We start from the raw sequence: 57,671 nt of genomic DNA, 5'->3' as shown, positions 1-57,671 counted from the left end.
TGCCCTTATTGTATTGAAGCCCATGTCGGCAAAGCGAAGGCGCTAAACGCATCGTTCGAGGAATTGTTCGAAGCGGCGGCGGTCGGTGCTGCGGTCAATGCGCATTCCGCCTTCTATCATTCGGTCAATGCGCTTAATGCGTTCAACGGCAGCAAAGAAACGGACTTGTACAGCAGAAGCAATATTGAGCTGGTCGAGCAGCTGGAGGACGTAAATGAGGGGCTGTACAATGCTTTCTTCGAATATTTGCACAAGTCGCTTAAGCCGCAGCATATCGAAGCGAAGGAAAAGCTGCTCATCGCAGTAGGCTCGGCCCATGTGACGGGAAGTGCTTACAGCATTGAGATTTTTACAAGGCAGGCGAAGGAAGCGGGAGCAACACTGGAGGAGCTGGCTGAGACGATCGTTGTAGCAACCGTGTTGAAGGCAGGCTCTGCGATGGCACACCGGGTGAATGCGCTGCAAGCCTACGAGCGGGAGTAGCAGCCGCTTTCTAGCCATTAATAGCCTGATAATCGAATGAAAAAGAAGAGGAAGAAGGGGGAAGCAAGCATGTCAGATGAAAATAAAGGCTGGAGCGGACAGCTCCCTGAGTGGGTTCATGAGCAGGTTGTCGCATGGCGGAGGCATTTGCATCAGCATCCGGAGCTGTCCTTTGAGGAGACGGAGACGGCGCAGTTTGTCGAGGACACGCTGAGCAGCTTTGGCGGGCTGATCATCAGCCGCCCAACGAAGACGAGTGTGCTGGCGAGGCTTGTCGGTGCTTATCCGGGCAAAACGCTGGCGCTGCGGGCGGATATGGATGCCCTGCCGATAGCGGAAGAAAACACGGTTGATTATGTTTCGCAAAATCCGGGCGTCATGCATGCCTGCGGGCATGATGGACATACCGCTGTGCTGCTCGCGACAGCGCGTCTGCTTGTAGAGCAGAAGGAGCGGCTGCACGGCGAAATCCGGTTTATTTTTCAGCATGCAGAGGAGCTTCCTCCGGGAGGAGCGCGCGAGCTGGTCGAAGCTGGCGTACTGGACGGCGTGGATTGGATCGTAGGCGAGCATCTGGCCGCCCAATTGCCCGTCGGACAAATTGGCGTCGTATATGGGCAGATGTCGGCATCGCCGGATAATTTCACCATTACCGTCAGCGGGGTTGGCGGCCATGCCGGCTTCCCTCATCGCTCGGTCGATACGATTGCGATTGGCGCCCAGATCGTAACGAATATTCAGCATATTGTGGCGCGTTATACCGATCCGTTGGAGCGGCTGGTCGTCTCCGTGACCCAATTCACGGCGGGAGCCTCCCATAATGTCATACCCGATAAGGTAACCCTGAAAGGAACGGTGCGGAGCTTCAGCGAGCAGGTGCGCAAGCAGGCGGAGGAGCAGCTGCAGCGCATTGTTGCAGGTATTGTTTCGGCACATGGGGCGCAATTCGAGTTCCAGTATGTGTACGGCTATGATCCCGTGGTTAATGACGAAGCATTGACCCGAATCGTGGAGGCGGCGGCGATTGAAGTCGTCGGCAAGGAGCGTGTCGTTCAAAACCAGCCGGGCATGGGCGGCGAAGACTTCTCTGCCTACCAGCGCAAGGTGCCTGGCACATTCATTAATATAGGCGCGGGCAACATCGAGAAAGGCATCGTCTATCCGCATCACCATCCACGATTTGCGATAGATGAGGATGCGCTGGCAAACGGCGTTGCCTTGTTCGTGAAAGCAGCAGAAAAGCTAGTGGATTGGCAGTCATAATGCACAATAACAGGGAGGCACTTTAATTATGAAGCATTTTCAAAAGTTAGGCCTAATCGGATTGCTCAGCGCGTTGCTCATCGTTTTCGGCTGCTCCAGCAACAGCTCTGCACCTGCAAGCTCGGAAGGCGCGGCTTCGCCTGTCGAATCAGCGGCTGCTGGCACAGCGGCGGGCGAGAAGCTGGCGACAGAACTGAAATATCCGCTCGCACAAACGATTCCGACGCTGGACCCGCATTTATCGCTTGGCGGAAGCAATTCCACGATAGCGGTCAATATTTACGAGGGGCTGTTCGCCTTTAATGCCAAGTATGAGCCTGTTCCTATGCTCGCCGAGTCTTATGAGCTGAGTGAAGATGGGAAAGTATACACCTTCCACCTTCGTAAAGGCGTCAAGTTTCACAACGGCAAGGAGATGAAGGCGGAGGATGTAGCAGCCTCGCTCAATCGTTGGAAAAATACGGCGCCGCGCGCGAAAAGCTCTTTTTCCGATCGCGAGTTTGAGGTGAAGGATGACTATACGGTCGTGCTCAGCTCGGACGTGCCGAGAAATGATACATTGGCGCAGCTTAGCCATGTGCTTAATTTTGCAGCGATTATGCCCAAGGAGGTCGTGGATGCGGCTGGTCCGGATGGCGTAACCGAGTATATTGGAACCGGGCCGTTCAAGTTTGTGGAGTACAAAACCGACCAATACGTGCATCTGCAAAAATTTGCGGATTACCAGCCTGTCGATGCGCCAGCTGACGGTTTTTCCGGCAAGAAGGAAGCGCTCGTGAACGATTTGTATTTCACTTTGGCTACGGATAATGCGACGCGTTTCTCCTCTTTCCTCGCGAAGGACTTTAACAATGTCGATGTCAGTCTGGATAATTTGCCGCAGGTGGAAAATGACCCTGATGTAGAAATTATCAAAAACCTGTCCACTGATTTCAATTTGGTTTTCAATAAAAAAGCGCCATTGTTCTCGCAGCTGAAATACCGCCAGGCTGTCGCATCGGTGCTCGATGTTGACCAAGTTCTGCTCGGCATCGTGTCTACACCAGAGCTGTACCGCTTGAACCCAAGCTACATGTACAAGGAAAATGCGAAATGGTACAGCGAGGCAGGCAGCGAAGCCTATAACCAGAAAAATCCGGACAAGGCGAAGCAGCTTCTCCAGGAAGCGGGCTACAAGGGCGAGGAAGTTACGCTTCTGACGACCAAGGATACAGGCACCTTCTATAATGCAACGTTGATGGTGCAGGCGCAGCTGGAGCAAATCGGCATCAAGACGAAAATCGACATTTCCGATTACGCCACGATGCTGACGAAGCGGGCTGACCCGAATGGCTGGGATATTTATGTCGGTCCATTCCTCGTGCCTTCAACGCCTTCACAGCTGCTTTATTTGAACCCGACCTATGGCTTTGCTGATGATGCCAAGCTTGCGGAGCTGCTTGAAGCTTCTACCTCGGCTATTAGCGACGATGCGATAAAAGCGGCGAATGATGCGCTGCAAGCTTATGAGTGGGAGTATTTGGCGGCGATTAAGATTGGCGATATTTACAACTACAATGCGGTACGCAAAAATCTCGTCGGCTTGACGTACCTCAGCAACATCCCGAATCTTGCAAATACGAAGCTGGTTGAATAGCAGCATTGTACAGCACTATACAGCATTGGAGCGGGCCTAAAGCAGGCATACAGAAGCTGCACGCCGTGCGGGATTTCACTTTGGAGGGAGGTAAACGGTTTGACCGCTTTTATTGTAAAACGGGTGCTATCGTTGATCCCTATTCTTTTCATCATGTCGGTTATTGTCTTTCTGATCATTTACCTCATTCCGGGTGATCCCGCACGCGTCATGCTGGGCGATGGCGCAGACGAAGCGACCATTCAGCAGCTGCGTGCCAATATGGGACTTGATCAGCCGCTTATCATGCAATATAGCCAGTGGATAGGTTCAGCGCTGCGCGGGGATTTAGGCGATTCTTATTTTTTGAAAAAATCGGTGTCTGCCGTCATTGGCGAGCATCTTCAGCCTACTCTGTCGCTCGCGCTGCTTGCCGAGCTGCTTGCGATTGCCATTGCGCTGCCGTTCGGCATATGGGCGGCAGTCAATCGCGGGGGCTGGGCGGATAAAGCTTTGACCGCCTATACGCTGCTCGGCATAACGATTCCCGGCTTCCTGCTCAGCATGTTTCTGGTGCTTCTGTTCGCTGTGCAGCTGAAATGGCTGCCGGTATCCGGCTATGCGCCGATCAGTGATGGACTTTGGAATTTCTTGAAATTTTTAATTTTGCCCGGCATTTCAGTCGGCGTCGTCATGTCATCGGTTATTGCCAGAATCGTTCGCTCCTCCTTTCTGGAGGTGATGAACCAAGGGTATGTGAAGACGGCGCGCTCGAAGGGGCTGCGTGAGCGGAGCATCGTATACAAGCATATTTTGCGCAATGCGCTCATTCCCATTTTGACGGTCATTGGCGGAACGTTCGGTACGCTGCTCGCTGGCGCTGCGGTTGTAGAGAGCATTTTTAACATTCCGGGACTGGGACAGCTTCTAGTCCATTCGGTATCGCGCCGGGACTATACCGTCATTCAAGGCTTGGTGCTGTTCATCGCGTTCACCTATGTGCTAGTGAATTTGGTCGTTGACCTGCTTTATGCGGTCGTCGATCCCCGGATTCGGTTGAATAAATAACAGAAAGGAGGCTGGGCGCGGATGGAAAAAACACAGCCCTCGCTGCATCTGGCAAGGCGCAAGCGCACGATAGGCAATCGAAGGCGTGGACGCGGGCTGCTCAAGAGGCTGCTGGCAAGCAAAACAGCGTCGGCGGGCAGCGTGCTGATGATAGTGGTCGCCTTCATTTCTTTTTTTGCGCCATGGATTTCGGTTTATGGCCCGCTGGACGTCGATATCGTGAATCGCTTGTCGCCGCCGGGCGCGGATCACTGGTTTGGCACGGATAATTTGGGCCGGGACATTTTCAGCAGAGTGATGCATGGCACGCAAATATCGGCGCAGGTTGGCTTTGCCGTCGCTTTGTCGGTCGCCGTTCTAGGGCTTGTTATCGGTTTGTATGCGAGCATGTACAAGTGGCTGGATCAATTGCTGATGAGGACGATGGACGCTTTGTTTGCTTTCCCGGCGATTTTGCTGGCGATTGCCATTATGGCCGCGCTCGGGCCAAGCGTTTCCAATCTGATTATTTGCCTGATTATCGTGTTTATTCCTTCGGTAGCCCGAATCGTCCGTTCGGCCGCGCTCGTTGCAAAGGAGCAAACCTACGTGGAAGCGATGCACGCCTTAGGCGCGTCACAGACGAGGATTTTGTGGCAGCATATTATGCCCAGCACGATTTCGCCGCTTATTGTACAGAGCTCCTTTATTTTTGCCGAGGCGATTATTGTGGAAGCTGCACTTAGTTTTCTGGGAGCAGGCATTCCAGCTCCAATGGCAAGTCTCGGCAATTTGCTGGCCGATGGAAAAATGTATATATACAACTCCTGGTGGATGACGCTGTTTCCCGGCTTTGCGCTCATTATTTCGGTACTGGCGATGAATTTGTTTGGGGATGGAATCAGGGACTTGCTCGATCCTCATGTTAGACAGGGTAAAGGGAAAAAATAGGGCATCGCAGCCGGCGGGTTGGAGTCCGACTAAGGAGGGTGGAAGAAATGCCGGAGGAGCTTTTGCTTGAGGTTAAAGCTTTACGAACTTATTTTCATACGGCACGCGGGAAGCTGGCCGCAGTCGACGGCGTTTCCTTTGATGTCAAGCGGGGGGAAATCGTCGGCATTGTCGGAGAATCCGGATGCGGCAAAAGCGTCACTGCCCAGTCCGTGCTGCGGCTGCTCGATGAGAAGCATGACGTAAGCTATGAAGGGGAAATCCGGTTTGCAGGCAGCAATCTGCTTGGGCTGAAGCAGCGGCAAATGCGGGAAATTCGGGGCAATGAAATTGCGATGATCTTCCAAGACCCGCTTAGCTCGCTCAATCCGGTATACACCATTGGCGAGCAAATTATCGAGGCTATAGTACTGCATCAGAAAATCAGACGCAAGGAGGCGGTTCGCAAAGCGATTGAGCTGTTAAAGCTGACGGGCATTCCTTCGCCGGAGCAGCGCGTATGGGAGTATCCCCACCAGCTTTCTGGAGGCATGCGCCAGCGCGTCATGATTGCGATTGCACTGGCCTGCGAGCCGCAGCTGCTTATTGCTGACGAGCCGACGACAGCGCTGGATGTGACGATTCAAGCGCAAATTATGGAGCTGATTACGGAGCTGAATCGCAAGCTGGCGATGAGCGTTCTGCTCATCACCCATGATCTGGGCGTCGTCGCGGAAACATGCCAGCGTGTCGTTGTCATGTATTTGGGACAGGTCGTTGAAATGGCTGATGTCGCCACCTTATTCGCCCGCCCGCTGCATCCGTATACGATTGGGCTGATGGGAGCCATACCGCGAATGGATGGTGACAGAACGCTGGATTTGCAAGTAATTGAAGGCAGTGTGCCTTCGCTATCGAATGTGCCGCCGGGCTGCCGATTTGCGCCGCGCTGCGCCTATGCCGACGACCAATGCCGTAAGCACATGCCGGAATTAACGCGTGATGCTGCTAATGGAACGATGGTGCGATGCTGGCATGCGGGCACCTTGGCCGAAGCGGTCGAAGCAGCCGAAGCAGCCGAAGCAGCCGATAGAGCCGAAGCGAAAGGAGGCGTGCAGCATGCCATCTATCCATGAACAGGAAGGCGGGCCCATGCCGCTGCTGGAAGTGAAAGGCTTATCCAAGCATTATAGGACGAAGCGCCCGGCATCCTTTCGCAAAAGCCTCGTTAAAGCCGTTGATGATGTTTCCTTTCACATTTATGAAGGGGAAACCTACGGGCTGGTCGGGGAATCGGGCTGCGGCAAAAGCACGCTCGGCAAGGCGCTGCTGCGTCTCGTTGAGCCTACTGCAGGAGAAGCGCTGTACCAGGGCGAGGATCTAAACCGCATGCCGAGCGGCAAGCTTCGGGCCAGCCGCCGGCAGCTCCAGATGGTTTTTCAGGACCCGTATTCCTCGCTGAATCCCCGCAAGACCATTGGCAGAACGCTGGAAGAGCCGCTCATCATTCACGGAATAGGCAGCCCGCAGGAACGGACGGAGCTTGCGCTGCGGATGCTGGAGACGGTGGGCTTGCAGGAGGAGCATTATGACCGGCTGCCGCATGAGCTGTCCGGCGGCCAGCGCCAGCGGATTGGCCTCGCCCGGGCTCTAATTCTTGAGCCGCGGCTCGTCATCTGCGATGAGCCCGTTTCGGCGCTGGACGTCATTATTCAATCGCAAATCATTAACCTGATGCGCAAGCTGCAGCGGGAATTAAAGCTGACGTATTTATTTATCGCCCACGATATTGGCGTCATCCGCCATATATCTGACCGCATTGGCGTCATGTATTTAGGCAAAATGGTTGAGGAGGCCAGAACGGACGACCTGTTTGCCCAGCCTCTGCATCCCTACACGCAGGTGCTGCTGTCCGCTGTGCCGATTCCCGATCCAACGATGAAGAAGGAGCGGATGATTTTGCAAGGCGACATCCCATCTCCGCTGGAGACGGTCAGCGGCTGTGCTTTTCATCCGCGCTGCCCGTATGCGGTTGAGACCTGCCGGAAGCAGGTGCCGCTCAAGCGGGAGATTGCGCCGGGCCATTTTGCAGCGTGCCATCTTGCGTAAGGCGCATGCAGCCAAGCTAAGCTAATGAGGGATAGGAGAGAGTAGACGATGAAGAAGAAAATTCATTTGGGCGTGTTCGAGGTGAACGCAGTCAATCATTTGACCCAAGGCATCTGGACGCATCCTGAGCAAAATCGCATTCATTATAATAGCATGGATTATTGGATCGACATCGCCCGAACTTTGGAGCGGGGCAAGTTTGATTTTATGTTTTTCGCTGACAGCTACGGCTATCCGAAGGAACGGACCGAGCTTGCGTTCCGCGAGGCATCGGGTGCAGTAGGCAATGACCCGATGCTGCTCATTCCAGCGCTTGCGCAGGCGACCGAGCACCTCGCTTTTACGATGACGACCTCGACGACGTATGAGGCTCCTTATGCGAATGCGCGCAGATTTTCAACGCTGGATCATATTACGAAGGGGCGAATCGGCTGGAACGTCGTGACGACGAGCAGCAAATCGGCCGCCGATTTGTTCGGCAGAAGCGAGTTTCTGCCGCATGATGAGCGTTACGATATGGCTGATGAATATATGGATGTCAGCTATAAGTATTGGGAGGGCAGCTGGCAGGACGATGCGCTGCTCGTTGACCGCGAGAAGCGGATATTTGCTGATCCGCAGAAGGTTCATAAGGTGAAGCATGAAGGGAAATATTTCAAGTCGGAGGGGTACCATGCTTCGACGCCTTCCCCACAGCGGACGCCGGTTATTTTTCAGGCGGGCAGCTCCGGAAGGGGACGCGCTTTCGCCGCCAAGCATGCGGAGGGCATCTTCCTCAAGGCGCCGACGACGGAGGTGCTTCGGGACCAGATCGCTGATATTCGCAGTCGGGCTGCAGAATATGGACGCGATCCGGCAGCGGTGAAAGTGTTCACCGGGCTGTCAGTTGTAGTGGCAGAAACGCGCGAGGAGGCGCAGCGTAAATTCGACGAGTATATGCAGCATCAGAGCGCAGAAGCGACGCTGTCCAGCTACGCCGGTGTGACGGGAATCGACCTGACGCAGCTTGATCCGAACGCTTATTTTGAAAATATTCATACCGAAATGGGCCAAACGCATACCGACCGTTTTACGAAGCACAGCAAGACGAAGAAGACGGTGCAGGAGGTCATGGACGATTTTGTGCAAAAGGGCTTTCGCGGACTGACCGTTGTCGGTACGCCGGAAGACGTTGCCGATCAAATCGAACGCTGGACGGAGGAAACGGACGTGGACGGCTTTAATCTGGAGCCGTATGTGCTGCCAGGCTCTTATGTCGATTTTGTCGATTTGGTCATCCCAGAGCTGCAAAAACGCGGGCTGTTCAAAACCGATTACGAAGCAGGCACGCTCCGCGAGCGGCTGTTCGGCAAGGGTGAGGCGCGACTGCCGGAGCATCATCCAGGCGCTTCGTTCCGCACGCCGGCCGCCCTTGTCTAATCGAAGGAAAGGAGGAGACGAAGATGTTTAACGACGAGTTGCTCCTCCAGCTTGTGGAGCAGACCGAATACACGCAGCGCCAAGCGGAGCTTCTCGCCCAGCTTCGCCGAATAGGCAAGCATAGCATTGGGCCCGCCGCCAAGCAGGTGGATAACGAAGGCGAGTATCCTTATTCCTCGCTCGCTGCGCTTAAGAGCGAAGGCTTGCAGACGCTGTCTGTTCCTAAAGCGTTCGGCGGCTTCGGCGCTGGCTACAAGGGAGATGCAGTGCTGCTCGTATTGGCGCTGATGGAGCTGGCTTCCTGGTGCTCGTCCACCTCGCAAGTATTTGCCTTGCATAATACGGGGGTGCAGCTGGTTCATGCGATGGGGGATGCGGGGCAGCAGCGATTTTTTTTCGAGGAGGTCCAGCGCGGTCACCTATTCGGGAGTTTTGGGAGCGAGGCAGGGGCGAATCGTTTCGTGCTGGCTAATACGCTTCGCAAAGCAGAGGGCGGCTACCGGCTGAATGGGAAAAAGATTTTTGCAACCGGCTCGCCCGGCGCAAAATGGGCGTTCTGGCGCTCGGTGTCCGAGGATGCGCCGGGCAATCAGGATGAGCGGTATATGATGCCTATAGCGGAGCTTAATGGAGCGGGCATTACGATCCATGATGATTGGGACGGCATCGGGCAGCGCGGCACCGGAAGCGGCACCGTCATTGCCCAGGATGCTTTTATTCCAGAAGCGCATGTAATGGGAGGGCCTGGCGCTTATGCCGCCCATGCTCCTTTTTTTGCAGCGCAGTTTCATATTCATTTTGCGGCCCAATATGTCGGGATTGCGATTGGCGCTTTTCGGGAGGCTGTTGACTATTTGAAGGAGAAAGCAAGACCTTGGTCAGAGGCCAAGACGGCAGCTGAGGACCCGATTGCGCAGCTCCGTGTAGGTGAAATGGCGGCCAAGCTGGCCTCCGCACAGCAGCTGGTAGTTCGCGGCGCACGTCTGCTGCAAGCAGTCAATGAACGGCAAGGAGAGCCGGAATTGTACAGAGCTGTTCAAGCAGCGGCGTCCCATGCCAAAATCATCGCAACCGACACCGCGCTCGACGTAACAAATGCGATTTTTCAAATTATGGGTGCCCGCTCAGCGACAAGAAGCTGCAATTTCGACCGCTATTACCGCAACGCCAGAACGCTCACGCTGCATGACCCGGTAGACAAGCAGCGCGAGGCGGCGGGCAAGCATGAGCTGGGACTATAGCTTAGAAATACAATCAAGCACGAACAAGCACAAACAAGGAAGTACTCCGAATGTCCCATTTGGAAGGCTTCCTTATTTGTGCTTAGCTAGGCTCGAAGGAGCAAGCAGGAATAATGATATTATTGAAAACGCTTGCAAAAAATACTATACTTTGATAAAGCGGCAGAAGGAGGGGGAGAGCATGAAAATCAGACATCCATTTTTTTATCGTACGCTCCGCTTTAAGCTCTTGTTCGGCTTCCTGCTGCTTGTCATTCCGATTGTATCCTTCATGATCTACAACAACCTGTATGCGATTAATGTCGTACGGAATCAGGTCGCTCAGTCCAATAAAAATTTGATCAGCCTCTATATGGGCCAAATTGACCGCAATTTGGAGGATGTGGAGAAATATCTGTTTAATATTGCGGCGATGGAGACGGGCCTGCTTGTGCTGGAGCAGCCGCGCGAGCAAAATCCCGACAGCTATTCGTTCGAGAAGATCCAGCTGAGCAACCAGTTGAGGAATGAGTTACCCAATTATAAGTCGATGGATATGTTCTTCATTTATTCGCCGGAGAACGATGATTTGATGAGCGTGTTCGGCGTTGCCCCGGATTATGCCAGCCGCTCCGTGATGGAGCAGGATATTGTAGATAATATCAAGCTTGCCAAGAAGCCGCTGCACAAGGACTGGTTCGTTCAGCATATGGCAGGCGGCGATTATTTAGCCTATGTCATTCAATACGGCGACATTTATATAGGCGCGATGGGCAATGTCGATCAGCTGATGGTTCCACTGCATTTAATTGATTTGGGTGAAAATGGCCGGGCCTTTCTGACGGATGACCGTATGAAGCCCATTATCGATACGCCGCTGGATGACGGCATCTCGATTGAGCCAAGCAGCAGCGACAACGAAGGCTACCAGCTTACGGGAAACAACGACCAATTTATCGCAGTCGGCGAACGCTCCTCGCGAGGCCGCTTCGGACTGGTCGCCCTCATTCCCGACAGCGTCGTGCTGGAGAAGCTTCCTTTTTTGCGCAGCATCGTCTCGCTGATCTCCTTTGGGGCCATTATCATTTTGCCGATCATTTTGCTGCTGCTGCGCAAGCTGGTGCTCGTCCCGGTCAATCGCATTATAATGGCAATGCGCCGCATCGAAGCCGGCAATCTGGATATGAGGATCACGAAACCGTCCTCGACATTTGAATTTGAGGTGATGAACGAATCGTTCAATCGCATGATTACGCAAATTCAGGAGCTCAAGGTCAATGTGCTGGAGGAGCAGGTGAATAAAAAAAAAGCACAGCTTAAGCATTTGCAGCTGCAAATCAATCCTCATTTTTTTCTTAACTCGCTTAACATTGTTTATAATTTGGCTCAGGTGAAGGATTATCACCTCATTCAGGAAATGACGCATTGCCTGGTCCAGTATTTCCGGTTTATGTTCCGCAGCAATCTATCGTTCGTATCTCTTTCTGATGAGCTTGCCCATACGATGAATTATTTACGCATTCAGGAAATGCGCTTTCCGGGCGATCTGACCTTCGCTTTCCATACGGATGACAGTCTCGGCAGGGTGCCTATCCCGCCGCTAGTCATTCAATCGTTTGTGGAAAATACAATTAAGCATGCGGTAAATACGGATACGCAGGTTCACATTGCCGTTACTGCGAAAGCGCACAATGAAGATACGCTTTATGTCCGCATTGAAGACACAGGGGAAGGCTTTCCGCCGCAGGTGCTGGCACTGCTCCAGCGTGATATGGAGCTGAGCAATGAAGAAGGCGATCATATCGGCATTCAAAATGTGAAGCAGCGGCTGGGGCTGCTTTATCAAGATGCAGCACGCATGGCCCTTAGCGGCAGCTCAGGTCAAGGGGCGGTCGTAGAGCTGTGGCTGCCGATGCAACCAGAAGAGACAGGGGGACGACAAGGATGAGACAGCTGTTAATTGTCGATGATGAGCGGCATGCGGTGCGGGGCATTAAAGCAGGCGTCGAATGGGAGGAGCTTGGCATATCGGTCGTGCATGAAGCTTACAATATCCGAACGGCTAAGGAAATTATGAGTGACAGCAAAATCGATGTGCTTATCTGCGACATCGAAATGCCGCAGGGCAACGGCTTCGAGCTGCTCGATTGGGTGAAAATCCATTATCCGCAGACGGAGGCTATGTTTCTTACTTGTCATGCTGATTTCTCCTATGCGCAAAAAGCGATTCAGCTTGGCAGCTGCGATTATATGCTCAAGCCCGTCCGCTACCCCGAGCTCGCCAGCACGGTCAAGCGCGCGCTGGACAAGCTGGCGAAAGCCGATCTTGATCGCGAAAAGCTGCAATTCGCCGACATGTACGAGCATTATTACCAGCTGTGGGAATCTTATCAGCCGATGTTTATGGAGCGCTTCTGGCAGGATCTGCTGAGCCGCTCGATCCCTTCGACAAAGGACGGCATTCGCGAGGCGCTGGCGAAGCATAACATGGCCTATGAGGAGCTGCCGCTCTATAAGCCGGTGCTCATTAGCGTCCAGCGCTGGCACAAGGAGCTGACACTGCGCGAGGAGAAGATAATGGAATATGCGCTGCGCAATTCCTTTGAGGAAATGATTCTCGCGAAGTCCGGACTCGGGCGAATTATTCAGGTGCGCAGCGGGGCGCTGCTCGCGCTGCTGCCTATTCGCCAGGAGGAGGAAGGCGAGCAGCTGCATGAGCAGATCGATTCATACATCGAGGCGTGCAATCTTTATTTTTTCTGCGATTTATGCTGTTATATGGGCAATGCGGTACCGGTGGAGGAAATATGCGAAATGTACGAGCAGCTTGTAGAAATGGAGTCGCGTAATGTCACGCGCACAAATGAAAGACTCTCTTCCGTCAATTGCGACGTCAGCGCAGATGTTGCACCGCTTCCTGTGATGAGCGGCTGGGCGGAAATGCTCAAGCTCGGCTGCGGACGGGAAATGCTGGAGGAAATCGCTCAATACTTGGACGGCGTTAAGCAGTCAGGGCAGGCGGATGCAAAGTGGCTGCGCAGCTTTTATGAGGATTTTCTGCAAATGGTGCATCAGGTGCTGCATGCAAAGGGGCTGCGGGCGCATCAGGTATTCTCTGCGATGGTATTAATGAAGCGGGTAGATGCCGTAACCCGGTCCATTACGGACTTGTCGGAGTGGGTAGCTGTGCTCATATGTGAGGTAAGCGGAAATCTGAATAGCGTTGATGAGACGCAAAGCGTCGTCGACAAGGTCAAGCATTACATCGCCAAGCATATGAGCGATGATTTATCACGTGAGGACATTGCCAGCCATGTATGCCTGCATCCGGACTATTTGGCCCGTCTGTTCAAGAAGGACACAGGGCTGACGATTTCCGAATATTTACTGCAGGAGCGGGTAGCGCTCGCCAAGCAAATGCTGGCGAAGACGGAACTGGCGATAACAAGCATTGCCTATGAGCTGGGCTACGGCAACTACTCGCATTTTTCGAAAATGTTCAAAAAAGCGACCTCGGTCGGGCCGCAGGAATATCGCAGGCTTCAGCAAAGTGGGCAGGCTAAGGGAAGCTGATTTCCCCTCCTATCCTCTTACGAATCTAACAAAGCCCTTCAGTTCCACGGGTAGCGAGGCGTCTGGCAAGCAGTAAGCCATCGTCCATCCGCTCTGGAATGGAGGGCTTTGTGTGATTTTCAACAAGTATCCGGCGGACTGCGAATGAGTATTGCTTTTTTTCCAGAATTCAACTATAAATAGATCAGACTTAGGGCGGAGGTGCTGGTGGGTTTGCAAGTAATGATCAAAATAATGCGCCGATTTGCCGAATATAAGCTGCTGAGCAGCGTGTTCTTATTCACACTATTAATAGAAGTAGCCTATACAGTGGCTTCACCGCTTAGCTTGAAATATTTGGTGGATGAAGCATTTACACCGCGAAACTTTCAGGCTTTTATTATCATTTTGCTTATTCTGCTCGGCGGGGGCATATTGAATGTCATTGCCAGTGCAGTCTCGGACTATTCATTAGGCAGGCTGGCTGGAGATGTCGTTCGCAAGCTGAGAACGGAGCTGTTTGCTCATATCCAGCTCCAGTCCTTGCCCTTCTACGAGCGTTATCGGGTTGGTGATTTGGTGACCCGCTTCTCGGCTGATATGGGCTCCATTGAACGGGTAATTCGCGGCTCCAGCCCAATGCTGATCAAAGAATTGCTTGCTGTATTGCTGGGACTCGTTATGCTATTTACGCTGGAATGGAAGCTGACGCTTGCGATGCTTGCGGGCTCGCTTCTTATGTTTGTGCTGCCTCAGCTTGTGCAGAAGCGCTCGGAGAGGGCGAATCGGGAGTACAAGGAGGCGCAGGAGCGCTTCTCCAATATGATCGATGAGATGGCCAAGGGTCACAAAACGATTCGGGGCCTGTATCAGCAAAGCCGGTTTCGCATAAGGGGAGACAATAAAATTACGGCTTTGTTTAAGACGGGCATGAATCTTCATATGAGCAATTCTTTAATGGAACGGCTGCCTTTAACGGCTTTGCTGCTGCTCAACGGAATTATGATGGGCTTCGGCGGTTATTTAATTTTTCATGATGCGATGACCGTTGGCGGCTTTATCGCCTTTTTCACTTTGTTTATGAGTGTTGGGCAGTCCGGCTCAAATTTAGCCTTTCTCATTCCGAATTTAATTGAATCAAACATTAGCTTCCAGCGCATCGATGAAATGATGGCCTGCAAGCCAGATTTGCCCGAGGCCGAGCATCCTGTATTACTGCCGGATAAGAGCTTGTCCTTGCGCATGGAGCACGTCAGCTTTGGCTACAACGAGGGCATTCGACAGCTGAAAGACGTCAGCCTGCAGGTCGAAGCGGGCAGCTATGTTGCTTTCGTTGGCCCAAGCGGGTCGGGTAAAAGCACAGCACTCCAGCTGCTTTCCCGTTTTTATGATCCCCAGCAGGGGAATATATTTATCCAGGATGTTCCTCTTCAGGGCATTAGCGAAGCTTCACTTAGACAGCGTGCGGCACTTGTTTCGCAGGACACGTTTCTGTTCCATATGACGCTGAGGGAAAACCTGCTGCTTGGCGACGATATCGCGGAAGAGGACATGATTGCAGCTGCGAAGCAGGCGGGCATCCACGATACCATTGCAGGCTGGCCGGATGGCTACGACACCTGGATTCGCCATGAAGGCGGCTCCCTATCAGGCGGGGAGCGGCAGCGTATTGCCATTGCACGCGCACTGCTTCGCAGGCCGCAGCTGCTGCTGCTTGATGAAGTAACATCGGCGCTGGACCCGGCAGCTGAGGCGGATATCAATCGCCTAATTGAACAATTAAAGGGCACCCGAACAATTGTATCGGTCACTCACCGACTCTCCTCCGTCGTAAATGCAGATCGAATTTATGTATTTCAGGGTGGGCAAATGGTAGAAAGCGGTTCCCATCAGCAGCTGCTTAGGAAACAAGGGCTTTACAGCAGCCTATGGGAGAAGCAGCATGGCTTCCATGTATCGGGAGACGGGCGGTATGCCTTGGTGAGAGGAGAACGGCTTGCAAAGCTGCCGTTTTTTGCCGGAATGGCGCCCGAGCTGCTGGAAGGCATGGCTGAATTATTCACCTCTGAAACGTGCAGGGAAGGCGAAGCGGTTGTACGGGAAGGCGAGGAGGGCGATAAGTTTTATATTATCGTCCGCGGCATTTTTGAAATATGGAAGACGTTGCCCGGTCAAGAGGATAAGAAGGTAGCGGTATTGCAGGACGGCGACCATTTCGGAGAAATTGCCCTGCTGCGGAACATTCCGCGCACCGCCACGGTGAAGGCATCCGGTCCCGGCGTCCTGCTGTCGATGCGCCGCGAAGCGTTCCATCGGCTGACGGAAGAATACCCGCAACTGCTGCATACGCTTGAGAAAACACTTCAACAAAGACTGTAGAACAAGTTCAGAAATGAGAGGCTTTGGAAATGTCAACTTAGGCTGAAGCGGGACATTTTTAATTGAAGAGAAGGGGAATAGAAGTGGCAAAGGCGTATTTTAAACGGTGTGAAAATGATGAGGATTATGCAAAGGCCAGCTTATTTTTGTTGAAGCACAGGCGAGATTTGCATCCCGCATTTACGACAATGGACACGTTGTCGCTGCTGTATGCCTATTTGACGGAGGGGCAGATCCTTGTAGGATTGGATGAGCAGCACCGGGTGAATAGCATTTCCGGTTTTTATTATGGGACGCCGGAGCAGGATTTTCAGAATAAAGCTGTTGTTTTTGTGGATATGGTCATTGTTGAGCAGAAGCATCGGGGAACGCGCTTGTTTGCAGAAGGGCTGAATTTTCTAGTCCATCACGTGTTGGAGAGTCGACCGGAGGTGCAGGAGCTGAGCCTTGCAGCCTTGTCGGAAAATAAACGGCTTTGCCGGATGTATGCGAAGTTTGTAGAAGAGAAGTATAAGCGCGAGGGAGCGCTTGGAGAAGAAACAGTTTTTAGCGGTGAAATTAGAAAAATTGGTACTATGCTAAGGAAAATCAATCCAGTATAATCGTTTTTGTAGGAAAAATTAGCTAAGAATGGAGGCCGACAAATGATTCCACCGTTAGGATTCGGCAACAAAGACACCAAAAAAGGCAGCGGTTTCGGCAAGATTGTTAAGGTTAACGAAGCATTGAGAGCCCAAGCGAACTAATGTCGTTTATATTTCGTCCCTGTGCGCTTGAAATGGATGAAGAGGCGTATGCTGCATTTCTGATCCAGCATCATGCTGAACTGAATCTGCCTTATTCCTTCCCGATGAAGCTAAGCTTTATGGGAGGGCCGCTCATTTTGGGCAAAGGCCTGCTGCTTTTTAGTGAGGAGCCTTACGAGATTGCCGGCGCTGCAGGCTTCGTCTGTGGGACAGGCGAGCATGATTATGAGGATCAGCATATTTGCCAGATCGAGATTGCTTTTATCCGCAAGGAATATCGTGGCACCAGGCTGTTTGCGCACGGCTTGAATGCGCTCATTGAATTAATGAAGAAAACAAGCCCTGGCATCCAGCAGGTACAGTTTTGGGTGAGGGCAGAAGATAGTCTGCTTGAGCGGCTGCTGTCCAAATTTACAGCGCTGCCAGGCGCATCGAAGTCACCTGTGAATCATCTTATCCTTTACAAAATCCCCTTTAACGAGCTGGAAGGCTATGTTCAGAAACTAGTCGCTGCCACTCGCTCTAGCCTTTAGAAATGAAGGTTATCCGTATTTATTACATTCCCAAACAGCTAATAGTGAAGCGAACATGAATGGAGGTGAGCAAATGTTTCCACCAATCGGTTATGGCAATAAAGATATCAAAAAAGGCAGCGGTTTTGGCAAAATCGTTCAAGCGAATGAAGCATTGAGAGCACAAGCGTAGAGGTTGCATTTCATTTCCGGCTTCATGATGAACTGAATTATCCAAATATTCCCTGTGGAGCTGAGCTTCATGGGGAATATTTATTTTCTTTCCCAAATAGGAGGTAGGCATCTTGACTGAGGAAGAAATATTGAGAGGCGGGAATGTTATACAATGTGGTCTTTCAAGAGGGGAGTCCTGTGGCGCTGATTGATTTTGACATGGCTGGTCCCGGTCCGCGCATGTGGGACATTGCGTATTCTCTTTACACATCAGTTCCGCTTGCAAGCTTCGCACCCGACCATTCTTCAGGAAAAACGGTACAGTATCAATCGAATTTACACTCAGCTGAGCGCCGTCGGCGAATTCAGTTATTTTTTGATTCGTATGGCATTCCGGTCTCTAATGAGCTTTGTAGGTGGATTATTCAACGATTGACTACCATGTGCGATATGTTGAGAAAGGGTGCTGCCGAAGGAAATCTTGCCTTTAAGAAGATGGTAGACGAGGGTCACTTGGCCCACTATGAGAGCGAGATTCAATTTGTAACCGATCATTTCAATGATTGGATATTGAATTGAATATTAAGCTAGCATTATTTCAAAAAACCAGCGGTATTCTAGAACTTTATTTTTCAGTTCTAGAATACCGCTGGTTTTTTTATATTGGCGCCAGTCTCATACTTATTATTCGCCCCCTTCCTCAAGATGTCGGAAGATGACAACGAAGAAGTCGGTTTAGTCGTAGTGTGCTTGCCCGCGAAAAACTAAGATAGAGGTAGAAGAAGTGAAGGGGGAACCGCGATGGCGACGACTGCAAGCACAGCGACAGCAAAACCAGCGGAGCAGCAGACGGAAGTAAGACGGGCACAAAATCCCGTATTGAAAAGGCTGAAACGTTACGCACCATTATTCATTATGATTATTCCCGGAGTCATCTATTTGTTCATTAACAACTACTTGCCGATGCTGGGGCTCATTATTGCTTTCAAGGATGTCAACTTTGCCAAAGGCATTTTGGCCAGCGATTGGATCGGCCTTAAAAACTTTGAATACTTGTTCAAAACCGAAGATGCTTGGATTATTACCCGCAATACGCTGCTCTACAACATATCTTTTATCATACTAAATCTGATTATAGCGGTAGGCATTGCCATCTTGCTTAATGAAGTGAAGAAAAAAGTGGCCGCCCGTTTTTATCAAAGCATCGTGCTCATTCCTTATTTGATCTCCATGGTTATTGTCGGTTATTTGGTACTCGCCATGCTGAGTGGTGAAACCGGATTCATAAATAAACAGATCCTTCCGCTCTTCGGAATTGATCCTATCTCATGGTATAGCGAGCCTAAATATTGGCCTGTCATTCTAGTCATCGTCAACGTTTGGAAAAATGTCGGCTACCTCTGCATTATCTATCTTGCAGCGATCATCGGCATTGATCCGGAATATTATGAAGCCGCTACCATCGACGGAGCAGGCAAATGGCGTCAAATTACGCAAATTACGATTCCGCTTATAGCACCTGTTATTACGATTATGACGCTGCTGCAAATTGGACGTATTTTCTACTCGGATTTTGGTTTATTCTATCAAGTACCGCTGAATACCGGCGAGCTGCTTTCCACAACGAACGTTGTTGATACGTATGTATACCGCGCACTCATTAATCTTGGCGATATTGGGATGTCCTCAGCGGCAGGCTTGTACCAATCCGTTGTTGGCTTCGTGCTCGTGCTGCTGTCCAACTATATTGTAAGTAAACGAAACCGCGACAATGCGCTGTTCTAGGAGGTTAGGGCCATGGTAAATACGAAGGAAAAAATATTTCAAGTCGTGATTCATATTTTCTTTATCGCCGTTGTGCTCATGTGTCTTATGCCATTCGTGCTGCTGCTGACAACTTCCTTTACGAGCGAAGCTTCCATTGTCAAAGACGGTTATTCCTTGTTCCCTAGCGAGTGGAGTCTGGATGCTTACAAGTTTTTATGGAATGATGCCGAAAATATTACGCGTTCATACGGCATTACGATCTTCGTCACGTTAATTGGAACGTTCATCGGGCTGTCGATATCCGCGCTGTTGTCCTACCCGATGTCGCGCAGCGATATGCCAATGAAAAAGCAGCTTGCCTTCTACGTCTTTTTCACGATGCTGTTCAATGGCGGACTCGTACCGACTTATCTGATCTACACACAAGTATTCGATATGAAAAACTCCCTGCTGGCGCTTATTATTCCCGGCTTGCTGACGAATGGCTTCTTCGTCCTCATTATGCGGACGTTTTTCCAAAATTCGATCCCGCATGCGATTATTGAATCCGCTTCTATTGACGGCGCTGGAGAATTCAAAATTTTCTTCAAGATGATTTTGCCGCTGTCGCTGCCGATCCTTGCAACGATTGGCCTTATGCAGACGATTGGCTATTGGAACGACTGGTTTAACGGGCTCATTTATATTACCGACAGCAAGCTGTTCAGCTTGCAAAACCTGCTGAACCGGATTTTGCTCAACGCCCAGTTTATTCAGAACAACGCCTCAACGCTTAATGCGGGGGAAGTAGCTAATGCGCAAATTCCGTTGGAAACGGTAAGGATGGCCATGGCCGTTATCGGCGTAGTGCCGCTGCTGTGTGCGTACCCTTTTTTCCAAAAATATTTCGTCAAAGGGCTTGTTATTGGGGCCGTTAAAGGTTAATGAAGTTAAAAGTCTGGCTACACACGGCTTTCAGCCGGTTAGCATACAAGCTTGAACAAACAGGGAGGTTGCAGAGATGAGAAAACGGACAAATGGAATAGTGGCGATGCTGCTGAGCGTTATGCTGGTGCTTGCAGCATGTGGCGGCAACAGCGGCGGTTCAACATCGAATGCCGGAGCAACGAACGCTGCAGGTGGAGAAACAGGCGGAGCGTCTGAACTCAAGCCTTATGAAATGACGGTGGCTTTCTTAAGCATCGGCAATACAAAGGATTTGGCTGAAGTCCAAGCCGAAGTCAATAAAATAACCCAAGCCAAAATCAATGCAACCGTTAAATTCCTTCCTATTGATATCGGGGCATGGCAGCAGCAGATGAACCTGATGCTTGCGGGCAATGAGCCGCTGGATATTCTCGTAACGGGCACAGGACTTAACTTTGGCACGCAGGCTGCTAAGGGCCAGCTCGTTGAGATGGATGACCTCCTGGCGAAATACGGACAAGATATTCAAAAGGTTGTTGGCGGAGATGTCATTAAAGCCGGCTCCTCGAATGGCAAAATTTACGCTATTCCAAGTGTGCGCGACTGGGCAGCAGATTATGGCCTCGTTATGCGCCAAGACATCGTAGACAAATACAAAATCGATGTTAATGCGATTAAGACGATGGATGATTTGACAGCTGTTTACCAAACGATTAAAGACAATGAGCCGGGCATGGCAGCTGTATTGCCAGAAGGCCCAAGCTTCTCGGTTATCCAATCGATGGTGGGCAGCGTCATCGACCCGCTTGGCGACGAGAATGGTGTACTGGTCGGCTTTGATGGTGAGCTGAAAGTCGTAAACTGGTATGAAACGCCTGAATATGCGAGCTTGGTGAAAAAGGCAAGAGAGTGGTACAACGCGGGCTTTATTCCTAAAGATATTTCGACGAATCAAACGACTTCCGAGCAGCTGATCAAGGCTAACAAAGCGTTTGCTTTCATGGCGCATATGAAGCCTGGCTATGAAAGCAAGGAGTCGCTGCTTACAGGTACACCGCTCGTTGCAGCACGCATTTCCCCAGCGATTTCGACGACTTCCTCGATCGCTAACATTATGTTCGGCATTGCAAGGAACTCCGAGGACCCTGAGCGCGCGATGATGTTCCTGAACCTGCTTTACTCGGACGCTGACCTCATTAACCTGATCGACTACGGCATTAAAGGCAAGCACTATGAAGTGAAAGAGGGCAATATTATCGGCTTCCCGGCTGGTGTAGATTCTTCCAGCTCGACTTACAACCCAACGCATGGCTGGATGTGGGGCAATCAGTTGCTTTCCCATATTTGGGAAGGGGACAGCGCAGATCTGTGGACGAAGCTTGATGAGTTCAATAAATCGGCGGTTAAATCGAAAGCGCTTGGTTTCAGCTTTACAGCAGACCCTGTGAAAACAGAAGTGGCGGCTGTGCAGAACGTGAAGGAGCAATTCAAGATTGGTTTGGAAAATGGTACGCTTGACCCGGATAAATATTTGCCGGAGTACATTGCGAAGCTGAAATCGGCCGGTATGGATAAAATCGTGGTCGAAAAACAAAAGCAGCTGGATGAGTGGGCGGCAGCCAATAAATAATAATATTTGAAGGAGTGAAGGTCTGGCATGAGCATTCAAGCAGGCATTAACATTTATTCCGTCTATGAGCAGCTTGCTCAAGATTATTACGGCACTTTGCGCAAGCTTGCGGAAGCAGGCTATACCCATCTGGAAATGCTAGGCTTCAATATGGTGAAAATGTCGCGGTTCAGCGATGAATTTCCGGCCAAGGAGGTTGCCGCCGAGCTGGCGGCCTCCGGCCTAAAGGCTATCGCAGCCCATGAGGGGCCGATGCCTGGCGAGGAGCTGCTCGCCCATCGTTGGGATGAGCTGATGGATTATTATGAACAGCTCGGTTGTACGTCGCTGGTGTTGCCATCCGTATGGATGGACGACCGTGACAGCACGCTGCGTCTCGCTGAGCAACTGGAGCAGCTTGGCAGCAAGCTTGCTCAGCGCGGCTTCCAGCTTTACCTCCATAATCACGCCCATGAATTTAAGGCGGATGGCGATACGACGCTGTTTGATATACTTGCCGCACATACCGATCCTAAGCATTTGAAGTTTGAGCTTGATCTCGTGTGGGTGATGCGTGCCGGGGTAGATCCGGTTGCGGTAATGGAGCGAGTAGGCGGCCGCTGCGATATGATTCATCAGAAGGATTTCAGCAAGCAGTTGTCCGGCCCGCTTAATTTATTCGAATCCATGCGTGCGAATGGCGACGAAGGGCTTGGGCTGATGGATGTCTACCGCAAATATATTGTGCCTTCGGACTTTGTCGATCTCGGTACAGGAGCTTTCGATTTTGCCCATATGTATGGAAAGATCAAGGAACTCGGACATGTGAAATATGCGTTGGTTGAAAATGAAGGAAAATCAGTGGATAAGCTTGCCAGCGTCCGCAACGATCTGACATATTTGCGCACATTCATTTAAAATATAAGCATTTATATGCTCACATCTATAACTATACTTATATTTCATCGCGAAACGGTTGCTTTGCCGCCAAAAGACGGCGACAGCCGTTTCACCTTAGGAGGCTGCAAACGATGGGGAAATTGAAAGCAGGTATTATAGGCTGTGGAGGCATCGCCTTTCAGAAGCATATGCCGTCACTGAAAAACAATAGCGATTTGGTTGATATGGTTGCGTTCTGTGATATTATTCCGGAGCAGGCAGAGAAAGCGGCGCAGCAGTTCGGCACCGAGGATGCCAAAACGTATACCGACTATAAGCAGTTGCTAGAAGATAGCTCTATTGATATTATCCATGTGCTGACGCCAAACCTGCAGCATTCCTTTATTACCGTAGATGCGCTGGAGGCTGGCAAGCATGTGATGTGCGAGAAGCCAATGGCGATTAACTCGGCTGAAGCGCGTAAAATGCTGGATGCGGCGGAGCGGACAGGCAAAAAGCTGACGATTGGCTATCAAAACCGTTGGAATGACGATTCCCAGACGCTGCATCAAGCTTGCCGGGAAGGCGCGCTCGGAGAAGTGTATATGGCGAAAGCCCATGCGATCCGCAGGCGGGCACTCCCGACATGGGGCGTATTTGCCGACAAGGAGCAGCAAGGTGGCGGCTGCCTGATTGATATTGGAACGCATGCGCTTGATTTGGCATTATGGTTTATGGACAATTACAAGCCGAAGTCCGTCAGCGGCTCGGTGTTCTACAAGCTGCGGGATAAGCCGGAGGGCAATATGTTCGGGCCGTGGAAGCCGGAGGAGCTGGAAGTCGAGGATTCCGCATTCGGCCTCATTAAGATGGAAAATGGCGCAACGATTTTCCTTGAAAGCTCCTGGGCTTTGAATACGACGGATGTGAAGGAAGCGAAAGCTTCGCTCTACGGCACGAACGGCGGTGCGGAGATGAAACAGGGGGCGGATTATGCCGGAGAGCTGATCTTCAACAATGTTCAGTTCGGCAAGCTGATGGAAACGAAGGCGGCTGCAGGTCCCGGCATCGCGTATTTTGGCCCCGGCTCGAATGATCCGGGAACGAAGGAAGCCCGGCAGTGGCTGGAGGCGGTTATCCATGATACGGAGCCGCTTGTGAAGCCAGAGCAGGCTTTCGTCGTGACGCAGATTTTGGAAGCGATCTACGAATCGGCAGCGACAGGCAAAGAAATTTATTTGTAAAAGCATGCAATGAAGCTCGCAGCGATATTCGGCCAAGCCGAAGCTGCGGGCTTTTTTTGCATATTAAGGGAGCCTGGCGTTATTATTATTGTAAATGAGAAGTTTTATCAATTATAATAAAGGAACTAAGGATAGATTGAGCGGTTCTTTTAAGCCAGGGAGTGGGGAGGTTGGGAAATTGAAGCTGGACGAACATATAAAGTTATGGAACCAGGCGGCTATAAAAATATGGGATATTCGCCATGTCGTCATGCAGCCAGGCGAGCTGCTCAAGGATTATTTGCTGCCGTCAAGCGGCTTCATTTACAGTGTGCGCGGTGCTGGGCTTTTGGAGCTGGACGGCGACGAGCATGAGGCTCAGCGGTTTCATATCCTGCATGGTGGCAAGGGTATGCGGCTCGATGTTTGGGCGGAGGAAGAGTTCGAATATTATTTGCTTTTGTACCGGGCGGTATATGCATTGCCAGGCAATAAAGAGCTGGCGCGGCTGATGGAACGGCATCAGCCATTTGCGCTGCAATATGGTTTTCAGCCGCAGGAGCCGCTGCCCTTGCTTCGTCCGCTGGATTTGATTCGGAAAGCGTGGCAGCAAGCAGATGATCTGGATCGCATCCAGATCAAGGGGCTGTTTTATCAATTTATCCATGAGCTGCTCCGGCAAATGAAGACACAGGGCATTAAAGTAAGCAAGCCTGACCTCGTTACACAGGCCATCCGCTATATGGAGGATCATTTTCAGGAAGGTATTACGCTGGAGACGCTGGGGGAAAAGCTGAATTACAGCCCCCGGCACCTGTCCATGCGCTTTAAAGAGCATACGGGAGCAAGTCCGATTCATTATTTGATTCAAATTCGGGTAAAACGTGCGGCAGAGCTGCTCATTGGCACAGATGCGGCACTGAATGAAATTGCGCTTGAGGTTGGCTACGCGGATGTGTATTATTTCAGCCGAATTTTCAAAAAACATACCGGCTTATCGCCCGTTCGTTTTCAGGAGCGGGAACGCAACAAGCGGCTTTCAGAAGATCGTCCATTCATCTTAGCTGAAATATCCATTGGAACGGGAAAGCTGCGGCGTTATATTGATAATCGTGATAATCATTATCAATATAAACGTGGAGGGTCTGTTCGAATGAAAAGAAATACAACTTCTGGTCTCGCTATTAGCTTGTTGCTTACGTTAACGCTGCTGTTAGGTGCCTGCTCATCAGGCACTGCGAATACGAGCACGAACGCTGGAGCTGCTGCTTCGCCGAGCAATGCGACGGAATCGGCGTCACCCGCGCAAAAAGATGGCGGCCAGGCGTCGCCTGCGGAAGCAGCAACACGCATCATCAGCACAGAGAAAGGCGATGTGGAAGTGCCTGCCGAGCCGAAGCGCGTTGTTGTGCTTTATATGCTTGGCGATGTGGTCGCCATGGGCGTGAAGCCGGTCGGTGTTTCAGATGTGTACGAAGGAGCGGCGTTCGAGCAGGAGCTTGCAGGCATTCAAACGCTTGGCAAATGGTTCGAGCCGAATCCTGAAGCGGTGCTTGCGCTCGATCCTGACTTGATTATTACACCTTCTGAGGAAACGTATAACATGCTGCGTGATATTGCTCCAACAGTTTTCATTCAGCCGTTTAACGATAAGACGACGGAATCACGAATGAATATGCTGGGCAAGGTGTTCAATAAGGAACAGGAAGTTAAGACGCTGCTGGAAAACTTCGATAAGAAAGTGGAAGAGAGCAAGGAGAAGCTGAAAGCAGCAGGCGTTTATGACAAGACGGTTTCCATTATTGAAGGAGGGAAGAAGGAAATGTCAGTTGTCGCCAGCAAGCAGTTTGGCCGTGGCTCGCAAATTATTTATGAATACCTCGGAATGAAGGCTCCGAAAGTTATTCAAGATATAATCGATTCGGGGAAAGGCGACAACCAGGTCGTATCGATGGAAGTGCTGCCTGAATACATGGGCGATTATATATTCCGCTCCTCATATTCAGGTATGGATGATCTGTCCGAAAACACGATTTGGAACAGCATCCCAGCCGTAAAAGAAAGCCGCTATGTCGAAATTGAATTTGGACTTGCGTATTACAGCGATATTTATTCGATGAACAAGCAGCTTGATTTTATCGTGGAGAAGCTGCTCGAGGGTGCACCGAAGGCATAGCACCTGCAATATTTTTATGCCAAGGCTAGCCAGCTGCTCTACAACAGCTGGCTTTTTGATGAGTGAATGCCCGTTCACATGCGCGATTAGCGCAGTGTGAACAAATGAAACTTGGGTGAACAAATTGCGGGAACAGCAGCGGTTCAGCTTGCTCCGAATTGTTCAATTGAAGGATTGCGAACGGTTGGTTACAATCCATTGTGACGCTCCAGCTTTTTTTGTAAACGCATACATGCTTGGAGTGATCTATATACAGAGAGGGGATTCATCGTATTGAACAAGCGAAAATGGCTTTCGGCCGCATGCTCCTGTTTATTGGTGCTGTCCATGCTCGTATCTGCTGTTCCTGCCTATGCGGCAGATGAGCCGCAAAACGGGGACAATTCGGCTAGTGTGAGCGCAGCGGTACGTGATGATTTTACGGAGCAGGAATTGAAGGATAACGACTATATTCTTTATTTTGTGAATGCAGGGGACCCAACACCGTCTACAGTAGAAGGCAACGATAAGTTTGGACTGTATTCCTCCGTAACCGAGCAGGTATATGGAGTGGATAACGTAACCGGGAAAAAATGGGGGTTAGTAACGACTGCAACAGCTGCAAGAACAGGTGATGCTTCTACGAAGCTGGGGACGCTGCGTTATTATAATGGCGCGCAAGTAAGGGAAAAGGCGATCGAATACAAATTCGAGCTGCCGGAAGACCGCTATGATATTACGTTTGGATACAAAAATCCGTGGAGCGGCCGCAGCGTCAATATGGTTGTAAACGGAACGAATCTCTCTGGTGAATATGCCATTGGCGAGTATGATGCAGTGAAGGAGGTTACCTATCGAAATGTCAGCATAACGGGCAATGAAATGCAGGTTCGCGTTCAAGGTCCGGCTTCAGCAGCATTAAGCAATTATAATGATCCAATGCTTAGCTATATTATTGTCCGTCTGAATGTCACGATCCCATTATCCGATCTGGGAGAAAAGCTGGATGAGGCAAGAGGCGAAGCTGCGGATGTGAAATACACACGCTATAGCGTACAGGTGCTGAATGATGCAATCGCTGCTGCTGCGGATGTGTTTGATGCACTATCTGCGAATGGCACAGACCTGCAGGACCCGGCGGTGCAGGAGCAGATTCGCTCGGCTATCGCTTCATTGAATGCAGCGCTTGCTCAGCTATCGCTGGATGTGCCGAATACCTCGTTTAAACCGGGCGCGGTATGGAATGATACGAGCGGTGCGCTTATTCAGGCGCATGGCGGCGGCATCATCTACGATGAGCATACGCAAAAATATTATTGGTATGGCGAGGATAAAACCAATGGCTACTTGCCGGCGCGCGGCGTTCGGGTATACTCCTCAACCGATTTATACAATTGGGAGGATCATGGTCTGGCGTTGACTGCAATTGAGTCGATGGATGATTTTACGAATGATCCGCTTATTTCCCAGCTTTATGCAGGGAGAACGGATCAAGCCAGCATTTTCAATGATATTGGGACGAACCGCATTATCGAGCGTCCAAAGGTCATTTACAATGATGCAACCGGGAAATATGTGATGTGGATGCATACGGATGGTCCGTCGGAAACGTCGACAGCCAACTATGCGAAGGCGGAAGCGGGGTATGCCTTGAGCGATTCGCCAACAGGACCCTTCGTCTATGGCGAAAGCCACCGGATGGACCGTGCTCCTGCGGATGCCACCTACAATGGGCAGCCTAACCAGCCGGGAATGGCGCGGGACATGACGCTGTTTAAAGATGATGATGGCACAGCTTACCTCGTCTATTCCAGCGAGGAAAATATGACGATGTACATCTCCAAGCTGAATGAAGAGTACACCGATATTGTCGGTTGGCATAAAGATGGCAATGTCGAGCGCGATACCGTATACAAAGCCGAATATGGTGTCGATTACGTCCGGGTATTTCCGGGAGGACAGCGCGAAGCGCCTGCCTTGTTCAAATATCAGGGCAAATATTATATGATTACGTCCGGTGCAACCGGCTGGGATCCAAACCTTGGGAAATACACCGTTGCCGATGATATTTTCGGCGAATGGAAGCCAATGCGCGATGTAGCGCCGGGCAGCTCTACGACGTTTGCCTCGCAAAGCACGCATGTCCTTCCGATTGATCCAGCAGCGGGCAAGTTCCTCTATATGGGCGATCGCTGGGACAAAAATGATCTGAAAAATTCGCGTTACATTTGGCTGCCGATCGAATTTGGCCAAAATGATGAAATCGCGCTGCGCTGGCGCGATGAATGGACGCTGGATGAGCTGAATGCAATGGGACGTATTACGATTGATACGCCTTTGCCTATGCAAACCTCGATTGGCAAAGTGCCTGCACTGCCCAATACAGTGCAAATTACAGTGTCTGGCGGTTCGCAAACGACGGCTGCAATTGCTTGGAATGCAACGCCGGAGCTATTCGCCAAACCGGGCATCGTGACGCTGAAGGGTACGCTTAGCGGCGCGAGCAGCAAAACGATTGAACAGCAAATTTATGTGGTGCCGGATCGCAGCGCTTATTTCGTTCATGCCGGAGGCGCGGCGACAGCTGATTATAACGACATGATTTCCTACATGGAAGATACGCTCATTAATAAAGAAGCGATCGATCAGCAATATGACCCGGACAATGGCCGGAATTGGGGTTATGTTGGTAACCATACATTAACCTCTGGTACAGCTAGTGGCGATTTGTTCGCTTCGCTGCGTTATTTAAAGTCTGGAACAGGCGATGATTTGCCCTACCGTTTTGACATTGCGAATGGCGAATATGATGTTTATGTTGGCTTGTATGATCCATGGTCGCAATATAATCCTGGCACACGCAAAGCTCAAATCATTATTAATGATGAAATAAAAACGAACAGCTATACATTCAGCGCTTCGCGAGATGTACTTGGCTACGAAGATGTGAATGTATCTGACGGCAAGCTGGCGCTGACGATTCGCCGGGCGGTCAGTGGCGCTCCTGATCCGCAAATTAGCTGGATTATGATTGTTGCTAAGGAGCAGACAGCAGCGCAGGCGGCTAACCGTCTGGGCGAAATAGCGGCACCAGCCCAAGGAGCGGTACAGTTGACGCTGCCGGAAGCCCCAGAAGGCTTCGCAGTGGCGATCAAATCCTCCAACAGTGCGGTAATTGGTACCGATGGTACGATTACGCCGCCAGAGCAAGCGACAACGGTTCAATTGGAGCTGGAAGTGACGCGGCTGTCGGATCAGACCAGCGCTGTCATCGTCCGTTCCGTTATCGTTCCTGCCAAAGCGAGCAGCGGCGGCGGAACGGATCCGGGCACGAACCCTGGGACAGATCCGGGTACGAATCCGGGTACGAATCCGGGAACAAATCCAGGCTCGGGGTCTGGCAGTAATCCAGGCTCAGGTTCAGGAAGCGGCTCAGGCAATGGGACGAATCCAGGCACTACGCCGGGCACAGGGACGGGAACGGGCACAGATCCGGGAACAAATCCAGGAACAGGTACGAATCCGCCAATATTCCCGGATGTCAGCAATCACTGGGCAGGAACGGCAATTGGCAGGCTGACGGCCCAAGGACTTATGCAGGGTTATCCAGATGGCACGTTCCAGCCGGATAAAAAGATGAATCGTGCAGAGTTTATGACGATTATTTTCCGCTTATTGAAGCTGGATGCGGCTGCGGGCTCATCGAAGTTTAACGATGTGTCAGAAGGAGCTTGGTATGCGGGTTCGGTAAATGCTTTGGTCAATGAAGGAATTGTGAGCGGATTTGCTGACGGCAGCTTTAAGCCAAATCAGGAAATTACCCGCGAGGAAGCATTTGTCATTTTGTATCGTGCGATTAAGGGGCAGCTTGCTGCTGGCACGGCAACTGGCGAAGGCAGCTTCAAGGATAGCGACAGCATCTCGGCTTGGGCAGCGGAAGCGGTTCAAGCGCTTTCAGAGCATGGGCTGATCAGCGGTTATAAGGATGGCTCCATCAAGCCGGGGCAATCGATCAATCGGGCTGAAATAGCTACAATTATTGCCAAGCTTTTGCAAGAGCAATAGAAAATGACAAGAGCAAGGTTCCCGGGTTTGTTGGGGAGCCTTGCTCTTTTTGCTTTATTTTTCAACGATTCCGTTAAACGGAGACCTTCGTTAGTTCACTTTAAAGCTGGAAATAGCCGCCTCCAGATCACCGACAATGCGATTCAGTGCTTGGGCTGATGATGCGATATGCTCCATCTGTGCAAGCTGCTCCTCCGTTGCGGCCGCCACGTCATCGGTTTTCTCCAAATTGGAGGCAGCGCCTGCCGCAGCTGATTCTGTCGAGGCACTAATTTGCTGCGAGCCTGCGGATAATTGCTCAGCAATAGCTGAATTATCATGCAGCTGATTCGCAATTTGCTCAATCGCGATAGAGATGGCACCCAGCCGCTCCTGTACAACGTTCAGTTGCCCACCGCCATTTTTGACCTCTTGAACGGTTGTCGCCATATAGCTCGATGCACTGGCAATTTCACTGCGCGTGCCAGCTACGAGCGTATTGATGCCTTCCGCCGATTCCAGCGAGGCCGCTGCCAGCTTGCGAATTTCCTCTGCCACAACGGCAAACCCTTTTCCTTGATCCCCTGCACGTGCAGCCTCAATGGAGGCGTTGAGTGATAAAATATTCGTTTGTCCGGCGAATGCGGTAATATTTTGAGCGATTTTGCCGATTTGCTGCGAGCGATGCTCAAGGGAATGAATGCTTTCGGACAGCTTCGTTATGACAACGCGAATGTCCTCCATCTGGTTAACGAGCGTATTCAAAGCCTGCTGGCTTTGCTCGGTTTGCTCTGACGTTCCAGAGGAATGCATCGCAATGGAAGTTGTATTTTCGGCAATCCGTTGAATGCCCACCGCCATCTCATCAATCGCACGGGACGTCTCCTGCGCCGTTCTCGCTTGAACCATCGAGCTTTGAGCAACCTCCTGTATCCGAATCGCGGTATGCTCTGCCGCCTCAGTCGATTCCTGTGATGCGGCTGTCAGCTGGGAGGAGGCAGCGCTTACCTCAATCGCGGACTCCGAAATGCCGCTAATCAGCTTGCGCATCGTGTCAATCATATGATCAACGGCAGCTGATATGCGGCCAAGCTCATCGTTTCCAGGATTTTCATCCCGCTGCACCGTCAAATCTCCCGCCGCTACTTGAATGGATTTGGAGACAATCGTGCGGACCGTCCGCATAATTTGACGTACGGTGATGATAACGACGACAACTAAAAAGAGCGTAACTAAAGTAGTTGCTATAAAGGCTACAAGCTGATTTTGCTCGACCTCTTCGTTGATGGCAGCTATCGTCAGCTCTGAATGCTTGTCCAAGCTTTCTCCAATCTCGTCAATGCCAGAGCGGCTGGATTTAAAAGCGTCGTCAATTTCTGCATTGCGGAACTGGTGCTGCTCCCCAGCAGCAGCCTGTATGGCTGCAGAGGACCATAATTCAAATTTCGGCTGAAATTGGCCCAAAATGTCTTCAATCGTCCGGCCAGATTCACCATATGCTAATTTTTGCAAAGATTGGGCCTCAATAATAGCATTTGCTTGTCCGACGCGTTCGGATACCTGCGCAATATTTTCGGACAGCTCTTTGCGCGCTTCATCGATCTCGGCTGTGTTTAACGTACCAGACTCCACTTTTAAATACGCTTGATAAGCTTGATACATGTCTCGGTCTGCATTCAAAATCAGTGAATTGACCTGATTGGATGTGTCATAAATCTCCTCTGTCATCGTACGCACAATTTGCTGCTGCCCGTTAAGGTAATACAAGCTCGACAGCACATACGCAATAAGCGGAATTGCAGCAAGCAGAGCAAGCCGCCAGCGTAAAGATAGTTTTAACATAGAATCCCGCCCTCTTCTCTAAAAGTTAACCTAATATGTAATATATATCGGTGAAAACTACGTTTTCCATAACAGTTTTAGAGGACAAGGGCCAAAATTTTGCCAAAACTGATGTTCGGTGTCGGTCAAGCGCTTGGCCATGTTGAACATTAACGCCACCGCTTCGCTTCATTACAAGTATTGTGTACTAGGCAGCTCCGCCAGGCACACTACATGAGCAGCTTATCGGCTATCTTTTTACTATAAAAGTCATTGCCATTGCGTGCATCATAACGTTGTGCCGCCGCAGTGGCGAGGTTTTCAAAATGAGCGGCGAGCGCCGGAAGGCTGGTATCTTCATGCGCCGCAAGAAAGGAGGCGGGAAGCCGGAGCATCACATTCGATCCTTCTTGAACCAGCTTCTTCAGCAGACGTGCCGTACATAGATTAAACAGCATTACTTCATAAGGGTTCTCATGATCAAGTGCGAAAGCCAAATGCAGCTCTACAGCCTCAATCGCTTTCGCTGGCTTGGTTACCGTCAAATATTCAATATGCAGGGCGACGCTTTCCAATAGATCGCGCTTGCCTTTTACGAGACGATAGCCTTTCGTATGCGCTTTTTTAGCTTCCTCATGAAGGTTTTGGCGTTGCATAGGCAGGAGCAGCTCTGGCAACGTAATATGAGGGACCTCAGCACATTTCATGTTCCCTGATAAAATCGGCTCCGCTGCCTTTAATGCTTGCTCATCCTCGCCCAGTCTTGAATACAGCATGACAATATAATGCTGCTCACAGGCGATGCAATCGCTCATATGGTCCCGAAATGCTTTCATAAATTGCTGGAGATAATCTTTGGCTTCATCAAGCTTGCCATGGTCAAGAGCGAGCCGGGAGCGGAAATATAAATAAGTGCGATTGCTGTAGCCATGCTCCTTATAACGCTTGCCCATATCCTCCAGCAGCTCCTGGATTTGCGGCATTGGAATTTCCGGGAAATTCGAAATGGTGCCGACGATCCATTTATATCGCCATAACAAGCTTCTGCCATCATATTCCTCAGGGTTTTGATCATATTGGCCTAGCTGCCAGGAGAAGGCGATAATCGCCTTCAGCGGGAAACCATGAAATCCAGCGGTTTTCACAATTTGGTGGCGCGCATAAAAACCATTTTCAATATCACCCTGGGCATCTGCGAGCCGAACGGCAGCCTCCAGCACCTCAAGCTGGGCAGCGCCGGGAGGGAGGTCATACGCCTGGTTCATTAAATCCTCAAAATCCATTTCCATAGATGCTCCTCTGTTTTTTTGTTAAATACATGGCAATAGAAGCGCCAAGAGGCCTCATCAGGCGAGTTAAACGAGCAAGCTCGCGGCATTGTTACTATAATAATCATTGCCATTGCGAGCATCAAAACGTTTTGCTGCCGATAGCGCAAGTGCTTCAAAGTGCGCAGCAAGCGCGGGCAGACTTGTATCTTCATGCACAGTGAGGAAGGATGCCGGCAGACGCAGCTTTACTTCAGATCCCTCGTTAATTAACTTCTTCAGCAGCCGTGCTGTGAATAAATTAAATCGCATAACCTCATAAGGATTCTCATGGTCAAGGATAAATGCCAAATGCAGCTCGACAACCTCTACCGCCTTCGCCGGATTCACATCCGTCAAATAATGAATATGCTGTGCGACGCTATCGAGCAGATCGCGCTTGCCTTTGACGAGGCGATAGCCTTTCGTATGAAGCTTTTGTGCTTCCTCTGATGATCCCTGACGCAGCAAAGGAGAAAGCAGGTGCGGCAGCGTAATATGAGGCACTTCAGCGCATTTCATTTTGCCCGATAAGATCGGCTCTGCCGCCTTTAAAGCTTGTTCATCTTCGCCCAGCTGCGCATAAAGCTCCACGATATGATTTTGCTCGCAGGCGATGCAATCGGTCATATAGTCCCGATCGACCTTCATCATCTGCTCGAGAAAATCCTTGGCTTCATTCAGCTTCCCATGGCTTAAGGCGAGGCGAGAGCGGTAATATAAATAAGTGCGGCGGCTGTAGCCGTGCTCCTTATAGCGCTTGCCCAAATCCTCGACAAGCTCTTGAATTTGCGACATCGGAATTTCCGGGAAATTCGAAATGTTGCCGACAATCCATTTGTAGGACCACATTAAATCGCTGCTATCATAATTGTCTGGCTCTTGGTCAGATTGTCCCAGCTGCCAGGAGAAAGCGATAATCGCTTTGAGCGGGTAACCGTGAAAAATAGCCGTCTCCACAATTTCGCCTCTCGCCTCAAAGGCGTTTTCGACATCGCCTTCTGCATCTGCAATTCTCACGGCAGCCTCCAGCACTTCCAGCTTAGCTGCGCCGGGGGGCAGATCATAGGCCTGATCCATTAAATCTTCAAAATCGTGCTCCATTCCTGTTCCTCCTTGTGTCTCAAGCTTTTTAGGCGTTCGATGATAGTCCCCAGTCGATAAATTTAACCATGCCTTGGCCAAGGACACCAAGCTCCTCGCGCGTCATCGGATAATGGCCCATCAGCAATGCATTCGTATACAGCATTTGGGCAGCGGTTGTGAACATTTGGTTGTCGGCACTGGTGAAAATCTTCTGGACGAGCGGATTGTTTAAGTTAAAATAAAGCGTCGAATACGCTGATTCCGTAAAACTCGCGCCAAGATTGCCGAGTACAGAAGCGAGCAGATCCGAGCTGTTTTCCTTCGCTTTCTCCAAGGAGCGCAGCGACGAGGATTCCTTCGACAGCGTATAAAGGGCAGGAAGCTCTGCTGGAGCAAAACGTTTGAGCTGAATTTGACAGCGGAAGCGCTGCAAAGCCCCATCCGCAAGGCGAATTCGCTCGTAAAATTGATTGCGCTCCTCATTCGTCAAGTCCTCGAAGGACAGCGATACATCTTCCGGCAGCAGCCTTTCCATTTCCAGCTCGGGAAGAAGGATCGACAAGCGCTCAAGCAATTCATGGTTATAAATATAGCCGCCATTTAGGACGAGCATCGATTGCGCTGCGGCAACATGGGTAATTTGACGGTATTCATCAACAGATAACGTATAAAATATTTTTTTATTATCGGCCATCAGCTCGCCAAATGTTCGTTCTCCGTAGGTGCTTTCAAAGGTAATCCAGCGATAAATGGTTTGCAGGAAATCCTCATCCTGCGCAGCCAGTGCCTTCATCGACAAAGCATGCAGCTGAATAATGCGCTGCAAGCGGTCAGGCTCATATTCGCCAATGCGCATAAGCTCATTGCGGATCGATTGTCCAAGCTCCTGGCGCACCGATTCCAGCCTTTCATCCTCATAGAAATGCTCGCGTGATGCCGTCGGCTGAAGCTCATCTGTCCAGATGATGCATTTGACGAAAAACGCCCATTCCGGCAAAATATTTTCCGCTTTATCGGAGACGAGCATTTGCTTCAGATACACTTTATGGGAACGGCGGGCATTCAGGTTCACACTATGCGGCAAAATAAAGGCGATTCCGCCCGTTCGGCCATTCGCTGTTTGGAGCGGGATGAAATCCTGCAGCGGCTCGCCCAGCAGCTTTTCACCGAAGGCAAGCACTTCGCGGCGACGGCCGCGCGCCAGCTCCGGCTGTAAAATCCAGTCCGGCCGCGACTCGTTAATCGTCTTCGCATCTCCATTGGCATGCAGCTTAACCGGATAGGGCAGCAAAGCGCCATAATAGAATAGTAAATCCTCAACCATTTGGGGCTCGTAATATGGCTCGCTGTCGGGCTTGCAGCGCAAATAAATTTTCGTTCCCGGTGACAATTGGGTGCTCAGCTGGCGGATCGTATACGTCCCGTCCGGCTTGCCGCGCCATTCCATGGATGGACCGCCCTTCACCGATTGGGTCAGAACGACGATTTCGTCGCTGACCATAAAGCAGGACAGCAGACCGATGCCGAAACGGCCGATGAATGAGGTTTCTTTTGCGATAAAATCCTGACCAACCTTGGAGGAATGACCGATCATTGCTAGAAACTGATGAATATCCTCCTCGGTCAGCCCTACACCGTTATCCTCAACCGTCATCGTCGTGTGACTGCCGCTGCCTGCAATTTCTACCGTCACGTTTCCGGTGTAACCAGGCTCAAGCTGTCCACGTGCGGTAATAGCGTCCGTCGCGTTTTGCAGAAGCTCGCGCAAATATACATTGGGACTACTATATAAATGGTTGGAAAGTATGTTTATCATTCCGCTTAAATTGACTTGAAAGCGATACTCTTGCTCGTTGCTCATCGGATTCTCCTTTATTATAGAAGGTTTTTAGTTTACATCGTCCTAGCCATTCTACTATTTTCCATACATGCAATTCCAATATTTATAGCATAATGAGCCGTTTGGCCCATAAGCTTATACCCTAAATCCCTATCTTTCAAACAGTTATAGTTGCAGAGGTGGACACTAGAATAGAAGATGCGAGAAGGAAGCTTAATTTTTTTGTAAAATAGGGAACAAAGTTTTCGGTGCGTCTCCACCTTGATAGGAGGACAAGAAAGAGCTGTTTCAAAATAATGAGTCATGCGGCCCATACGCCTATACCCTTCGCGACTACCTAAAGTTTCCAAATAGTCACGCATGCTTATTGGATCGGTATAGGAGGAAAGGAATGGGGTATAATAAAACTATACAGTATAATAGAAGGAGGCGGCATACCATGTTTTTTCGCAAAGGAAGCTTAAAAGTCGGCATATTAAACGGTATTCTTCTCGCGCTGCCCTTCTGGATCCTCTTAATTTGGTTAATATTAAAGCTAATTAACTAGCCTTATGCGGCTATTGAATCAGACGATTCGGGATAGTATATTGAAACATTGGAACGCTTGCAAAGCTTAGAACATTCGTTCATAGCGCAAGCGTTTTTTTGTTCATTTTTCTGAAAATAAAGCGAAGGCCAAAACGCCGTCATGCCGCATGGCGCCTATAAAATAAACTGACATGCCGCTCCGCCTGCCATTAGCGAATCAACGGCTGTTTGTTGCGTCTAAAAAGCGCAATAAAGTTCTCATTTTGCCTGCTGCAGCTTAACCGCTGTACCTATGCTGAAAGTGGCCTTTTGTAGACAATAAAGCACGGTTATACAATACCTCAACAATTTACTGAAATTGGATATAGGACGCGTGGGGTAGTTAATGGGCTAAATGATCAATTTATTTAATTCGACACAAACTGACACTCTTTTCGGAATTCTTCTTTTATACTTATTCAATACGCATAATATACGACATACTAAAAAGAGCGCACTTGGATAGGTTGCCCGCTTATATATTTTCAAAAAGAGGTGGAGGGATTAGGATGGTAACGAATCAACAATCACTCAGACGGGTGGATGAGTACGGCGTTGTGGGAGAGCAGCTCGAGCAAATCGCTGATGATCTCCACGAGCTTGTGCAGCAGAAGCAGCGCGTTCTAAAGGTGAAGGCCTTTTTCAAAAAGCTTGCTGACGATCCAATGTTTGCGCCCGAACCAGGGAGAACTGCAGGAAGAAGCCTGACAGAATGGCTGCTTATGGTGCAATATCCAATGAAGCAGGAGAAGGTATTCGCTTATGAAGAGCAGCGTTACGTGCCTTCCGAGGCAAGGCCTCGTATTGATTTAGCCGAGCTGCTGACGCTGCTGCTGCGTAAAAAAGGAATTAATGGCACGTTTGAAGATATGATGGATCATGTCCTTGAGGGCGGTTCATTCCAACAGTTTTTGTCAGAGAACAGGTTGGCGAAAAGGGCCTCTATGCAAGCGCAAACAGCCGAAAGCCGTCCTCTGGTGGCAAAGCTACCGTTTCGCGTAGAAATATAGAGAAAGGATAGGGAAAATCATATCCATTGTCTATATTTTCAATGAAAGTTTTGAAAATTCAGAAAACTAATTTTCAAAACACCTTGAAAAAGTTATTCTTTATGAATATAATCAAGTCGAAAAAGCTCATATTGAGTATTTTTGCAAAAGGATAAAACTGTCGAATGATAGAGAAAGGTGTAAAATGGCTGCCTGCCCGATGCAGAAAGTTGCTTAAAAGGGCCGGGCAGCTGGGCGGCGTAAATGGTAGGCACCTCTTTTTTTTACCCAACAGGTCGCGTTTTGAATAATCTTTTATGGAGGTATATGCATTGGAATTGAAACAATATTGGCATGTTGTGAAAAAAAGAATCTGGTTGATAACAGCGCTCGTCTGCATGGCAGGGGTCGCCACAGGCATCTATTCTTATTATTTTCAACAGCCGGAATATGAGGCGTCGACCAAGCTGATCGTTAATCAGACAGGCAGTCAAAACGATATTATCGCCAAGCTGGATCTAAGCACGATCAACTCCAACATACAACTGGTGAAGACGTACAAGGAAATTATAAGAACGCCGAGGGTAATGGGCAAGGTTGCCCAGAAGTATCCTGAGCTAGACCTTACGACAGGCGAGCTGATTGAACGGATTAGTGTAACCTCAGTCAACGACACGCAGGTGATGTCGGTCACTGCCAAGGATTCCTCTTACAGCCGGGCCGCAAAAATTGCGAATGCGGTATCGGAGGTGTTCATGCAGGAGCTGCCGAGCTTGATGCAGGTTGATAATGTGTCGATTTTATACGAAGCCGATCATACGCTCTCACCGCCTCCTGTGTCGCCTAAGCCGACGATGAATATTGCGATTGCGATTGCACTCTCTATGCTGGTAGGCATTGGATTCGCGCTGCTGCTCGATTATCTCGACGATACGATTAAGACGGAGGAAGACATTCAGGCGGTGCTTGGCTTGCCGACGCTGTCACTCATTCCGAAAATCCGCGAGGTTGATCTAGGCAAGCACAAGGACCATTCCATAGACCAACCGATGAGGGGGAAAAATAATGTCACGTACGAAGCCTAATTGGCCGCTCATTACGGAAACGAACCCAAAGTCGCCGATATCGGAGGCTTACCGCATCCTTAGAACGAATATTGATTTCTCCAATTTGGAGGAAGAAATTCGCACTCTGATGGTCACCTCCACGAAGATGAATGAAGGCAAAAGCACAACCTCGGCAAACATTGCCGTCACTTACGCGCAGTCGAACAAGAGGGTGCTGTTGATAGACGCCGATATGCGCAAGCCGACGCAGCATCAGCTGTTTCGGGTATCCAATCAGATTGGCCTAACCTCGGTGCTGAGCAATCAGAAGGAATGGGAGACCGCGATTCAGGCCACCTCGGTGAGCGGACTCAGCATTTTACCGGCAGGACCGGTTCCGCCAAATCCTTCGGAGATGCTGGCATCGAAGCGAATGGACCAGCTGCTGGAAAAAATGAAGGAGCATTACGACATTATCATTGTCGATACCCCGCCGATCATGGTCGTGACGGATGCGCAAATCGTAGCATCCAAGTCCGACGGCGTCGTCCTCGTCATTGATTCCGGCACAGTCAAGAAGGAAGTCGCCATCAAAGCAAAGGCGAGCCTGGAGCATGTGAAAGCGAGAATTTTGGGGGTAGTGCTCAATAAAATCAAGCGGAGCAGCTCGGAAGGGTATTTATATTACTACCAATGAGTGTGAGGTTTCGTTTTGAGTATTTGTAATCTCTTAATCGTTTAGTTTAAAAGCGTGAATGAAAAAGGCTCCACTGCATGAAAGGCTTGGCTTCCGATCGCCATTACCCTTGCATTCCTCGAATGAGCCCCCTTATAGGGGGGAATGCAAGGGTAAAAGCATATGCTTACGATGCTGCTTTCCTGCGGAAAGCTTTAAGCGAACGCTAACGCTTCTCCAGCTCAAGCCTTTCATTCCGCTTCGCCATTTTCATCACTATTTTTAAACCGAAATTGAAGTGATCCAACAACTGCTAGCAATTTGTTTTTTTGAAAATATAAGAATTAATAAGTTTCACAATTATTAATGGGCTTATATTTCATCGCGAAACGGTAGCTTTGCTGCCAAAGGACGGCGACAGCCGTTTACGCTTGAAATATAGGAAAGTATATGATTTTTTCATCCTTTCTCTATATTTCTCGGAATGAAACGCGCCGTGCCGCCAAAGGACGGCGACAGCCGTTTCACCTTGGGTAATGTCTCCTGCACCTATATCACTGGAGGCACTCGATCATGCTGTGGGCTGCGAACGGCCTTAGACGTAGAGCGTCGGTGGTGTGGGGTGAGGAGGGGTTAGATGCCCTTTAATTTAGCGAGGAGTTTGGGTGAAAGGGGCAAGCGGAGTGAAAGGTTTGGAATGGAGAAGCGTAGCGTTCGCTTTTGCCTCTGAATTTTTACCGCAGATGCGGATAATTCAAAAAATTCAGGGGCAACGGCGATCGTAATCCAAACCTTTTACGCAGCGCTGATTCCCTTTCACCCGAACTCCTCCACACTATTACGTGCAGAAAAACGGGCGAAAAGGAGTGAAAGCATTTAGAAGTTCGAGCTATACGATCATGTATAGGAGAGGAGCCAGGCACACGAGAGTATAGCTGGAACTTTTAACTCCCATGAACTGCTTCCAAATTAAATAAAAAATCGAAGAAGGATAGGGTGATGGATGATGAAAAAAGTGACAAAAGCAATTATTCCTGCAGCTGGACTTGGAACGCGCTTCTTGCCTGCAACGAAAGCAATGCCGAAGGAGATGCTGCCGATTGTCGACAAGCCGACGATTCAATACATCGTCGAAGAAGCCATCGCATCCGGTATCGAAGACATTATTATCGTAACAGGCAAAGGGAAGCGGGCTATTGAGGACCATTTTGACATCGCATTTGAACTGGAGCACACGTTGATTGAGAAAGGCAAGCTGGAGCTGCTGCAAGCCGTGCAGCGTTCCTCCAATGTAACGATCCATTATATTCGTCAAAAAGAAGCAAAGGGGCTCGGCCATGCTGTATGGTGCGCCCGCAAATTTATTGGCAATGAACCATTCGCCGTTCTGCTTGGCGATGACATTGTCGAATCCGAGGTGCCTTGCACAAGGCAGCTCATTGAGCAATATGATGCGACGGGGAAATCGGTCATCGGCGTTCAGACCGTATCTGTCGATCAGACGCAGCGGTATGGCATTGTCGATCCGGTAGGGATGGAAGTAGAAGGCAGCCGGCTCGTACAGGTTAACCGTTTCGTCGAGAAGCCGAAGCCGGGACATGCCCCGTCCAATTTGGCGATTATGGGCCGTTACGTGCTGACGCCGGAAATTTTTGATTTTCTGGAGCTGCAGGAGAAGGGCGCCGGCGATGAAATTCAATTAACCGACGCGATTCAAAAGCTGAATGAAAGCGAAGGCGTTTTTGCTTATGATTTTGAAGGCAAACGTTATGATGTCGGAGAAAAGCTTGGCTTTATTTTAACGACGATTGACTTCGCCCTTCGCAATAAGGAGCTTAAGCTTCCGCTCATGACGGCACTTGAGGAAATAGTCGAGCAGCAGCAGGCCAGCCAGCTCCAAGCACTGAGGAGGGATAGCGTATGAGTGTAAATCGGCCACAATACAAGTCGGAAGCCCGCACGCTGACTCTCTCGCTGCAAGCCGCAGCGAAGCGGATTATTGATGTCTTATGCTCGCTGGCGGGCATTATTTTTCTGCTTCCGGTGTTCATGCTCGTCGCTTTGCTCATTAAGATCAGCGATCCGAAGGGAACGGTATTTTTCAAGCAGAAGCGGATTGGCCATAAGGGCAATACGTTCAGCATCATCAAGTTTCGCTCCATGCTGCATGATGCCGAGCAGCGGCTGCGCGCCGACCCGGTATTGTACAAGAAATACATCGACAACAGCTACAAGCTTGATCCATCCGAAGACCCGCGCGTCACGAAAATCGGCAGCTTCCTGCGCAAAACGAGCCTGGACGAGCTTCCCCAGCTCATCAATGTGCTGAAGGGCGAGATGAGCCTGGTCGGACCGCGCCCAATCGTGCGTGACGAGCTGAAGGAATATGGAGAGAAGGCAGTGCCCTTCCTGTCGGTCAAGCCGGGAGTAACCGGCTATTGGCAAGTAAGCGGACGCAGCGACGTGGGGTATCCTGAGCGCGTCGATCTTGAGCTATTCTACGTCTACAACCAGTCCGTATGGCTGGATCTGAAAATATTATATCGCACAGTCATTATCGTGCTGCTGCGTAAAGGCGCTTATTGAAATTAAAAAATGGCAAAAAGGATTAGCGGAGTGAAAAGGTTGGTCGGAGGAGCGTTAGCGTCCGATTTTTGCAGCTTCATTTTTACCGCAAAGGCGGTTTATTCAGAAAATGAAGCTGCAACAGCGGCCGGAGACCAACCTTTTCACGCAGCTTTCCCCTATATGCAATAAGACAAAGGAGTTGCCCTATGAGAGTGGCTATCGTTCATGAATGGCTGGTAACCTATGCAGGTTCAGAGAAGGTAGTGGAACAACTGCTGAATATTTACCCCGACGCAGACCTGTTCTGTGTAATTGATTTTCTGGAAGAGAAGGACCGCCATATGCTGAAGGGGAAAAAGCCGATTACAACTTTTATTCAGCAGCTGCCTTTTGCGAAAAAAATGTACAAAACGTATCTTCCTTTTATGCCGCTGGCGGTCGAGCAGTTTGACTTATCCGGCTATGATGTCATCATATCCAGCTCGCATGCGGTCGCGAAAGGCATTATTACGGGCCCTGATCAAATTCATATTTCTTATGTGCATACGCCGATTCGTTATGCCTGGGATTTGCAGCATCAATATTTAAGCGAGCTGGGCAAGCTGAAGCAGCTCGTATCCAAGCTGCTGCTGCACCAAATTCGCATGTGGGATGTGCGGACAGCGAACGGCGTAGATGTGTTTCTCGCGAACTCGTCCTATATCGCCCGGCGCATTCACAAAATTTATCGCCGCCAGGCACAGGTTGTGTATCCGCCGGTTGAAGTGAAGGCGTTCGGCAATCACTCCAATCAGGATCGGAAGGACTATTATTTTACCGCTTCGAGGCTTGTTCCATATAAGCGGATTGATCTGGTCGTCGAGGCCTTTGCCAAAATGCCGGACAAGGAGCTGATTGTCATTGGCGACGGCCCGGAGATGAAGACGCTGAAGCAGCTGGCAACGCCGAACGTCAAGCTGCTCGGCTACCAGCCCAATGCCGTGCTCCTTAAGCATATGCAGCAGGCCAAAGCTTTTATTTTCGCAGGTGAAGAGGACTTCGGCATTAGCATGGTCGAGGCTCAGGCAGCGGGAACGCCCGTTATTGCCTACGGCAAGGGCGGCGCTCAGGATATCGTCAAAGGGCTGGGCGAAAACAATCCTACCGGCTTGTTTTTTGAGAAGCAGGATGCGGAATCGGTCATTGATGCGGTACGGCAGTTTGAGCTGCTCTCCTGGATGATGACGGATGCGAACTGCCGCCAGAACGCACAGCAGTTTTCTGTAGAGGCGTTTTTGTACCACATTTCCAGCATCGTCAGCGGCAGCTTTAATGAACGGTTTAATCCGATGAAAGTGCAGGCCTAGCTCGATGCTTGGCCGTTTGCCGAACAAGCTGGCGCTTTATGCCGCAATGCTGCTGTCACTTGGCGTTATATGCCTCGCTTCCGTGCAGCATATTTACGTGCTGCTGTTCGTTGCTGCTGGAGCGCTCGCTTATGTCGCGATTAGGAAAGACGCCATTTATTATGTCGTCATCCCGGCGCTGCTGGCCTACCAGTTGTATTTGCCGCTTGCGGTTTCGGTGACGCTGTCGAGTCTCGTGCTCGTTATGCTTCTGCTGCGCTCGGCGTCGCAAGGAAAGCTGATGCATTATTTTCGCACACAACGGCTTGTTAAATATTATGCCGCCCTGCTTATCGCGATGGCGGTGGGCATTATTTATGCCCCGGACCGGGTGCTCGGCTTTAAGCTGATTGCCTATTCTATCATAGGTCTGCTCGCCTTGCTTGCGGGCTACTATTACCGGGCTCGCGGCCTATCCGTTGAGCAGACGCTGCGCGGTATTCAGCATGTGTATTTGCCGATTGGCTTGCTGAACATTTATTTTATTATTGCGCCTGACCAGGAGCTGCAATTTTTAAGGTCGAGGATCGCGAGCTTCCTGATTGAGCCGAATACGCTGGCGGCTTTAATTAATGTAGATATTAAAGCTAATATATTGGACCCCTTTAAAGCGGGAACCTTGTTCGTTAATACGAATGTGGCTTCGGTTTTTTTCGGGATGATGCTTTGTATTGCGCTGTCGCTGCTGCTTCGCAAGGGCGGTCTGCTGCAGCTCGGCATCTGCTTTATTTATTTAGGCGCAATGCTGGCGACACAATCACGAGCTGGCGTGCTCGCGCTTGGCATTGTGGTGCTGGCTTATGTGTGCATCCGGTTCCGCGTGCAAAAGCTGTTTAAGCTGTCGCTGATGCTCGTCATACCCGCAGCGATCATTCCTTTTGTCGTTACGGGCGACATTATCACGAATTTGACGAGCAGGCTGAATGCCGATGCGATCGAAGGCGATCCCCGGGCTTATATTTGGAAGTTTACCTTTCAAAACTTTGCCGAGCATCCGCTGCTGGGACTTGGCTATGGCGGCTGGGAGCGAATTTTTCCTTTCTACGCAGCGACAGTCGGCTTCAGCAGCAAATATCCGCCGCATAATTTGTTTGTCATTATGTGGACTTGGAGCGGCTTGTTCGGACTGATTGCCCTCATTTTGCTGCTTTTCGGCATTTTGTGGCGCGGCATTCGCCGTTATTATCGCACGAGCTCGGCACTCGACAGCTGTGTAGTAGGAGCAGCGCTATTCGTTATCGTGCAAGGGATGTTTGATAATTTTTTCCTGCATGATCTGCGGGTTGCTTCCGTGTTTTTCTTTCTTGCGGGGCTTATCTTGTACGAGCAGCGTGAGGATAGCGATGAAGCGCGAAGCAGCATCGCTATCAGAAGCCAGAGCGGGAATCAGGCGGGGAGCGGCGATGGGCAAGCGATTCAGGAGCGGGCTTTGATGCCGCAGATGGCAGAAGTTGGAGGGAAATAATGAGGATTGGCGTACTGAGAAATACCTTTTTGCCTGCATCGGAAACGTTTATTTATGAGCAGCTGAATCAATATCGGAATGTGCAGGTGGAGGTCATTACCCGGGAGGTCGCGAATCGCGATAAATTCCCTAATCAATGGAGCATCAACACGATTGTGGGCGCAGCAGGATCGTCGCTTCAGAAGAAGCTGACGAAGCTGTTATACACGCTGACCGTTACCTCCACGCGCCATATTAACCGGATCGTTGAGCAGCGCGAGATTGAGCTAGTGCATGCCCACTTCGGGGTAGATGCGGTGTATGCGGTTCCCGTCTGCAAGGAGCGCGGCATTCCGCTGTTCGCTACGTTTCACGGGTACGATATTACACGGCTGCCGAAGCTGATGCCTGGGCCGCTTTCCTGGCTCGTCTACTATATGAAGTTTAAGCGGCTTGTACGGGACACAACGCTGTTCCTTGCCGTTTCAAACCATATTAAGCAGAAGCTGATGGCGCATGGCGTGCCTGAGCAAAAAATCAAAATCCATTATATCGGTATTGATTTGAATAAAGTTTTTTATCGGGAAGCACCGGATCGTAGCGCGATTACGATTATGACCGTCGGCCGACTGACCGAGAAGAAGGGCATCGCCTATTTAATTGAGGCGTTCCACCGATTGGCAGCCCGGCGCAAGCATGTGCGCCTCGTTATTGCCGGAGACGGACCGCTGAAGCAGGAGCTGACAGAGCTTGCTGCATCGGGAGCCGGAAGCGGGCGAATAACGTTCCTCGGCAGCATTCCTCACCATGAGGTGCTGCAGCGGCTAAGCGATTCGGATATTTTCTGTTTGCCGAGCGTAACGGCGAAGGATGGCGATCAGGAAGGGCTCGGCATGGTTATTTTGGAAGCTTCCGGAACGGGTCTACCTGTTGTTGCCACCAGCAGCGGAGGTATAAAGGATGCGGTGCAAAATGGCAAAACCGGCTATTTGGTAGAGGAGCGCAGCGCCACCCAGCTGGAGGAAAAGCTCGATATGCTCGCAACCAGCCAGCCGCTGCGCGCAGCCATTGGACAAAATGGCCGCGCCTTTGTTGAGCAGCAGTTCGATCTGCGCTTGCAGACGGAGAAGCTGGAGCAGCTCTATAAACAATATATTGGAGAGAAGCAGCATGTCTAAGCCATTTATTATTGTGTCAACCGCCGATTGGGATAACCCCTTCTGGACGAATAAGCAGCATATTGCCGACAGGCTCGCGGGCCGCGGACATCAGGTGCTGTATCTGAATTCGCTTGGCCTTCGCAAGCCGTCAAGCAATGGCAAGGATATGAAGCGCATTATAAAGCGGCTCAGTCAATTTTTTAGCGGGCTGCAGCACAAAAAAACAAATCTATGGGTATGGTCGCCAGTCGTCATCCCATATCAGCGGTTCAGCTTCGTTCGGAGGCTGAACTTTTTTATTGTCCGGCAGTGTGTGAAGCATTTTGCCCGGAAGCTTGGGATGGAGGATTACGTGCTGTGGACATACAATCCGCTGACGCAGCCGCTGCTGAATATGGACGAGCAGCTGTCAGTTTACCACTGCGTAGATGAAATTTCCGCGCAGCCCGGCATGCCCGAGCAAATTATTAAGGAGCAGGAAGCGCGGCTGGTGGAGGATGTCGATGTCGTTTTTGCTACCGCACCCAATCTGTATGAGACGCGCAAGGCGATTAACGAAAGCACTTATTACAGCCCGAATGTAGCGGAATTCAATCATTTTAACAAGGCGTTGTCGCCAGACACGGCCATTCCTGCGGAGCTTTCGCGGATGAAGGGCCCAAAGGTCGGCTTCATTGGTGCTATAAGTGGCTACAAGCTGGATTTGGCCTTAATCGAAACGGTCGCGTCCCGCAACCCTCATGTGCATTTTGTGTTCATTGGGCAGGTGGGGGAGGGCGACCCATGGACCGATGCAGATCGGCTTGGCCAGACGCCGAATATTCATTTGATCGGGCCGAAGCCGTACAGCCAGCTGCCGGGTTATTTGAAAGGCTTCGATGCCTGCCTGCTGCCGAACGTTATTAACGAATACACGACGAATATGTTTCCGATGAAATTTTTTGAATATTTATCAGCAGGCAAGCCGGTTGTCATGACGCCGCTGCCAGCGGTCAGGGATTATTATTCCTACTGCTATGTTGCCGCAGATGCTGATGCCTTCGACAAACAGCTGGGGCTGGCGTTGAATGAGGGGCTGCTAGACAATTACGAGCAGTTAATCCTGGATCGTGTTGCCGAAGCGAAAAAGCATGACTGGGAGTCGCGTATTGATACGATGCTTGCCGTCGTGGATGCGCATATCAAGGGTGCAGGCGCACCAGAGGCGCTGCGGGCAGCGAATCTGCCAGGAGCAGCGGCGCTGGACACAGCCGCTTCACAAAGAAGCAGCAAAACTAGCAAGTCCGCTCGCAGCGTGGGCAGCAAAGCTTAGAAGCGAAAAAGACGAGGATAGAGGAGTGGAGGAGCTTGTTCGAACATATTGTGCACGAAGCGAATGTTCCACTAAGCCGCATTACGACGATGAGCGTTGGCGGCCCTTGCCGTTATTACGTCATTCCGAAAAGCGTGGAGGACATTCGTTTTGTAACGGCGATTTGCGAGCGTTTCGGCTGGAAGCTGCTCATTATCGGCAATGGCTCGAATGTGCTTGTAGGCGACGAGGGCTTTGACGGCGTCGTCATGCATGTCGGCAAAGGATTGAAGGAATATGGCCTTCAAGGCGGCGAGCTGTACGCAGAAGCGGGTGTAGCGCTGCCAAGGCTGGCGTATTCCATGGCGAATGAAGGCATCGCCGGATTCGATTTTATGGCAGGCATTCCCGGCAGCGTAGGCGGCGGGCTCGTTATGAATGCTGGCTGCATCGGCAAGGAAATCGGCGATGTCGTCAGCAGTGTCACGCATGTCAGCGACACGGGCGAGGTGATTACGAGCAGCGCCGAGGAGCTGCAGTTTTCCTTCCGCCGGAGCTGGTTTTTGGATCGGCGCCACATTATTGTGAGCGCGCGCTTCCGGGCTGAACCTGCAACTGATTCAGCGCAGGTGATGGAAGCAACGAAGCGGGCGGCGGACATCCGCAAGGGCAAGTTCCCCATCAATGTCAAAACGGTGGGCAGCACCTTCAAAAGCCCACCCGAAGGTCCGCATCCCGGCAGACTGATCGAAGAGGTCGGACTGAAAGGATTTGTTATTGGCGGCGCACAGATTAGTACGGTGCACGCGAACTGGATCATTAATCAAGGCAGTGCAACAGCCAGCGACGTAAAGCGGCTCATTGAGCTGATGCAGACGACAGTAGCCAAGCAGCTCGGCATCCTTATGGAGCCAGAAGTGCTGTTCGTATAAATAAAAAAACAAAAGGGAGAGAACGCATATGGTACAAGCTCATTCAAGGGCGCTCGGCACAAAAAGGATTTCGGAGCCTTATTTATTAATTGAGGGAGGTTATCCCCTTTCAGGTGAAGTGTCGCTTCCCGGTGCCAAAAACTCGGCGCTGCCCGCTATTGTGGCCGCCTGCCTCTCCGATGAGGAGGTCGTGCTGCATAATGTGCCGCTTGAGCTGAATGATGTAGCGAAGCTCATCAAGCTGTTGAACGACTCCGGTGCACACGTTGAGATTAAAGGCGACGAGCTTCACTGCAAGGGCAGCGCGTGGATGGGCGGCACGCTGAATGCCGAGCTGGCGGGCAAAATCCGCCACTCCCTGCTGCTGCTTGGAGCGGCGGCGCACTGGCGCAGCTCGCTGTTCCTGCCGCTGCCGGGCGGCTGCAACATTGGCAGCCGCAAGCATGACATGCATGTCAGTGCGCTGCAGGAGCTTGGCTTCGCGATGGAGGAGAGCGAGCTGGGGCTTCACTTGCGCGAGAGCCAGCCGAAGGAGCGGACGATCATTACGTTCCCGTATCCAACCTTTGGCGGTACGCTGAACGTGCTGTTCGCTTCCGTTCGTTCGAATGCGGTTGTTGAGCTGCATAACGCGGCCCGTAATCCCGAGGTGCTGGATGTCATCAAGCTGCTGAACGATATGGGGGCTAATATTGAATGGCTGTCTTCGAACAGCCTGCAAATTACGGGCGTAGAGCGGCTGCACCGCGCCGACTTTACGGTCATGAGCGACCGCATTATCGCTTCAACGATTATTTCGGCAGTTGGTGCAACGAAGGGCTCGGCAACGATTCGCAATGCAACGACCCGCATCCTGGAGTCCGAAGTAGCCGTATGGCGGCAGGCGGGCCTGAAAATAGAAGAAATCGATAATGGCATATATGTGGAATGGAATCGTCCGCTGGAAGCGGTGAACGTCACGACAGCTGCTTATCCGGGCTTCCATACCGATATTCAACCGCTGCATACCGTATTGATGATGAATGCAAGCGGCACGAGCGAGCTGAGGGAGACGATTCTCGACGGACGCTTCTCCTACTGCTACGAGCTGAACAAGCTGGGCGCGAACATCGAGGTGAAGGATGGCGGCTTCCTTTGCGTCAATGGGGCAGCGGGACAGACAGCTGTCATTCATGGCGTAGATGAGCTGTATGGCACCGATCTGGTTGCCACCGATATTCGCGGCGGAGCGGCGGTTGCGGTTGCTGCGCTGGCGGCTGTTGGGACAAGCCGGATTACGAATTTGTACCAGCTGGAGCGGGGCTACGGCAACTTCACTGAAATTTTCACAGCGCTGGGCGCGCAGATCATGAAGGTGAACCACTAGCATGCTGTTTCAGATTTTAACGACGATCGGCACCCGGCTGCTTGTATTATTCGGAGCTTTTATCGTTTCGGTATTGACAGCAAGGCTGCTGGGTCCCGAAGGCAAGGGGATGATAACGGCCATACTCGTCATCCCTACGCTCGTTGTGACAATCGCCGATCTTGGCATCCGGCAGGCGGCTGCTTATCTCATCGGTAAAAAATTATTTAACTATAACGATATTGTATCGACCTTATTATTTATGTGGTTAATCTCCTCCTCGCTCAGCGTGGCTGTCGTTATGGGCATATTGCTGCTCCAGTATGGAGGAGAGTACAGCTGGGAACTGCTGGTCATTTGTACGCTGACGGTGCCCGTCAATCTGGCGATTCAATATTTACGCGGCATTATGCAGGGCAAAGGCAATATTGGCAGCATTAATAAGGTCGAAATCATTAAGACGGCGCTTAATTTCATCATTTTGCTCATTCTCGTCTGGGCGCTTGGCATGGGCGTTCTAGGAGCAGCGCTGACACAACTGCTGATGGCGGCGTTCACGTTAGGCTACTCCATGAAGCTGCTGCTGGGCGAAGTGAAATTCAAGTTTAAATATATTCACCCTATTCCGCAGCAGATGATGCGGCAGGGCTTCTCTTTTGCGCTTGCGCTGTTCATTATTCAGCTTAATTACCGGGTGGACGTCATTATTTTGGAACGGTTCACGAATGTCATCGAGGTCGGCATCTATTCGGTTGGCACGAATCTCGCCGAGCTGATCTGGCAGCTGCCAGCTGCTATTGGACTCATTTTATTTTCCCGCAGCGCAAGCTCAAGCAGCAGTCAGGCGGCGGTCGAACGGACGGCGAAGCTCATACGCGTCATTATGCCTGTGCTTCTCGTATTCGGCGTCTTCTTCTGGTTCATGTCGCCGCTGTTTATCCGCCTGCTGTATGGCGCGGATTTTGCCGAATCGGGGCAGGTTATTCGCTACTTGCTGCCGGGCATCATCGCGATGGTGCTGTTCAAGCTGATCCATTCCGACCTGTCGGGCAGAGGCGCGCCGCTGTTCTCGCTCCGGGTATCGGTTATTGCGCTCATTATGAACGTCGTGCTCAATTTCATTCTCGTTCCCAAATACGGCGCGGTAGGGGCATCGATATCGTCCAGCATCAGCTACATGTATGCGGGCGTCGCTTTTATTATTTTTTACGCACGGCGCGAATCCATTAGCTTGTCCAGGCTTTTAATTTTGAACAAAGAGGACTGGGCGCAAATCAAAAGTAAAATCGGCTCAATCGGCGTTCGTTTCATGAAGCTGCGAAAGCCGCTAAAGGGCCAAGGATAACGGAGGTGAGGACATGCTGGTATCGATCATCACGGTATATTACAACCGGGTCAATCAAGTGAAGGAGTCGATTCAAAGCCTGCTTGACCAGACGTATGCGAATACGGAAATTATTTTGGTCGATGACGGCTCGACGGACGGCACGCTGCAGGCGCTGGAAGCTTTTGAAGATCCGCGCATTCGGCTGATCAGCCACAGCAATCGCGGCTTCACCCGTTCGGTCATTGAAGCGGTGAAGCAGAGCAAGGGCGAAGTCGTAGCCATTCATGGCTCTGGCGATATATCGTTCCCGGAGCGTATTGAGGAGCAGGTAAAGGTGCTGCAAAGCAGGCCGGATGTTGGCGTCGTAGGCTGCATCGTCGAGAACGTCAACAAGGTGACGAACACAACGACGATTTATAACAAGTATAAGCAGGGCGTAAGGGGCATCGATCAGCTGCTGCAAAATAACTTCTACACCCACGGCGAGGTTATGTTCCGCCGCGATGCTTACGAGCAGGCGGGCGGCTACCGCGAGCTGTTCAAGTTCACGCAGGATTATGATTTGTGGCTGCGAATGGGGCTTGTCACGGAGTTTGCGCTCGTCGAGAAGCTGCTGTATCGCAGGTACACGCTGCCTGACGGCGTAAGCGGCTCCGTTGAAAAAATGATGGTTCAGCAATATCTTGCCGAGCTGGGCAGACAGTGCGCTGAGCTTCGCATTCGCGAAGGGCGCGACCTGATTGACCGTTACGGCGTGCATGCCCTATTTTTCCTGAAAAGATCGAAGCGCCTCGCGCTCAAGCTGTTTAATCTCGGCGTTTCCGCCATTGTAAATGAGCGGGACATGGATAAGGCGAAGCGGCTCGTTCAGCTCAGTCTGGAGCAGAGCTGGACAGCCAGAGGCAGCGTGTTATCGGGGCTGCTGGCTGTGCTGACCCGTTTCGAGGGTGGCAAAAAAGCAATGCTGTCGATGCTGCTTTTGCTGCGTCAGGTGAAGAAAAAGGTAGAGAAAGCGGCGTAAAGCAAGTGCTGCTATATTGAAGTATTTTGAAGCGTGGTGAAAAAGCGGAGCGGAATGAAAAGCTAGGCCTTGCGAAGCGACAGCGCTCGCTTAAAGCTTTCCGTAGGAAAGCAGCATCGTAAGCATATGCTTTTACCCTTGAATTTCCGCCTATATAGGCGATTCAAAGAAATTCAAGGGTAACGGCGATCGGAAGCCAAGCTTTTCAAAATATAAGAAAGTATAAGTATTCTCTTTATACTTGGCTTATATTTCACCGCGAAACGTTAGCATTACTGCCAGAGGACGGAAAGCCGTTTACGCTTGTGCAGCGCAGCCTTGATTTCACCACAGTTTTAGATGCAAAAGGAGGAGCAAAACCAATGAAGCTGATTCTTTTATCCGGCGGTTCAGGTAAACGGCTGTGGCCGCTATCTAATGATGCAAGGTCGAAGCAATTTTTGCGTATTCTGGATGGGCCCGGCGGGCTAAAGGAATCGATGGTCGAGCGGGTATGGCGCCAGCTTGGCGAGACGGGCCTGCAACGCTCATCCTACATCGCCGCAGGCAAGGCGCAGGAGGAAATGATTCGCGTGCATGCCGGCTTGTCGGTGCCGCTCATTATTGAGCCGGAGCGGCGGGACACGTTCCCGGCTATCGCGTTATCGGCGGTTTATTTGTACTCCGTTGCCGGAGTCAGCCTGGATGAGGTCGTGACGATTCTCCCGGTTGACCCCTATGTGGAGGATGCCTTCTTCCATAAAATAAGCGAGCTTGAGCAGGTCATTCGCGATTCTGGCTGCGATATGGCGCTGATGGGCGTTAAGCCGACCTTCCCATCGGAAAAATACGGCTACATCGTACCGGAGACTGACGAGCCTAAGCTGATTATTAATGCAGCAGGCGACGTCACGGAAGCGGAAGTGAATGACGCAGAAACAGGCAACGCCCGCTCGTACAGGCTTGTTCGGCACTTCACTGAAAAGCCGCGCGAGGATGCGGCATCTGAGCTAATGCAGCGCGGAGCGCTGTGGAACTGTGGCGTGTTCGCCTTCAAGCTCGGCTATTTGATTAATCTGCTGATCGAGAGGCGGCTACCCATTCAATACGATGAACTCGTCAATCAATACAGCACGCTGGTGAAAACAAGCTTCGATTACGAGGTCGTTGAGCGGGCCAAGCAGGTCGCTGTGCTTCCTTTTGACGGCTGTTGGAAAGACCTTGGCACCTGGAACACGCTAACAGAAGAAATGGGAACGTCGGAGCTTGGCGACCATATTACGACAGAGCTTGCAACGGATACGCATGTCATTAACGAGCTCGGCATTCCGATTACGATTTTGGGCATTAAAAATGCCATTGTCGCTGCAAGCCCCGACGGCATTCTCGTTTCCGACAAAGCGTCCAGCCCACGCATTAAAGAAGTGCTGAAAAATCGCGACAAGCGCCCGATGTATGAGGAACGCAGATGGGGCTACTACATCGTGCTGGATTATTTGAAATATCCGGACGGCAGCGAGGTCATGACGAAGCGCGTCTGCCTCGATAGAGGGAAAAACTTCAGCTATCACTATCATAACAATCGCTGCGAGGTGTGGACGATTTTGTCCGGCGAAGGCGAAATGATGCTCGATGACCAGCTGCGGACCATAAAGGCTGGCGACATAATTAATATCCCTCTGGGCAGCAGACACTGCCTGCTTGCCCTTACACCGATGGAAATGATCGAGGTGATGAGAGGGACGCAGCTTGTAGAAGAGGAGAGCGTCAGGCTGGAAGCGGATTGGAATGACATTATGCAATATTGCATGATTTGAAGGAGCTAACAGGATGATGAATGCTATTGCAGAGCAGCTGGATTATGCGATTGATCGGAGATACGAGCGCTGGAAGGATGCAGAGCTGCCCTTTTACCTTCGAAAAGAGCTCGGAGAGCTTGGAGCAGGCGATTTGACCGATCGCTTCTACAAGCATCTTCACCTAGGGCCAGAAGGCGTGCGGGAGAAGGTAGGAGCAGGAACGAACCGGATGAACATCTACACGGTGCGCCGCATTGCGCTGGCGCTTGCTGGGGAAATTCGCAGCGGCGGCGAGGAAGCGAAGCAGCGCGGTGTTGCGATTGCTTTTGACAGCCGAATTTTATCGCGGGTGTTCGCGGAACAGGCAGCGCTCGTTCTGGCCAAAAACAGAGTGAAGGTCTATCTTTTTGAGCAGGCCCGTCCTACGCCTGAGCTTTCCTTCGCTGTCCGTTTTCTGCATGCGGCAGCCGGGCTGATGATTACAGCCGGCCATTATCCTTATGATTACAACGGCGTCAAGCTGTTCAGCTCAGATGGCGCTGTTATGGCGCCGGAATACAACCAGCTCGTAGCAAGGCGCATGGTGGGCATCGAGGAGGAGGTTGCCATTCCACTGATGGATGCGGAGGAGGCGGTGCGGCAAAGGCTGCTTGTACTCATCGGTACAGAGGTGGACAAGGCTTACCACAGCAAGCTAGCGGACATTATCGTTCGCCCGACTGACTTTCGAGCTGGGCGCTCGCGGCTGCGCGTTATTTATACGCCACTGCATGGCAGCGGGGGGCAGACGCTGCTTGCGCTGCTGAAGCAAATGGGCTATCGCGATGTGGAGAGCGTACCGGAGCAGTTTCAGCCAGACCCGCTTTTCCCGACCATTGAGGAGCCAGACCCTAACCATCCCGATTCTTACGGGCGGGCGCTGATGCTGGCGGAGCGGAGGCAGACGGATCTGATTATGGCGACCGATCCCGAATCGCAGCAGCTTGGTGCAATGGCAAGGGACAAAAGCGGGGAGTTCCGCCTGCTGTCTGCGAACCAGTTGGGCAGCCTGCTGCTTGAATATCTTTGCACGCAGAAGCGGGCCAATGAGCCGATTTACCCGGCAGCCTTCTACAAGTCGCTGCTAACGACGGAGCTTAGCACAGCGATAGCAAGGCGCTACGGTCTTCACATCGTAGAGACGCCGCCGGGCTTCCGCCATATTGCCGCTCGCATAGCGGAAGAGGAGCAGCTTGGGGCGAGAAAGTATTTCTTCGCCTTTGATGAGACGGGCGGCTGCTTGCCGCAGGCGTTCGTCAGAGATAAGGATGCGATGCAGACACTGCTGCTCACAACAGAGATGGCGACTTTTTATAAAAGCCGCGGCCTGACACTTTGGGATCAGCTGCACAAGCTTTATGAGGCATATGGCTTTTATTTGGAGGGTCAGGTCAGCCTGTCCTTTCCTGGCCTTGAAGGCTCGCAGCGGCTGCGTAATGTGATGCGAAAGCTGCGGGGAGAAGTGCCGGAGAAGCTTTCCTCGCTGCGGATTCGCAGCATTTACGATTCTGAGGAGCACGGTGTGCGAGCGCTCGGCTTCAGCAAGGAAGCTGCGAATCAGGAGCTGGGGGCAAATGTGATCAAATATGTTTTCGAGGATGGAGCTTGGTGTGCGCTTCAGCCTACAGGGGCAGGCACGTCGCTGCGGCTTTATTACGGTGCGAAGGAGTGGAGCGAGGTGCGCTGCAGGCGCAGACTGGCAGCTATTCGTACGGCGCTGCTCTACGATGTGGAGACGATTTTATAATAGAAGCTTTCTAAATAGAACATTTCAAATAAAACGATAGGAGCTGGAGCTTGATGAACGTAACAGTGATAGGAACGGGATATGTGGGGTTGGTATCGGGCGTATGTTATGCGGAGAAAGGCAATCATGTCATCTGTGTCGATAAGGATGTAAGCAAAATCGAGCGCCTGCGCAGCGGTGAAATTCCGATTTATGAGCCGGGTCTCAAGGAACTGGCCGATAGCAATACGGCGGCAGGACGCCTCTCCTTCACCGATGATTTGACTGAAGCGATGGTCCTGGCGGATGTTGTCATTATTGCGGTAGGCACGCCGCCGCTGCCAAATGGCGAGGCGGATATGCGGTTTGTCGAGCTGGTAGCACGTGAAATCGGCTATGCGCTCAACGGCTATAAGGTTGTTGTTGTGAAAAGCACAGTGCCGGTAGGCACGAACGAACGCGTTCGCGGCATTGTGGCAGCGATCAGCGATTACCCGTTCGATATCGCCTCTGTTCCTGAGTTTCTGCGCGAAGGCTCGGCCGTCAAGGATACTTTGAATCCAGACCGCATCGTTATCGGCTCGGAGAGCACGCGTGCATCAGAGGTGCTGACAAGCCTGCACAAGCCGTTTACCGACCAGCTGATTATGACGGATATTCGCAGCGCCGAGATGATCAAATACGCCTCCAATGCGTTTCTAGCTACAAAAATATCGTTCATCAATGAAATTGCCAACATTTGTGAAAAAGTAGGCGCGGACGTGACGGAGGTAGCTCACGGCATGGGACTCGACCGCCGGATTGGTTCCTCCTTCCTGCGCGCTGGCATTGGCTATGGCGGCTCCTGCTTCCCGAAGGATACGAAGGCATTAATTCAAATTGCTGGTAATGTCGAATACGACTTCAAGCTGCTCAAGTCGGTCGTAGAGGTCAATCAGCATCAGCGCTACGGCGTCATTGACAAGCTCAAGCGGGCGCTAGGCAGCATGCATGGCAGACGCGTTGCCATCTGGGGCCTCGCGTTTAAGCCGGAAACCGATGATGTGAGAGAAGCGCCCGCGATTGAAATTATTGAATCGCTGCTTGCGCTTGGCGCGATTCCACGCGTAACGGACCCGATTGCGGTCGAAAATTTCCGTTCCCTGCTGAACCATCCTTCTATTGAATGGTGCGATTCTGCGCTTGATGCGGCGAAGCAATGCGACGCTGTCTGCCTGCTCACGGAGTGGGAGGACTACACGAAGCTCAATCTCAAGGAAGTAGAGCGCGTTATGGCGAGCCCCATTCTCATTGACGGCCGCAATGCGATCAGCAAGGAACAGCTGGAAGGCACGCTGTTCGCCTATTATCCGGTGGGCAGACCTATGATGAACATCGAAGACATTGCGATACATGAATTAATTTAGGCAGATTAGTTGAATTTGCTTGATGAAAAACAAGCGAGCTCAACAGATTTAAACGGTTTTAAATAGGTTTGAACGGTATTAAACGGGTTTGAACGGTTTCGAATAGGTGATACGCAGTGTTCACCGCTGCTTTTCCTAATGTCTAAGAAAAAAATGCTAGAAGGATTTTTGAAAAGGCAAGCGGAGTGGGAGGTTTGAGTTAAAGCTTTCCGAAGGAAAGCAGCTTCGTAAGCATGTGCTTTGCCCTATATTTCGACCGCTTAAGCGGATTAATTCAAGGAAATCAGGGGGCAATAACGGTCGGAAACCAAACCTTCCACGCAGCGCAGCTCCTTTTCAACAGCCTTCTAACCAGGCTTTCAATCATCGAAAGAAGAGGTGAGGATGTAATGAGGTTTACGAAAAAAATCGTATCCGCTGCCCTGGCGGCAGCGGTTGCGGGTACGGCGCTGTCCGGATTGCCGCTCAGCGAGCGGGGCGTGCTGGAGAAGCTCGGCTTTGTCCAGACCGTGCATGCGGGTGCGGCGGAATCCTTTTACAGCAGTGAGTTTGTCAAGCGCCTGCTGGAGCTGCATCAGTATTTGCAAATGGGCGATCCGGCTGACGTGCAGGAGGTCAGAGACCTGCGGGACGAAATCGCAACGCTCAGCTTTGAAGCCAATGGCGATTTGATTGCACCGATATGGAATAAGCTGTCCGGCAAAATAGATCCTTCTGTTCAGCAGCCGCTTTTCGACTTTATGGTGGCGGCGGGAAGCCTGCAATATGATCCTTCTTTTGATAATTTGGAGGCGATTCGCAAAAACCCGGCCTACAGCGGCGCTTTGCAGGCAGTAGCAGCACTCGCGAGGCAAAATCATCTCACAGTCGATGACGCCATGCAGT

The 57,671-nt window shown here is 51.0% G+C and carries 43 protein-coding genes and 1 pseudogene (2 of these 44 cut by a window edge); 40 read left to right on the top strand and 4 right to left on the bottom strand.

Going from position 1 to position 57,671, the window contains the following annotated elements; genetic code table 11:
* The 23 genes and pseudogenes from ABEW34_RS15100 to ABEW34_RS14990 form a co-directional block, all read left to right on the top strand.
* On the top strand, positions 1–483 hold the 3' portion of the coding sequence (locus tag ABEW34_RS15100) for a carboxymuconolactone decarboxylase family protein (RefSeq protein WP_430160024.1). 177 nt of this gene lie to the left of the window's left edge; only the last 483 of its 660 coding nucleotides appear in the window; its start codon lies off the left edge, out of view; it ends in the stop codon at positions 481–483.
* 69 nt (positions 484–552) lie between these two features.
* Entirely contained in the window at positions 553–1,746 is a 1,194-nt protein-coding gene (locus ABEW34_RS15095; protein ID WP_430160023.1) for a M20 family metallopeptidase, read from the top strand.
* 28 nt (positions 1,747–1,774) lie between these two features.
* Positions 1,775–3,382 (top strand): ABC transporter substrate-binding protein, encoded by a 1,608-nt coding sequence (locus tag ABEW34_RS15090; protein ID WP_430160022.1) that lies wholly within the window; start codon positions 1,775–1,777, stop codon positions 3,380–3,382.
* 99 nt (positions 3,383–3,481) lie between these two features.
* Positions 3,482–4,429 (top strand): ABC transporter permease, encoded by a 948-nt coding sequence (locus ABEW34_RS15085; protein WP_430160021.1) that lies wholly within the window; start codon positions 3,482–3,484, stop codon positions 4,427–4,429.
* A gap of 21 nt (positions 4,430–4,450) precedes the next feature.
* Positions 4,451–5,359, top strand: coding sequence for an ABC transporter permease (locus ABEW34_RS15080; RefSeq protein WP_430160020.1), 909 nt, complete (start codon positions 4,451–4,453; stop codon positions 5,357–5,359).
* A 47-nt stretch (positions 5,360–5,406) separates the two neighbouring features.
* On the top strand, positions 5,407–6,474 hold the full coding sequence (locus ABEW34_RS15075) for an ABC transporter ATP-binding protein (protein ID WP_430160019.1): 1,068 nt from the start codon (positions 5,407–5,409) through the stop codon (positions 6,472–6,474).
* Positions 6,458–7,447, top strand: a complete 990-nt coding sequence (locus ABEW34_RS15070; protein ID WP_430160018.1) for an ABC transporter ATP-binding protein — start codon at positions 6,458–6,460, stop codon at positions 7,445–7,447. Before ABEW34_RS15075 ends, ABEW34_RS15070 begins: the two co-directional genes overlap by 17 nt.
* Before the next feature lie 48 nt (positions 7,448–7,495).
* On the top strand, positions 7,496–8,866 hold the full coding sequence (locus ABEW34_RS15065; RefSeq protein ID WP_430160017.1) for an LLM class flavin-dependent oxidoreductase: 1,371 nt from the start codon (positions 7,496–7,498) through the stop codon (positions 8,864–8,866).
* 23 nt (positions 8,867–8,889) lie between these two features.
* Positions 8,890–10,107 carry an acyl-CoA dehydrogenase family protein gene (locus ABEW34_RS15060; RefSeq protein WP_430160016.1) on the top strand — a complete coding sequence of 406 codons (1,218 nt, stop codon included), beginning with the start codon at positions 8,890–8,892 and terminating at the stop codon, positions 10,105–10,107.
* Positions 10,108–10,288: 181 nt separating this feature from the next.
* Positions 10,289–12,034, top strand: a complete 1,746-nt coding sequence (locus ABEW34_RS15055) for a sensor histidine kinase (RefSeq protein WP_430160015.1) — start codon at positions 10,289–10,291, stop codon at positions 12,032–12,034.
* Positions 12,031–12,366, top strand: a pseudogene (locus ABEW34_RS15050) (response regulator); the annotation flags it as partial. The gene ABEW34_RS15055 and the pseudogene ABEW34_RS15050, both read left to right, overlap by 4 nt.
* Before the next feature lie 687 nt (positions 12,367–13,053).
* Positions 13,054–13,659, top strand: a complete 606-nt coding sequence (locus ABEW34_RS15045; RefSeq protein ID WP_430160048.1) for a helix-turn-helix domain-containing protein — start codon at positions 13,054–13,056, stop codon at positions 13,657–13,659.
* Between the two features lie 222 nt (positions 13,660–13,881).
* The gene (locus ABEW34_RS15040; RefSeq protein ID WP_430160014.1) at positions 13,882–16,017 is read left to right on the top strand and encodes an ABC transporter transmembrane domain-containing protein; all 2,136 of its coding nucleotides are present in this window, start codon (positions 13,882–13,884) and stop codon (positions 16,015–16,017) included.
* An 83-nt stretch (positions 16,018–16,100) separates the two neighbouring features.
* Positions 16,101–16,619, top strand: a complete 519-nt coding sequence (locus tag ABEW34_RS15035; RefSeq protein WP_430160013.1) for a hypothetical protein — start codon at positions 16,101–16,103, stop codon at positions 16,617–16,619.
* 143 nt (positions 16,620–16,762) lie between these two features.
* On the top strand, positions 16,763–17,296 hold the full coding sequence (locus ABEW34_RS15030; protein WP_430160012.1) for a hypothetical protein: 534 nt from the start codon (positions 16,763–16,765) through the stop codon (positions 17,294–17,296).
* Between the two features lie 315 nt (positions 17,297–17,611).
* Positions 17,612–18,028, top strand: coding sequence for a phosphotransferase (locus ABEW34_RS15025; RefSeq protein WP_430160011.1), 417 nt, complete (start codon positions 17,612–17,614; stop codon positions 18,026–18,028).
* A 336-nt stretch (positions 18,029–18,364) separates the two neighbouring features.
* Positions 18,365–19,234 carry an ABC transporter permease gene (locus tag ABEW34_RS15020; protein WP_056033917.1) on the top strand — a complete coding sequence of 290 codons (870 nt, stop codon included), beginning with the start codon at positions 18,365–18,367 and terminating at the stop codon, positions 19,232–19,234.
* Between the two features lie 12 nt (positions 19,235–19,246).
* Positions 19,247–20,140 carry a carbohydrate ABC transporter permease gene (locus ABEW34_RS15015; RefSeq protein WP_430160010.1) on the top strand — a complete coding sequence of 298 codons (894 nt, stop codon included), beginning with the start codon at positions 19,247–19,249 and terminating at the stop codon, positions 20,138–20,140.
* 76 nt (positions 20,141–20,216) lie between these two features.
* Positions 20,217–21,752, top strand: coding sequence for an ABC transporter substrate-binding protein (locus ABEW34_RS15010; protein ID WP_430160009.1), 1,536 nt, complete (start codon positions 20,217–20,219; stop codon positions 21,750–21,752).
* 27 nt (positions 21,753–21,779) lie between these two features.
* Positions 21,780–22,649 (top strand): sugar phosphate isomerase/epimerase family protein, encoded by an 870-nt coding sequence (locus ABEW34_RS15005; RefSeq protein WP_430160008.1) that lies wholly within the window; start codon positions 21,780–21,782, stop codon positions 22,647–22,649.
* 113 nt (positions 22,650–22,762) lie between these two features.
* The gene (locus tag ABEW34_RS15000; RefSeq protein WP_430160007.1) at positions 22,763–23,854 is read left to right on the top strand and encodes a Gfo/Idh/MocA family protein; all 1,092 of its coding nucleotides are present in this window, start codon (positions 22,763–22,765) and stop codon (positions 23,852–23,854) included.
* A gap of 178 nt (positions 23,855–24,032) precedes the next feature.
* Complete coding sequence (locus tag ABEW34_RS14995) at positions 24,033–26,009, top strand: helix-turn-helix domain-containing protein (protein WP_430160006.1); 1,977 nt, start codon at positions 24,033–24,035, stop codon at positions 26,007–26,009.
* A 273-nt stretch (positions 26,010–26,282) separates the two neighbouring features.
* On the top strand, positions 26,283–30,053 hold the full coding sequence (locus tag ABEW34_RS14990; protein WP_430160005.1) for an S-layer homology domain-containing protein: 3,771 nt from the start codon (positions 26,283–26,285) through the stop codon (positions 30,051–30,053).
* Positions 30,054–30,143: 90 nt separating this feature from the next.
* Here ABEW34_RS14990 and ABEW34_RS14985 read toward each other — a convergent pair whose 3' ends face one another.
* The 4 genes from ABEW34_RS14985 to ABEW34_RS14970 form a co-directional block, all read right to left on the bottom strand.
* The gene (locus ABEW34_RS14985) at positions 30,144–31,874 is read right to left on the bottom strand and encodes a methyl-accepting chemotaxis protein (RefSeq protein ID WP_430160004.1); all 1,731 of its coding nucleotides are present in this window, start codon (positions 31,872–31,874) and stop codon (positions 30,144–30,146) included.
* Positions 31,875–32,083: 209 nt separating this feature from the next.
* A complete protein-coding gene (locus ABEW34_RS14980; protein ID WP_430160003.1) occupies positions 32,084–33,136 on the bottom strand; it encodes a hypothetical protein in 1,053 nt (350 codons plus the stop codon).
* Between the two features lie 72 nt (positions 33,137–33,208).
* Positions 33,209–34,264 (bottom strand): hypothetical protein, encoded by a 1,056-nt coding sequence (locus ABEW34_RS14975; RefSeq protein ID WP_430160002.1) that lies wholly within the window; start codon positions 34,262–34,264, stop codon positions 33,209–33,211.
* Between the two features lie 28 nt (positions 34,265–34,292).
* A complete protein-coding gene (locus tag ABEW34_RS14970; RefSeq protein ID WP_430160001.1) occupies positions 34,293–36,107 on the bottom strand; it encodes an HSP90 family protein in 1,815 nt (604 codons plus the stop codon).
* A 1,055-nt stretch (positions 36,108–37,162) separates the two neighbouring features.
* On the opposite strand from ABEW34_RS14970, the gene ABEW34_RS14965 reads away from it, so the two are divergent.
* The 17 genes from ABEW34_RS14965 to ABEW34_RS14885 all read left to right on the top strand — a co-directional run.
* Positions 37,163–37,663: a hypothetical protein gene (locus ABEW34_RS14965; protein ID WP_430160000.1), complete on the top strand. Its 501-nt coding sequence runs from the start codon at positions 37,163–37,165 to the stop codon at positions 37,661–37,663.
* A gap of 311 nt (positions 37,664–37,974) precedes the next feature.
* On the top strand, positions 37,975–38,727 hold the full coding sequence (locus tag ABEW34_RS14960; RefSeq protein WP_430159999.1) for a YveK family protein: 753 nt from the start codon (positions 37,975–37,977) through the stop codon (positions 38,725–38,727).
* Complete coding sequence (locus ABEW34_RS14955; protein ID WP_056033748.1) at positions 38,708–39,385, top strand: CpsD/CapB family tyrosine-protein kinase; 678 nt, start codon at positions 38,708–38,710, stop codon at positions 39,383–39,385. Before ABEW34_RS14960 ends, ABEW34_RS14955 begins: the two co-directional genes overlap by 20 nt.
* A gap of 985 nt (positions 39,386–40,370) precedes the next feature.
* On the top strand, positions 40,371–41,288 hold the full coding sequence (gene galU / locus ABEW34_RS14950; protein ID WP_430159998.1) for a UTP--glucose-1-phosphate uridylyltransferase GalU: 918 nt from the start codon (positions 40,371–40,373) through the stop codon (positions 41,286–41,288).
* Complete coding sequence (locus ABEW34_RS14945; protein WP_081418743.1) at positions 41,285–41,950, top strand: sugar transferase; 666 nt, start codon at positions 41,285–41,287, stop codon at positions 41,948–41,950. The genes galU and ABEW34_RS14945 overlap by 4 nt, the downstream gene beginning before the upstream one ends.
* Before the next feature lie 188 nt (positions 41,951–42,138).
* The gene (locus ABEW34_RS14940) at positions 42,139–43,278 is read left to right on the top strand and encodes a glycosyltransferase family 4 protein (RefSeq protein ID WP_430159997.1); all 1,140 of its coding nucleotides are present in this window, start codon (positions 42,139–42,141) and stop codon (positions 43,276–43,278) included.
* Positions 43,279–43,282: 4 nt separating this feature from the next.
* Complete coding sequence (locus ABEW34_RS14935) at positions 43,283–44,782, top strand: O-antigen ligase family protein (RefSeq protein ID WP_430159996.1); 1,500 nt, start codon at positions 43,283–43,285, stop codon at positions 44,780–44,782.
* Positions 44,782–45,939 carry a glycosyltransferase gene (locus ABEW34_RS14930; protein WP_430159995.1) on the top strand — a complete coding sequence of 386 codons (1,158 nt, stop codon included), beginning with the start codon at positions 44,782–44,784 and terminating at the stop codon, positions 45,937–45,939. Before ABEW34_RS14935 ends, ABEW34_RS14930 begins: the two co-directional genes overlap by 1 nt.
* Positions 45,932–47,233, top strand: coding sequence for a glycosyltransferase (locus ABEW34_RS14925; protein WP_430159994.1), 1,302 nt, complete (start codon positions 45,932–45,934; stop codon positions 47,231–47,233). Before ABEW34_RS14930 ends, ABEW34_RS14925 begins: the two co-directional genes overlap by 8 nt.
* A 35-nt stretch (positions 47,234–47,268) precedes the next feature.
* Positions 47,269–48,144, top strand: a complete 876-nt coding sequence (gene murB / locus ABEW34_RS14920) for a UDP-N-acetylmuramate dehydrogenase (protein ID WP_430159993.1) — start codon at positions 47,269–47,271, stop codon at positions 48,142–48,144.
* A gap of 28 nt (positions 48,145–48,172) precedes the next feature.
* A complete protein-coding gene (locus tag ABEW34_RS14915) occupies positions 48,173–49,510 on the top strand; it encodes a UDP-N-acetylglucosamine 1-carboxyvinyltransferase (protein WP_430159992.1) in 1,338 nt (445 codons plus the stop codon).
* A 1-nt stretch (position 49,511) separates the two neighbouring features.
* Positions 49,512–50,834, top strand: a complete 1,323-nt coding sequence (locus tag ABEW34_RS14910; RefSeq protein WP_430159991.1) for an oligosaccharide flippase family protein — start codon at positions 49,512–49,514, stop codon at positions 50,832–50,834.
* A 13-nt stretch (positions 50,835–50,847) separates the two neighbouring features.
* A complete protein-coding gene (locus tag ABEW34_RS14905; RefSeq protein ID WP_430159990.1) occupies positions 50,848–51,837 on the top strand; it encodes a glycosyltransferase in 990 nt (329 codons plus the stop codon).
* Positions 51,838–52,199: 362 nt separating this feature from the next.
* Positions 52,200–53,633, top strand: coding sequence for a sugar phosphate nucleotidyltransferase (locus tag ABEW34_RS14900; RefSeq protein ID WP_430159989.1), 1,434 nt, complete (start codon positions 52,200–52,202; stop codon positions 53,631–53,633).
* A 13-nt stretch (positions 53,634–53,646) separates the two neighbouring features.
* Positions 53,647–55,401, top strand: a complete 1,755-nt coding sequence (locus ABEW34_RS14895; protein ID WP_430159988.1) for a phospho-sugar mutase — start codon at positions 53,647–53,649, stop codon at positions 55,399–55,401.
* A gap of 53 nt (positions 55,402–55,454) precedes the next feature.
* Entirely contained in the window at positions 55,455–56,786 is a 1,332-nt protein-coding gene (locus ABEW34_RS14890) for a UDP-glucose dehydrogenase family protein (protein WP_430159987.1), read from the top strand.
* 389 nt (positions 56,787–57,175) lie between these two features.
* Positions 57,176–57,671: the 5' end (the start) of an S-layer homology domain-containing protein gene (locus ABEW34_RS14885; RefSeq protein WP_430159986.1), read on the top strand. 1,634 nt of this gene lie beyond the right edge of the window; only the first 496 of its 2,130 coding nucleotides appear in the window; its start codon is at positions 57,176–57,178; its stop codon lies beyond the right edge, outside the window.

Source organism: Paenibacillus algorifonticola (genome assembly GCF_050481745.1).
Taxonomy (GTDB): Bacteria; Bacillota; Bacilli; order Paenibacillales; family Paenibacillaceae; genus Pristimantibacillus; species Pristimantibacillus algorifonticola_A.
The sequence above is the reverse complement of the archived record's forward strand: the minus strand, read 5'-3'. Positions and strand labels throughout refer to the sequence as shown.

Excerpts from the sequence above, each read along its gene's own strand:
- ABEW34_RS15095 (WP_430160023.1), top strand. The coding sequence starts at position 553 with ATGTCAGATGAAAATAAAGGCTGGAGCGGACAGCTCCCTGAGTGGGTT.
- ABEW34_RS15090 (WP_430160022.1), top strand. The coding sequence starts at position 1,775 with ATGAAGCATTTTCAAAAGTTAGGCCTAATCGGATTGCTCAGCGCGTTG.
- ABEW34_RS15080 (WP_430160020.1), top strand. The coding sequence starts at position 4,451 with ATGGAAAAAACACAGCCCTCGCTGCATCTGGCAAGGCGCAAGCGCACG.
- ABEW34_RS15075 (WP_430160019.1), top strand. The coding sequence starts at position 5,407 with ATGCCGGAGGAGCTTTTGCTTGAGGTTAAAGCTTTACGAACTTATTTT.
- ABEW34_RS15070 (WP_430160018.1), top strand. The coding sequence starts at position 6,458 with ATGCCATCTATCCATGAACAGGAAGGCGGGCCCATGCCGCTGCTGGAA.
- ABEW34_RS15065 (WP_430160017.1), top strand. The coding sequence starts at position 7,496 with ATGAAGAAGAAAATTCATTTGGGCGTGTTCGAGGTGAACGCAGTCAAT.
- ABEW34_RS15060 (WP_430160016.1), top strand. The coding sequence starts at position 8,890 with ATGTTTAACGACGAGTTGCTCCTCCAGCTTGTGGAGCAGACCGAATAC.
- ABEW34_RS15055 (WP_430160015.1), top strand. The coding sequence starts at position 10,289 with ATGAAAATCAGACATCCATTTTTTTATCGTACGCTCCGCTTTAAGCTC.
- ABEW34_RS15045 (WP_430160048.1), top strand. The coding sequence starts at position 13,054 with ATGCTGGAGGAAATCGCTCAATACTTGGACGGCGTTAAGCAGTCAGGG.
- ABEW34_RS15040 (WP_430160014.1), top strand. The coding sequence starts at position 13,882 with ATGATCAAAATAATGCGCCGATTTGCCGAATATAAGCTGCTGAGCAGC.
- ABEW34_RS15030 (WP_430160012.1), top strand. The coding sequence starts at position 16,763 with ATGTCGTTTATATTTCGTCCCTGTGCGCTTGAAATGGATGAAGAGGCG.
- ABEW34_RS15025 (WP_430160011.1), top strand. The coding sequence starts at position 17,612 with ATGTTATACAATGTGGTCTTTCAAGAGGGGAGTCCTGTGGCGCTGATT.
- ABEW34_RS15020 (WP_056033917.1), top strand. The coding sequence starts at position 18,365 with ATGATTATTCCCGGAGTCATCTATTTGTTCATTAACAACTACTTGCCG.
- ABEW34_RS15015 (WP_430160010.1), top strand. The coding sequence starts at position 19,247 with ATGGTAAATACGAAGGAAAAAATATTTCAAGTCGTGATTCATATTTTC.
- ABEW34_RS15010 (WP_430160009.1), top strand. The coding sequence starts at position 20,217 with ATGAGAAAACGGACAAATGGAATAGTGGCGATGCTGCTGAGCGTTATG.
- ABEW34_RS15005 (WP_430160008.1), top strand. The coding sequence starts at position 21,780 with ATGAGCATTCAAGCAGGCATTAACATTTATTCCGTCTATGAGCAGCTT.
- ABEW34_RS15000 (WP_430160007.1), top strand. The coding sequence starts at position 22,763 with ATGGGGAAATTGAAAGCAGGTATTATAGGCTGTGGAGGCATCGCCTTT.
- ABEW34_RS14985 (WP_430160004.1), bottom strand. The coding sequence starts at position 31,874 with ATGTTAAAACTATCTTTACGCTGGCGGCTTGCTCTGCTTGCTGCAATT.
- ABEW34_RS14980 (WP_430160003.1), bottom strand. The coding sequence starts at position 33,136 with ATGGATTTTGAGGATTTAATGAACCAGGCGTATGACCTCCCTCCCGGC.
- ABEW34_RS14975 (WP_430160002.1), bottom strand. The coding sequence starts at position 34,264 with ATGGAGCACGATTTTGAAGATTTAATGGATCAGGCCTATGATCTGCCC.
- ABEW34_RS14970 (WP_430160001.1), bottom strand. The coding sequence starts at position 36,107 with ATGAGCAACGAGCAAGAGTATCGCTTTCAAGTCAATTTAAGCGGAATG.
- ABEW34_RS14965 (WP_430160000.1), top strand. The coding sequence starts at position 37,163 with ATGGTAACGAATCAACAATCACTCAGACGGGTGGATGAGTACGGCGTT.
- ABEW34_RS14955 (WP_056033748.1), top strand. The coding sequence starts at position 38,708 with ATGTCACGTACGAAGCCTAATTGGCCGCTCATTACGGAAACGAACCCA.
- galU (WP_430159998.1), top strand. The coding sequence starts at position 40,371 with ATGAAAAAAGTGACAAAAGCAATTATTCCTGCAGCTGGACTTGGAACG.
- ABEW34_RS14945 (WP_081418743.1), top strand. The coding sequence starts at position 41,285 with ATGAGTGTAAATCGGCCACAATACAAGTCGGAAGCCCGCACGCTGACT.
- ABEW34_RS14940 (WP_430159997.1), top strand. The coding sequence starts at position 42,139 with ATGAGAGTGGCTATCGTTCATGAATGGCTGGTAACCTATGCAGGTTCA.
- ABEW34_RS14935 (WP_430159996.1), top strand. The coding sequence starts at position 43,283 with ATGCTTGGCCGTTTGCCGAACAAGCTGGCGCTTTATGCCGCAATGCTG.
- ABEW34_RS14930 (WP_430159995.1), top strand. The coding sequence starts at position 44,782 with ATGAGGATTGGCGTACTGAGAAATACCTTTTTGCCTGCATCGGAAACG.
- ABEW34_RS14925 (WP_430159994.1), top strand. The coding sequence starts at position 45,932 with ATGTCTAAGCCATTTATTATTGTGTCAACCGCCGATTGGGATAACCCC.
- ABEW34_RS14915 (WP_430159992.1), top strand. The coding sequence starts at position 48,173 with ATGGTACAAGCTCATTCAAGGGCGCTCGGCACAAAAAGGATTTCGGAG.
- ABEW34_RS14910 (WP_430159991.1), top strand. The coding sequence starts at position 49,512 with ATGCTGTTTCAGATTTTAACGACGATCGGCACCCGGCTGCTTGTATTA.
- ABEW34_RS14905 (WP_430159990.1), top strand. The coding sequence starts at position 50,848 with ATGCTGGTATCGATCATCACGGTATATTACAACCGGGTCAATCAAGTG.
- ABEW34_RS14900 (WP_430159989.1), top strand. The coding sequence starts at position 52,200 with ATGAAGCTGATTCTTTTATCCGGCGGTTCAGGTAAACGGCTGTGGCCG.
- ABEW34_RS14895 (WP_430159988.1), top strand. The coding sequence starts at position 53,647 with ATGATGAATGCTATTGCAGAGCAGCTGGATTATGCGATTGATCGGAGA.
- ABEW34_RS14890 (WP_430159987.1), top strand. The coding sequence starts at position 55,455 with ATGAACGTAACAGTGATAGGAACGGGATATGTGGGGTTGGTATCGGGC.